Below are 57,259 nucleotides of genomic sequence, written 5' to 3'. Positions count from 1 at the left end.
CTGGACGCCTTGAGCTTGTCCAGGGCCGCCATGGCCTGGGCTTCATTCAGCGGCTTGAAGGCTTCACCGTTCTCACGGGCGACCTCGAAGCGCACCTTGGCATTTTTTGCAGTGCCGAGGTCGGCGTGGATTTCCCAGTATTCCTGGGGGATGAACGCACGAATTTCACGTTCACGCTCCACCACCAGCTTCACCGCCACCGACTGCACGCGCCCGGCGGACAAGCCGCGAGCGATCTTGGACCATAGCAATGGCGAGACCATGTAGCCCACCACGCGGTCCAGGAAGCGCCTGGCCTGTTGCGCGTTGACCCGGTCGATATCCAGCTCCCCCGGTTGCGAGAACGCGTCCTGGATGGCTTTTTTGGTGATCTCGTTGAACACCACGCGCTTGTAGCGGGTGTCGTCGCCGCCGATGGCTTCGCGCAGGTGCCAGGCAATGGCTTCCCCTTCGCGGTCCAAGTCGGTTGCGAGGTAGATGGTGTCAGCATCCTTGGCCAGGCGACGCAGCTCGTCGATCACCTTCTCTTTGCCGGGAAGGATCTCGTACTTGGCCTTCCAGCCGTGGTCCGGGTCGACGCCCATGCGTGCAACCAGCTGACGGCGAGCCTTTTCTTTCGGCGATAGGGCCGGTGCCTCACCCGCGGCCGCCTTGCCACGCTTGGCGGCGGGCTCTTTGCTGGCGCTGGCCGAACCGCTGGTGGGGAGGTCTCGGATATGGCCGATACTCGACTTCACCACGTACTGGTTGCCCAGGTACTTGTTGATGGTCTTGGCCTTGGCCGGGGATTCCACAATGACCAGCGATTTGCCCATGGATCGGTGTATTCCTGAATCTGAAGATAAAAAACACGTCAGGTGCCAGACGCGGCACCGCTATATATAGTGGCAAAAGTGCGAGGTCAAGTTCGGCTGATCAGCCGTGCGACTTATCCGACACCCCTGCCAGGCCCTCTTCGGCCTTGACCAAAGCAAAGCGTGGCACCTGTTCGCCGTCAACCTCAACCGACTCACAGAACATTGCAAGGGGGCGCACCCAAAAGCTGTAGTCACCATACAGGCATTGGTAGAACACCATCCACTCCTCGCTTTCGGAATGTCGCGCAACGCTGAAGACACGGTACTCAGGCCCTTTGTAATGCCGGTACACACCTGGCTGTATCTGCATGCCGCCCACCTCTGGGTCAAAACGGTAGAAAAAACAAAACCGGGGCACAAGGCCCCGGTCGCTGTCAGCTTACGCGTTTAGACGCGTTCGAAGACAGTGGTGATCCCTTGGCCCAGGCCGACGCACATGGTCGCCACCCCCAAGGTACCGCCGTTCTGCTTCATGACGTTGAGCAGGGTGCCGGAAATACGTGCCCCCGAGCAACCAAACGGGTGGCCCAAAGCAATGGCGCCGCCGTGCAGGTTAACCTTCTCATCCATCTTGTCGAGCACTTTCAAATCTTTGAGCACTGGCAAGGCCTGCGCAGCGAAGGCTTCGTTGAGCTCGATGAAGTCGATATCGGCCATGGTCAAGCCCGCACGCTTGAGGGCTTTCTGGGTAGAGGGCACTGGCCCGTAACCCATGATTGCCGGGTCTACGCCAGCCACTGCCATGGCACGGATAACCGCCATCGGCTGGATACCCAGGTCCATCGCACGCTGCCCCGACATCACGATCATGCACGAGGCACCGTCGGTGATCTGCGACGACGTACCCGCAGTCACGGTCCCCCCCTTGGGGTTGAACGCAGGCTTGAGCGAGGCCAGGCCTTCAAGCGTGGTTTCCGGGCGAATAGTCTCGTCAAAGTCGAACACCTTGAGGAAGCCATTCTCGTCATACCCTTGCATGGGGATGATTTCGTCCTTGAACTTGCCTTCAACCGTGGCCTTGTGGGCCAGCTGATGCGAACGCACGCCGAACAGGTCTTGCTGCTCTCGGGTGATGCCGTGCATCTTGCCGAGCATCTCGGCGGTGAGGCCCATCATCCCCGAGGCCTTGGCGGCGTGCAACGACAGGTGCGGGTTAGGGTCAACGCCATGCATCATGCTTACATGGCCCATGTGCTCGACGCCGCCGATCACGAAGACATCGCCGTTGCCGGTCATGATGGCCTGGGCAGCGGTGTGCAGCGCGCTCATCGACGAACCGCACAGGCGGCTGACCGTCTGCGCGGCCGAGGTGTGCGGGATGGGTGTCATCAGGGACGCCATGCGGGCAATGTTCCAGCCCTGTTCCAGGGTCTGGTTGACGCACCCCCAGATCACGTCTTCCACCTCTTTGGGGTCGACCTTGTCGTTGCGTTCCAGCAGTTTGGTGATCAGGTGCGCCGACATGTCTTCGGCGCGGGTGTTGCGGTGCATGCCACCCTTGGAGCGGCCCATGGGCGTGCGACCGAAGTCGACAATCACCACGTCTCTTGGATTCAGGCTCATATCAAATCTCTCGCTCTAGCTCGTTGACCGCTCAGTTGAAGAAGCGCTGGCCAGTCTTGGCCATTTCACGCAGCTTGGCGGTCGGGTGGTACAGCGGGCCCAGATCGGCGTAGCGATCGGCCAGGGCAACGAATTCGGCCACACCGATGGCGTCGATGTACCGCAGCGCACCACCCCGGAAGGGCGGGAAGCCAATACCATAAACCAGGCCCATGTCCGCTTCGGCGGCGGTTTCGACAATACCGTCCTCCAGGCAGCGCACGGTTTCCAGGCACAGCGGGATCATCATCCAGTTGACGATGTCCTCGTCGGTAACCTCACGCTGCTCGAATACCACAGGCTTGAGCACGTCGAGCACCGTGGCGTCGGCCACCTTCTTCGGCTTGCCACGCTTGTCGGTTTCGTAGGCATAGAAGCCCTTACCGTTCTTCTGGCCGAGGCGGTTGGCGTCGTAGAGGGCATCCACCGCCGAACGACGGTCGTCCTTCATACGGTCCGGGAAGCCCTCGGCCATCACGTCACGGCCGTGGTGGCCAGTGTCGATGCCAACCACGTCCATCAGGTAGGCCGGGCCCATGGGCCAGCCGAATTTCTCCATGACCTTGTCGATGCGCACGAAGTCGACGCCAGCACTGACCAGCTTGGCGAAACCGCCGAAGTAAGGGAACAGCACGCGGTTGACCAGGAAGCCCGGGCAGTCATTGACCACGATCGGGTTCTTGCCCATTTTCTTGGCGTACGCCACGGTGGTAGCGACCGCAACGTCACTGGACTTCTCGCCACGGATCACTTCCACCAACGGCATCATGTGCACCGGGTTGAAGAAGTGCATGCCAACGAAGTTTTCCGGGCGTTTCAGCGCTTTTGCCAGCAGGTTGATGGAGATGGTCGAAGTGTTCGAGGCCAGGATGGCATCGTCACCCACATGCCCCTCTACCTCGGCCAGCACGGCCTGCTTCACTTTGGGGTTCTCGACCACCGCTTCGACCACGATGTCGACATGGCCGAAGTCACCGTAGGACAAAGTAGGGCGAATGGCATTGAGCGCTTCCGCCATCTTGGCTGGGGTCAGGCGGCCCTTCTCCACGCGGTTGCCCAGCAGTTTGGAGGCCTCGTTCAGGCCCAGCTGGATGGCTTCCTCGCGGATATCCTTCATCAGGATAGGCGTGCCTTTTACCGCCGACTGGTAGGCGATGCCGCCCCCCATGATGCCAGCACCGAGCACGGCGGCCTGCTTGACGTCATGGGCGATTTCATCATGGGCCTTGGCCTTGCGCTTGAGCTCCTGGTCGTTCAGGAACAGGCCGATGAGGCTTTCGGCAACCGAGGTCTTGGCGAGCTTGGCAAAGCCTGCTGCCTCCACTTCCAGCGCCTTGTCACGGCCGAAGTTGGCCGCCTTCTGAATGGTCTTGATGGCCTCGACAGGGGCCGGGTAGTTCGGCCCTGCCTGGCCGGCGACGAAGCCCTTGGCGGTTTCGAACGCCATCATCTGCTCGATGGCATTGAGCTTGAGCTTCTCAAGCTTCGGCTGGCGCTTGGCCTTGAAGTCCAGTTCGCCACCGATCGCGCGCTTGATCAGGTCGAGCGCGCCCGCCATCAGCAGCTCAGGCGCCACCACAGCGTCCACGGCACCCACTTTAAGCGCGTCTTCGGCGCGGTTTTCCTTGCCGGCGGCGATCCACTCGATGGCGTTGTCCGAGCCGATCAGGCGCGGCAGCCGTACGGTACCGCCAAAGCCTGGGTAGATGCCCAGCTTGACTTCCGGCAGGCCGATACGGGCGCTGGTGGACATGACCCGGTAATCGGCGGCCAGGCACATTTCCAGGCCGCCGCCCAGGGCGATACCGTTGATGGCGGCCACGGTGGGTACTTCGAGGTCTTCGAAGGCGTTGAAGATGCGGTTGGCTTCCAGGTTGCCGGCGACCAGTTCGGCCTCGGGCAGCTTGAAGTTGTCGACGAACTCGGTGATGTCGGCGCCGACGATGAACACGTCCTTGCCACTGCTGACGATCACGCCCTTGACCGAGGCGTCGGCCCGGATGGCCTCGACGGCCTGGCTAAGCTCGCTCAGGGTAAGGCGGTTGAACTTGTTGACGGACTCACCCTTGAGGTCGAACTTGAGTTCGACGATGCCACTTTCAAGAGCCTTAACCGTGATGGCTTTACCTTCGTAAATCATCAACTGATCTCCACGATATGGAAGCTGAACTGTACACGCCGATCACTGCAGCAAAAGCAGGCTCGCCTGCCCTGCCCCAGGCACACCCGTCAGCGCGCTAGTCGGGGGGATGAATTGGCGCAGTGCCATACAAACGCTCAATTCATACGCCCGTTTGATTTGGGTGTGCACACATTCTCCGAAAAGGTCAGCGTTGTCAAATGCTGCCGAACGGGTCGAAAACGCGACTTTCCGGTCATTTTGTACCGGCCTGATACGAACGATGATGACAATGATCGAGGTGCATTCACGTCAGCGATTGACCACACTCAGGCCCGAGGGCTGCATGTGAGTCTGGGTACTACAAACCGGAAGAGGCAGATGCCGGCCCGGGTGGGACCGTGGCATCAGTGCAATGAGGGGGTGAGGATCAGGCGAGGGTTTCGAGCACGTGAGCAACATCTTGCAATACAGCGGTATCACCGCGTTCGGTCCAGTACAGGGCGATCATTTGCGCGTCCGCCTCGACCTTGTACACGCTGGCAGGCAGCCGTGCCAGCGCGTCCAGAAAACGTGAGTCCTCACACGGTTCGCGCCACTGGTTCCACCACAGGCCCGGGCTGACCTGCCAGAAGCTGAAGCTGTCCTGGTGACCACGCCGACGGGCCCGATGGTATTGCGGACAAGGGCTTGGCGGTTGCCGCTCAAGCCAATGCGGCCACTGCTGCGGCGCCAGTTGCATGGCCAGGCCCATGCGGCGGGCCTCCAGGCGCAGGCGCATCTGCTCGCTCTGCTGGCGCGAAGAGCGCAGCCAGGAAAGCGGGCTGAGAACCAGCGCAAGGATTGACACCACCAGCAATACCGTCATATCAGTAGTTCCCATAAAACGTTGCAAATGAGCGGGTTAGCCATTTTTCACGGAAGACCCGCCCGAAAGCGACCATACTTCATCTAATACGATTGTCTGGAGTACAGCTCATGATCTATGAACATCTTCTGGTCGCCGTCGACCTGACTGAAGAATGCGACCCGGTGATCAAGCGCGCCATGGCCCTGGCCGCCCCGTCCAACGCCAAGGTATCCCTGGTGCACATCGTCGAGCCTATGGCGATGGCCTTTGGGGGTGACGTACCCATGGACCTGTCGCAGCTGCAACAACAGCAGTTCGACCAGGCCAAGGAGCGCATGGACCGCCTGTTCGCCAAGTACCCGGACATCAACCGCGGCGACTCGCACCTGACCTACGGCCAGCCCCGGCAAGAAATCCACCAACTGGCCAAAGAGCAGCAGTGCGACCTGATCGTGGTTGGCAGCCATGGCCGCCATGGCCTGGCGCTGTTGCTGGGTTCCACTGCCAATGACGTGCTGCATGGCGCGCCGTGCGACGTACTGGCGGTGCGTTTGCTGAAAAAAGACTGACGGGCTGTACGCAGGCCCTGACGCCGGCAAGCTGGCGCGCAGGGCCCTACAGCTTGATGCTGGTCAGCCTTCGAGCTCAGCCCAGCGCTCCACCAGCACATCCAGCTCAGCTTGTAGCTTCTCGATACGGGCGAGCACGGCAGACGTTTCTGCGATGGGCCGTTGATAGAAGCCTGCCGCACTCACTTCTTCCTGGGCCTCGGCCATGCGCTGCTCCAGCGCATCGATCTGCCCTGGCAGCATTTCCAGCTCTCGCTGCAGCTTGTAGCTGAGCTTCTTCTTCGACGTGTCCTCGGCCACTGGGGCGGCGACAGGTGCGGGCTTGGCCTCCACCTTTTCCACTACCGCACTGTTGAGCGCCGACTTGCCGCCTTTGCTCTCCGTCACGCCCAGCAGCTTGGGGGAACCGCCTTGGCGGATCCAGTCCTCGTAGCCACCCACGTACTCGCGCACCTTGCCGTCACCCTCGAATACCAGGGTGCTGGTGACCACGTTGTCGAGGAATGCCCGGTCGTGGCTGACCATCAGCACGGTGCCCTTGTAGTTGGACAGCACCTCTTCAAGCAGCTCGAGGGTTTCAACGTCCAGGTCGTTGGTCGGCTCGTCCAGCACCAGCAGGTTGGCCGGTTTGCTGAACAGCTTGGCCAGCAACAAACGCGCGCGCTCGCCACCGGACAACGCTTTAACCGGGGTGCGAGCCCGCTGAGGGCTGAACAGGAAGTCGCCCAGGTAGCTCAGCACGTGGCGGTTCTGGCCGTCGATTTCGATGAAATCACGGCCTTCTGCCAAGTTGTCGATAACGGTCTTTTCAAGTTCCAGCTGGTGACGCATCTGGTCAAAGTAGGCCACTTCCAGCTTGGTGCCCCGCTCAACCTTGCCCGAGGTGGGTTCAAGGTCACCGAGCATCAGCTTGAGCAAGGTGGTTTTGCCGGTACCGTTGGCACCCAGCAGGCCGATGCGGTCTTCGCGCTGCAGCACCATGGAGAAGTCACTGACCAGCAGCGGCCCGTCGGGGTGGGCGAAGCTGACATGCTCCAGCACCATCACCTGCTTGCCCGACTTCTCAGCCGATTCGATCTGGATATTGGCCTTGCCCTGGCGCTCGCGGCGCTCGCCCCGCTCCATACGCAGCGCCTTCAACGCCCGTACACGCCCTTCGTTACGGGTGCGGCGGGCCTTGATGCCCTGGCGGATCCATACCTCTTCCTGGGCCAGGCGCTTGTCGAACAGTGCGTTGGCGGTTTCCTCGGCGGCCAGGGCTGCTTCCTTGTGCACCAGGAAGCTGGCGTAATCGCCGTTCCAGTCGATCAGGCCACCCCGGTCAAGCTCGAGAATACGGGTTGCCAGGTTCTGCAGGAACGAGCGGTCGTGGGTGATGAACAGCACCGCACCGCTGAAGCCGCGCAGCGCCTCTTCAAGCCAGGCGATGGCGCCGATGTCCAGGTGGTTGGTAGGCTCGTCGAGCAGCAGCAGGTCGGGCTCCGACACCAGCGCCTGGGCCAGCAGCACACGACGGCGCCAGCCGCCGGACAACTCGGCCAGGGTCTTGTCTGCCGGCAACTGCAGGCGGCTGAGGGTACTCTCCACCACCTGCTGCAGGCGCCACCCGTCCCGGACTTCGAGCTCGTGCTGGACGTGCATGAGCTTCTCAAGGTCTTCGTCACCCTGGATGTTCATGCTCAGGTGGTGGAACTGCGCCAGCAGCTCGCCAACGCCGTCAAGCCCGGCGGCGACCACGTCAAACACGGTGCGCTCGTCGGCCACCGGCAGTTCCTGGGGCAGCTCGCCGATCTTCAGGCCCGGTGCGCGCCAGATCTCGCCGTCGTCGCCTTTCTGCTCGCCCTTGACCAGGCGCAGCATGCTGGACTTGCCAGTGCCATTGCGGCCGATGATGCACACCCGCTCGCCACGAGCGATCTGCCAGGACACCTTGTCCAGCAGCGGCATGGCGCCGAATGCGAGGGACACATCGCTGAATTTGAGCAGGGTCATGTTCGTCTCCATAAATCGGGCGCGCATTCTACCTGACTTGGCGGTTGGCCGACATCCGAATGCCCCTGCGCCAGCCCCCAGACGACACCTGGTCGAACTTAATATCCCGATACAAGCACAGTGCTTTCACCCACCGCCGGCAAACGGCTAAGCTAGGGCCATAGCTTCCGACAGTGCTGGCTCCGCCTTCACTTCCCCATGGTTCAACTGCCCGGACGTATCATGCGCAGCCGCCTGTTACAAATTGCTTCCTGCCTGTTGCTCACTGCTGCCACCTGCACGGCCCAGGCCACCGACATTACCGTGCAACGCCAGTACTTCGATGAGGCCAAGCGCGCCCTGGCCAAGGGCGACAAAGGCCCGTACCTGCGTTATGCCGATGCCTTGAGCGATTACCCGCTCACGCCTTACCTCGCCTATGACGAACTCACCGCGCGCCTGAAAACCGCCAGCAACGAGGAAATCGAGCAGTTCCTGGCCAAACACGGCGACCTGCCCCAGGCCAACTGGATGAAACTGCGCTGGTTACGCTGGCTGGCCGAGCGCGGCGAATGGCAGCCCTTCGTCAAATACTACGACCCCAAGCTCAACTTCACCGAACTGGATTGCCTGAACGGCCAGTACCAGCTCAGCCATGGCCTGCGCGCCGAGGGCTTTGCCACCGCCGACAAACTGTGGAGCGTCGGCAAATCGCAGCCCGCGGCCTGCGATACCTTGTTCGCCATGTGGGCAGCAGAGGGCCAGCTCACCGAAGCCAAGCGCTGGGAGCGCACCAAGCTGGCCGCACAGGTGCGCAATTACGCACTGGCCAACAACCTGGTCAAGACCCTCACCACCCTGGGCCCACAAGGGCGGTTGCTGGTGGATGTGGCGCAAAAACCCGAACTGCTCAACCAGCCGTCACGCTTTGCCCCGGCCGACGACGCCATGTCCGACGTGGTCAGCCTTGGCCTGCGCCGGCTCGCCCGGCAAGACCCCGAGCGGGCCATGGCATTGCTCGACGACTATGCCCAGCGCATGCACTTCTCCCGCGACGAAAAGGTCGCCATCGCCCGGGAAATCGGCTTGACCCTGGCCCGCCGCTACGACCCCCGCGCGCTGGACCTGATGACCCGCTACGACCCGGAACTGCGTGACGACACGGTCAGCGAATGGCGCTTGCGCCTGCTGCTGCGCCTTGGCCGCTGGGAGGATGCCTACCAGCTGACCAAGCGCCTGCCCAAGGACCTGGCCCAGAGCAGCCGCTGGAAGTACTGGCAGGCACGCAGCCTGGAGCTTGCGCAACCCAACAACCCGCAGGTTCCACTGCTGTACAAGAACGTGTCCCGTGAGCGCGACTTCTACGGGTTCCTCGCCGCAGACCGCGCTCAAACGCCGTATCAACTGAACAACAAGCCGCTGGCCCTCAGCCCGCAGCTGGTCAACAAGGTTCGCAACACCCCTGGGATCCGCCGAGCGCTGGAGTTCCATGCCCGGGGGCAGATCGTCGAAGGCCGGCGCGAGTGGTACCACGTCAGCCGGCACTTCAACCGTGACGAAATGGTCGCGCAGGCGCGCCTTGGCTACGACTTGCGCTGGTACTTCCCGGCCATTCGCACCATCAGCCAGGCCAAGTACTGGGATGACCTGGACATTCGCTTCCCCATGGCCCACCGCGACACCCTGGTGCGCGAGGCCAAGGTGCGCGGCCTGCATTCCAGCTGGGTATTCGCTATTACCCGGCAGGAAAGCGCCTTCATGGAAGACGCGCGCTCCCCCGTGGGTGCCAGCGGGCTGATGCAGCTGATGCCCGCCACGGCGAAGGAAACCGCACGCAAGTTCAGCATCCCCCTGGCCTCCCCCGCCCAGGTGCTCAACCCGGACAAGAACATTCAGCTGGGCGCCGCCTACCTCAGCCAGGTGCACAGCCAGTTCAACGGCAACCGGGTGCTGGCCTCTGCCGCCTACAACGCAGGGCCGGGGCGCGTGCGGCAGTGGTTGAAGGGTGCCAAGCACCTGAGCTTCGATGTGTGGATAGAGTCCATCCCGTTCGATGAAACCCGTCAGTACGTGCAGAACGTGCTGTCGTACTCCGTCATCTACGGGCAGAAACTGAACGCGCCGCAGCCATTGGTTGACTGGCACGAGCGCTATTTCGACGACATGTAAGCGCCCGCCTGTGTAGCCGCGGCCCAACCGGGCCGCTGCTACAACACTTCCACTGGCATCCCCACTTCCAGGTAGCCGCAGCCGTCGGCCGCCAGGTTCTGACCGAACAACACATCGCCTTCTTTCTGGCGGAAGGTTTTCAGGGTAGTCATCGGCTCGCGGTCAGGGCTGCGCTCACCGGTGGCCGGGTCGATGGTGGTGAAGATACAGCGCACACTCGGCTTGAGTACGCGGAACTCCAGGCTACCGATGCGAATACGCTCCCAGCCATCTTCGGCAAAGGCTTCGGCGCCCTTCACCACCAGGTTCGGCCGAAACCGCAGCATCTCCATCGGGCGGCCAACCCGCTGGTTGAGGGCATCCAGGGAGGCCTGGCCAATCAGCAGAAGCGCAAAACCATCGGCAAAGGCCGCGCGGTCGGCGTTGGTGCCGTATCCATTGGGCAGGTAACGGGCTCTCTGCTCTGGGCAATGCACCAGCCGTACCTTCACGCCCAGCCACTGGCTGAGCCAGGCAGCCGCAGCGTCGCCGGCGTCCGGCACGCGGAACGTGTCACGCCACAGGGTAACCCCGCGTAAATCCACATCGGCCTCAGGTACCGGCACCTGCAACAGCGCCTGGCCGGGGGCGCGCAGCAACAGCGTGCCGTTGCCCTCGTCAATGGCCTGTAACTGCCCCAATTGTGGCCAGGCGCGCTGGGTGAGGAAGCGCCCGTTTTCTTCCTCCACCACCATCCAGCGGCGGTCACCTTGCAAACCCAGCAGCCCCACGTGCGATGAAAGCAGGCGCTGCGCCTGCCCGGACTTCACGGGGTACCGGTACAACTCACTGAGAAACATCCCTGCCGCCTCACGTCGCGTCAAACGTCAAGCTTATACCGCACTGGCCCAAGGTTCACGCTGGCGTGGTGTCCAGCAACAGACGCTGCTTGACCACATCCACCAGGCGATCCGGCTGGAACTTGGACAGGAAATTGTCGCAACCCACCTTCTTCACCATCGACTCGTTGAAGCTGCCCGACAGGGACGTGTGCAGCACCACGTAGAGCTTGCGCAGCCGTGCGTCATCGCGGATCTCGGTGGTCAGGCGGTAGCCGTCCATTTCCGGCATCTCGGCGTCGGTAAACACCATCAGCAACTTCTCGTACACATCCTCACCGGCATCTGCCCAGCCCTTGAGCATGCGCAGTGCCTTGAGGCCATCGCTCGCCACGTGCAACTTCATACCCAGCTGGGACAAGGTGTCGCGCAGCTGCGCAAGGGCAACACTGGAGTCATCCACCAGCAACACCTCGCGGCCTCGGGCCCTGGCGAGCACCGGGTCGGCCAGTTTGTCACCCGAAACCCGTGCGTTGTAAGGCACGATCTCAGCCAGTACCTTCTCGACATCGATCACCTCGACCAGTTTGTCGTCGACCTTGGTGATGGCGGTCAGGTAATGCTGGCGCCCGGCACTGGTGGGCGGCGGCATGATCGACTCCCAGTTGAGGTTGACGATGCGGTCGACGCCCCCTACCAGAAACGCCTGCACCGAGCGGTTGTATTCGGTGACGATGATGGTGCTGTCCGGCCCAGGCTGCAGAGGGCGCATGCCAATCGCCTGGGACAGGTCGATCACCGGCAAGGTTTGCCCGCGCAGGTTTACCACACCGCACACGAAGGCGTGGCGCTGAGGCATCAGGGTGAGCTTGGGCAGTTGCAGCACCTCCTGCACCTTGAAAACGTTGATCGCGAAAAGCTGGCGCCCGGCCAGCCGAAACATCAGAATTTCCAGGCGGTTCTCACCTACCAGTTGCGTACGTTGGTCTACCGTGTCGAGAATGCCAGCCATTGGAGAGCCCCCAGGCGTATTGCGAAAAAAATTGGGATATTGAAGCTGTATCGGCGGCGTCACCTGCATCTTGACCCCTGCAACGTGCTGCCCTTACCGGCGATTGATATCACTTTACCACCATGCTTAACTGCGGCCCCCCGCAGATATCACCGGCGGCATGAAAGTTCCTTCCCTGAGCCCGCCATCAGGGAAACCCCTAGTGGCAATCGGGCGCAACCTGATGTTCGCAATATCCTTTAGCCATTAATGTGACGCCATTCTCACTGCATGAATGGAGTCAGGCTTTGCTAGCTACCGTAACGGCGTGCCCGTCCCCTGCGCCTGTCCCGCGCGTGGAGACCTCGTGATGGACAGTGCCTTACCGTTCAATGACGCCCTCCAATGCTTTCTGGTGGACGCCCAGGTGCTGCTGACACGGGCACAGGAATGCCTGCACCACCTGGAACTGATTGAAAACGACCCCGATGCCTGCCACTGCCTGGATGACACCCTCGACGGGCTCGCCCGGCACGCCAATCACCTGGGGCTGCGTGAAGTGGCCTACTACACCGCCTCCCTGCACGAGGTACTTGCACCAGCCTGCCAACGTGCCTGCCTGCAGCCCGAGGCGCTGCCAGCAGCAACGGCCTGCCTGACACTGCTGGCCTGGCAGCTTGAATTGGTCGACCTGCACACGGGGCGGCTGAACCTGGACATTGGCGAACAACTGGTGCTGTTGGGCGAGCTGGCAAAGGTGGTGCAACCCGGCTGCCCAGCGACTTCACACTAAGCAGTACAAAGTTCAACTTGGCCGCTAGTAAGAGATGCTCACCGGCGATGAACTTGTAAAGTTGAATTCCGTGTTTCGGAAAGTTGCAAGGAAAGTGCGTAGAACATGGTCGATGGATGGCATTTTGCTACTCGTCATGCCCAACGCAAACAGCCTCTACCGTCAACGGCCAGCGGCGACCACCTGAATACGAAGTGGTAGTATGCGCCCCCAAAACGCTTGCAACTTGAAGAAAGGTTGAAAGATCACGTGGTTGAAAAAACATCGAAAGTACTGCGCCAAAGCCTCTGAGCTGCACTGTGCAAGGCCTCCATCAGCAATACTTCAGTGGCTTCCCTACCTATGTTCCCACGCTTGATGACTTCTTTGCGTTGCCACTCCCCGTCCGCCTTGCTGTGCTGGGCAACGGCAGTGCTGTGCCTGGCCTCGTGCGGCGCTCACCTGGCGCTTTACCTGCTTCACCAGCCCATCCCCTCAAGCCTGATGGTGCTGCAGCTGGCCACGGCGCTGTGCGCCGCGCTGCAACTGGGCGTCGGTGCCAGGTGCATCAGTTTGCGGCCTGCAGAGCTGGCAGAGCGAATGCTGAAAGTGCAGGAAACTGAACGTCAGCACCTGGGCCGGGAGCTGCATGACGACATCGGCCAGCTGTTGACTGCAGCCAAGTTGCAACTGCAATGGCTGCAGCGGCGCTTGCCCTCCGAGTTGCAAAGCCATTGTGACGCCCTGCGCAGTACACTGGACGACACCTTGGGCAACGTGCGCGATGTTTCTGCACTTCTGAACCCTCGGCAACTGGCCAGCCTGGGCCTTGAGGCCAGCCTGCGCGCGCACTTGGTGCGCACGTTGCGCAGCAGTGGCGTGCACTGGAGCCTGGCCTGCAAACAGCGCCTGGGGGGCATCGACGAGGTGGTCGCCATGGCGGTGTTCCGGATCACCCAGGAGGCCGTCACCAATATGCTGCGACACGCACAGGCCCGTAACCTGGTCGTCCGCCTGCAACGCACTGCGGCGGGGCTGGCGCTGTCGATTCACGACGACGGCTGCGGGTTCACCCCTGCAAAGCACCCTGCCCTGGCAGGCCAACGCGGCCTGGCCGGCATGCTGGAGCGGGTCACGGCGTTGCAGGGCAGCCTGGACATCATCAGCGAGCCAGGCCGGGGGGTACGCATAGAGGCGGTATTCCCATGGCCTGCGCGCACCCGGCAACGGGCAGGAAGAGCGGCTGCCCATGACCTGTAGACTGCTGCTGGTAGACGATCACTCGCTGATCCGTGCCGGGGTCAGAGCCTTGGTGGGCGATATACCCGGCTACGAAGTGATTGGCGAGGCCGATGACGGTAGCCAGCTGCTGGATCAGGTACGCACCCTGAACCCGGACATCATCCTGCTGGACATTTCGATGCGCTCGACCAGCGGCCTGGATGCACTCACCCAGCTACGCGCCAGCGGCAGCGCCTGCCGGGTGCTGATCCTGTCCATGCACACAGACCCGGACCTGATCATGCGCGCACTTGAAAGCGGTGCTCATGGTTACCTGCTCAAGGACACCAGCGCCACCGAGCTGGAACAGGCCCTGGGGGCGGTGCGCAGTGGTGAGCGCTACCTCAGCCCAGCCATTGCACATACCGTGATCAACCAGGCGCTGCGGCACAGCAGGCACGGCAAGCATGCGGCGTGCGATCGCCACAACCTCACCGCCCGGCAGTTGGAAATTCTGCGCCTGATCGTGCGTGGCAAATCGACCCGCGAAATAGCAGCCGGCCTTGGTCTTTCGATCAAGACCGTGGAAACCCACCGTTCACAAGTGATGAAACGCCTGCAGATTCATGACGTGGCCGGGCTGGTGCTGTTTGCCGTGCGGGAGAAAATTATCAGCCTGGATGACTGAGCAGCGGCGAGGCACTGGGCAGGTGCAGGCGCAAGGCCGCGGGTTTGGCTGCAAAGCGCAGGCTGTCTGCCTTCAGGGGCTCACCGTCCAGGTTGATGTCCAGCCCCTGGGAACTCTTCACCTCCACCCACGGCAGCCTCGCCCTGATGAACAACCCTTCGCCCCCGAAAAGATCACGCAGGGCGCCCACCACCTCGGTGGGTGCTGGCAGGATGGCGATATCCAGCAGGCCGTCATTGACCACCGCTTCGGGGCATAGCACCTGCCCCCCGCCGGCTTGACGGCCATTGCCGATACCGAGGGCCAGCAAATCCCCTTGCCAGTGGAAATCCGGCCCTTGCAGTTCGACGGACGCGGCTTGCAGCTCACTGAACCGCGATAACCCGGTAAACAGATAGGCTGCAGCGCCGAGCACCTTTTTCAGGTCCTCAGAGGTGCTGGCCGTGACCTGGCTGCCAAAGCCACCGGTCGCCATGTTCAGAAACAGCTGCTCGCCTACCTGGCCCAGGTCAATTGCCTGGGCAGGCTGGTTGAGCAGGGCCAGTGCGGCAGCAGGTTCCAGGGGGATACCGGCAGCCTTGGCAAAATCATTCGCGGTACCCAGCGGCAACAGCGCGAGGCTCGCCTGCGTGCCCGCCAGCCCCATGGCTTCAGCCACGTCGCGCAAGGTGCCATCGCCACCACCTGCAAGGATGTGCGGGTAACCTGCTGCCAGCGCTTCGCCGACCAGGCGCTGGGCATCGCCACCCTCCCAGGTCACCCTGACATCCAACTGCCAGCCCGTGTCCCGCAGGGCATGCACGGCACTGCGCAGCTCTTCGTTCATCGCCTGCTTGCCGTGCAGGATCAGCATCGCCTTGCGCCCTAGCATGAAGGTGTCTCCGTGAAATTGACCAACCCAGATCTCGACCATTCGCAGCGCATATTCGTTGCATGCACCCCCGAAAATAGCGGGTGCAGGCACCGAGGCCGCTCAGCCGAGCAATTCGCTGAAAGGAATGAACCGTACGCTGTCGCCCTGCTTCGGTGTGGTGCCCTCAAGCACCTCGACCAGGCCCTCAGCCCACACTGCGCTGCGCAGCACACCTGAACTCTGGTTTTTGTAGATACGCACCTGGCCTTGCTCGATGCGCGCACGCAGGTACTCCCGGCGGTTACCAGGCTTGGGCCAGTCGAAGCCGGCCGGCATGGGGAAACTCAACGGGGTCACATCGGCAACCCCTTGCCGGCGGAGCAGGTAAGGCCTGGCCAGCAGGCCGAAGGTGACCAGGGTGGAGGCCGGGTTACCCGGCAGGCCGATCACCGGCACACCCTGGAAATAGCCGAACGTGAGCGGCTTGCCCGGTTTGATTGCCAGCTTCCACAGCGCCAATTCACCGGCCTCGCGCAGGGCAGCGCCCAGGTAGTCCGCCTCACCGACAGACACCCCACCGGTGGACAAGATCAGGTCGACATCCCTCAGGTCTGCGAGGCAGGCTCGCGTGCGCGCCAGGTCATCGGGCAGGATGCCAGCATCTACCACGTCACAGCCCAAGCGCAGCAACCAGCTGAGCAACAGTTGGCGGTTGCTGTTGTAGATCTGCCCAGGCCCCAGCGGCAGGCCAGGCTCGACCAGCTCGTCACCTGTAGACAGCACGGCAACGCGCACTTTGCGCACCACATCCAGGTGCCCGTGCCCCAATGTGGCAGCAAGGCCCAACTCGATCGGCCCCAGCCGAGTGCCGGCAGCCATCACCTGCTCGCCCTTGCGGGTTTCCTGGCCTTGGGGACGAATATTCTGCTGAGGGCTCAAAGCCTGCAGGAAGGTGACACGGCCGTCATCGCCAAGCGCGGCATTTTCCTGCATTTCCACACAGTCGGCGCCCTGCGGCACGGGTGCCCCGGTAAAAATGCGCGCACAAGTGCCTGGTTGCAATGGCTGCGGTGCATGGCCGGCAAAAATCCGCTGGCTGACGGGTAGCGGCTGGCCCTGCCAGTCAGCCATGCGCAATGCGTACCCGTCCATGGCACTGTTGGGCCAAGGTGGCAGGTCGAGGGACGCCACCAGGTCCGTTGCCAGCACCCTGCCCTGTGCTTCGGCCAGTGCAACGGTCTGCACTTCGCGCAGCGGCGCAGCATCGGCCAGCGCCAGCAAATGGTCGAGGGCCTGCTCCACCGGCATCAGCGCGCTGGCCTGAATCGCCTCAACCACGGCTTTCACAGGCCGCTGCCTGCTTCAGGTGGGGGACAAAATTGCACGGGCGATGCCGCGCATCAAGCTGCTCGGCCAGGATGCCGTCCCAGCCTGTGCGCACGGCATTGGTCGAGCCAGGCAAGCAGCACACCAGGGTGCCATTGGCAAGGCCGGCCAGGGCCCGGGACTGCACCGTCGATGTCCCGATATCAGCCACTGATATCTGGCGGAACAGCTCGCCAAAACCCTCTACCTGCTTGTCGAGCAGGCAGGTGACCGCCTCTGGGGTGCTATCCCTGCCGGTGAAGCCGGTACCGCCGGTGATCAGCACCACTTGTACCTGGTCATCGGCGATCCAGGTGGCCACCTGCGCACGGATCTTGTACAGGTCGTCCTTGAGCAGCACGCGTTCGGCCAGACGGTGGCCTGCAGCGCTCAGCCGGTCAACGAAGACCTGGCCAGAGGTATCGGTGTCGAAGGTACGGGTATCGCTGACGGTGAGCACAGCAATGTTCAGCGGTACAAAGGGGGTATCTGCCTTGGCTCTCATGGGTATCCATCACAAGTACATGCAATGGCCGCAGTTATATCACAGCCCATGCGCCGACAGAGGATGTGCCCCGCGCTTGCGCTGGATCAAGCAACGGCATTGCCGTTATGCTGCACTTGAAAGGAACTTGCACTAACGTCCCGCGTCTTAACTGTCATCTTGCACCATCGCACTTGGAGAACCACGATGATCAAACGGACCCTTCCCGCCTTCCTGCTCGCTGCGGGCATGACCGCCCTCGCAGGCTGCTCGACCCCATCGGTCATTACGCTGAACGACGGCCGCGAAATTCAGGCCGTGGACAAACCGTCCTACGATGAAGACTCCGGCTTCTACGAATTCGAGCAGTTGGACGGCAAGCGCATGCGCTTGAACAAAGACCAGATCCGTACCGTCAAAGAGCTCTGATCAGGCACCCGATTTTGGCAAAGCCCCTTTTAACAACAAGGGCTTGCGTGCAAAATCGGGATGCAGTAGGATTTTGTTCATCGGAGTGTAGCGCAGCCAGGTAGCGCGTCTCGTTCGGGACGAGAAGGCCGCAGGTTCGAATCCTGTCTCTCCGACCAAATCCTTGTCAAAAAGCCCGCCATGAGCGGGCTTTTTGTTGTGCCTTTTTTGTGGATTGCAACGCCTCAGGCGCTGAGCCGCGAGGTCACCTGCGCCAATTGCCCAGATAACCCATGCAGGCGCTGCCCCGCTTGCTCGGTGTGTTGCACCGCCTGTTGGTTTGCGGTCGCGATGCGGGTGATTTCGACCAGGTTGCGGGAGATGTCCTCGGCCACACTGGTCTGCTCTTCGGCGGCCGTGGCAATTTGCCTGTTCATATCGCGAATGGCCTCGACGGCCAAGGTGATGCGCCGCAGCATCTGGCCCGCCTGCTGCACTTGCTCGGCACCCTCTTCGCTGCGCTGCTGGCCGCTTTGGATGGCCTTCACCGCTTCAACCGCACCACCCTGCACGGCGTCGATAATCTGGTGGATCTCGGCAATCGAGGCAGCGGTGCGCTGCGCCAGGCTGCGCACCTCGTCCGCCACCACGGCAAAGCCACGCCCGGCCTCACCAGCCCGGGCCGCTTCGATGGCAGCGTTGAGAGCCAGCAGGTTGGTCTGCTCGGCGATACCACGGATGACCTCAAGCACTTTACCAATACGTGCGCTGTCGGTTTCCAGGTGGCGGATCACCGCCGCCGTGCCGGTGATTTCCCGGTTCACCATGCCGATGATGTCGATGGTCTGCTGCATCACCTGCTCACCCGCCTGGGCACCCTGGTCGGCGTCATCCGCTGCCCGCGCCGCCTCGGCGGCGTGCCGGGCAACTTCCTGGGCCGTGGCAGACATCTCGTGCATGGCGGTGGCGACCTGGTCGGTACGCTGGAACTGGTCTTCGGTACCGTTTGCCATCTCGCTGGCAATGTGGCGCAGCTGGCCGCTGGCGTCCTCGAGCTCGTGGGCATTGCCCTTGAGCCGGCCAACGGTCTCGGCCAGAAAATCCCGCAAGGTGTTGGCCGCCTTCGCCAGGCGCCCCAGCTCATCCTGCCGGCGGCTTTCCACGCGGCCTTCGAACCGGCCTTGGCTGAGCTGAGCGACGTAGTCGATCAGTTGCCGTATAGGCTGGACCAGGCTGCGATTCACCAGCCACAGGCTCAGCAGGCCTACCAGCAGTGTTGAGGCCAGCATCACCAGCAGGCCCAGCCAAACGGTACGTTCGGCATTGGCACTGATGACGCCGGCACGTTGGCCGGCCTCGGCACGCAACTGCTCGACTAGCTGGCTCATCTGCTCGCTGGCCGCGCGGTCTACGCCCTTCACCGCGAGGTCGCCGGCAAATGGGTCGCCCCCGGCGGCGATAAAGGCCTGACGCCCGCGCTCGTAGTCCTGCCCCAGTTGCAGGTGGCTGTCACGCAGTTGCTGCAGTGGCCCCTTCAAGCGGCTGTCACTGCGCTCGATCAATTGGTCCAGCAGTTGTTGCACCTGCTGTTCTCGCGCCTGGAACTGCTGCCAGTACTTGTCCATATCCGCAGGCTGACGCCCGCGCAGCAGCACGTTTTTCCATTCCTGCACCTGAATCTTGAACTGAAGATTGGCCTCTTCGATCATCTGGGAGGCCTGCAGTGGCCCGTCCACCAATTGGGCATAGCTACGAACGCTGGAAGACAGGAACTGAAAGGACACCAGCGCGATCAGCAACATGGCCGCCAGGCTACCGCCCAGCATCAGCAGAATCTGCACCTTGAGGGATTTGCTAAACATCATGCATCTCAAAAACAGGAAGGGAAGAAACGGCGCGCGCACGCGACACCCGTCTAGACACTCCCTGTCCCGGAAGGCAGGCCAAAAAAAAGCTGCCATCAAGCAGATAGCAGCCAGTTCGAGCACGTGCACAACAGTTGGGCAGATAGTCTCAGGCAATTACTACAAAAATATGACAACCCCGCTGCAGGCTAATCGGTGTTGAACTGCAACGAAGCCAGCCGCGCATACAGCGGGCTGGTCTCGATCAACTGGCGGTGAGTGCCCACCGCAACCACGCGGCCTTTATCGATCACTGCGATGCGGTCGGCATGCTGCACCGTCGCCAGGCGGTGGGCGATCACCAGCGTGGTCCGGCCTGCCATCAGTGCGGGGAGTGCCTGTTGAATCAGGTACTCGCTTTGCGCATCCAAGGCGCTGGTGGCCTCATCGAGCAGCAGCACCGGCGCATCCACCAACAAGGCCCGGGCTATCGCGATGCGTTGTCGCTGGCCACCGGACAGGCCGATGCCACCCTCCCCGAGGAGGGTCTGGTAACCCTGCGGCAATTGGCGGATGAACGCGTCCGCATGGGCACCCTGCGCCGCCGCTTCAACCTGCACGTCGGTGGCCTGCGGCCGGCCATAGCGGATATTCGCCGCCACCGTACCGCGAAACAGCGAGGGGTTCTGCGCCACCAGGGCGAATTGCCGGCGTAACGTGTCAGGTTCGAGCTGGTCAATTGCGATGCCATCAAGCAGGATGCGCCCCTGCTGTGGGTCATGGAAGCGCAGCAGCAAGTCGAACAGGGTGGACTTGCCAGCCCCCGAAGGCCCAACCAGCGCCACCGTCTGCCCAGGCTCGATCTCCAGGCTGAGGTGGTCAATGGCTGCCACTGCCGGGCGTGAGGGGTAGGCAAACACGATGTTGTGCAGCGCGATGCGCCCGCTCGCCCGCGCCAGGGGCAGCTGCTGTGCTGGTGCAGGGGGCTGGATCACACTGGTGGCGGCCAGCAGTTCGGCAATGCGCTCAGCCGCGCCCGCCGCCCGCTGCAGCTCGCCAATCACTTCGCTCAGCGTACCGAACGCACTCCCCACGATCAGGCTATAGAACACGAACGCCGCCAGCTCGCCGGCCGAAATGCGCCCAGCGATAACGTCCGTACCGCCTACCCACAACATCACCCCAATCGCCCCGAGCACCAGCATGATGACCAGCGTGATCAGCCAGGCTCGCTGGGCAATACGCTTGCGGGCCACCGAAAACGCCTCTTCGACAGCCTCGGCAAACTGCTCGCGGTCGTGGGCCTGATGGGTATAGGCCTGCACAGTCTTGATCTGGCCGAGGGTTTCGGCCACGTAACTGCCCACGTCCGCCACCCGGTCCTGGCTCAGGCGCGACAGGCTGCGTACCCGGCGACCGAACAACAGAATCGGGGCGAGCACCACTGGCAGCGTCACCACCACGATGCTGGTCAGTTTGGGATTGGTGATGAACAGCACAATCACCCCGCCGATCACCATCAACGCATTACGCAGGAACATGGACAGGGACGAACCGATCACCGACTGCAGCAAGGTGGTATCGGCGGTCAGCCGCGACTGTATTTCGGAGCTGCGGTTGTCTTCGAAAAACCCAGGGTGCAGCGTCAGCAGGTGGTCGAACACCGCCCGACGGATATCCGCCACACAGCGCTCGCCAATCCACGACACCAGGTAAAAGCGGCTGAACGTTCCCAACGCCAGAGCAACAACCAACGCCATGAACAGCGCGATAGTCTGGTTGAGCTGGTGCACCGACCCGGTCATGAACCCCTGATCCACCAGCAACCGTATGCCTTGCCCCATGGACAGGGTAATGGCTGCGGTCACAACCAGTGCCAGCAGCGCCAGCAGCACGCGCTGGCGGTAGGGGCGAACGAACTGCCAGGCCAGGCGCAAGGCGCGGCGTGGGCGAGCATCGGAGTGAGGCATGGGGGTTATCACAAAAAGGTGGGCCCTCCAGCCTACCACTCATCCCCCCTCATGGAACTGCCGGAGGCTGCTATAGCCTATCGATCTAACCCTGGTATGGAGCTTTTGCGCCGTATCTGTTGCACTGTGCCTGCCTGGCCCGCGAGAGGCTTGTCCCCGCCTGGTCATGGCGCAGGGTTAACCTGATTCCGTCACTGAAGAGGAGACCATGCATGAACGTGCAATCCAACCACGACCACCACGCCAAGCCTGGGTGCGCACCGCAGCAAAAGGTTGCCGGCGCCCTGATCGACGCACAGGGGCGTGAGGTACCCATCACCGAGCAGATGATCCAGCAGGCCTGCAAAGCCTTGGAAGAAAGCCGGGTGGAGCGCGTACGCAAGGACTGATTGGCGAATTTCCTGTAACCCGGCACCTGTGCCGGGTTTTTTTCGCCCGCTAGATGGCGTTGTTCGCCAACCCCTGCTCGGCTGTTTTCAAACCAGCCTTGCGCCCAACGCCCCTACCATCTGCACCAATTGCGGCGAGTCTCCACGTACATGAACGGCCAGGCCCTCGATTTCACGACGCGGCGGGTAGTGCTTGCGCAGCTGGTCGAACGCTGCCCGTTGCCGTTGGCTGTCGTCACTGAGGCTGCGGCGCAAATCCGCATCGTCGCGGCGTGGGTCATAGACCGCACGGCACAGGGTAGCCAGTGCCCATTGCAGATCCGCACCGGCATCCAGCTCGATCTGCGCCAGTGGCGGGCGTGGCAGCAGGTCGGCTAGCGCCACCTGCTCATCAACGCCCAAATAGCGGCACAGCGCCTGGTAGATCTGTGCGGTACCGCGCTGGCGGCCATCGAGGCTGTAGCCTGCGATATGCGGGGTGGCCAGCGTGCACAGGTCGGCCAATGGCAGGTCGACCTCCGGCTCCCCTTCCCACACGTCCAATACAGCGTGCACATCGGCACGCGCGTTCAGCAGTTCGCGCAAGGCTGCATTGTCGATGACGGGCCCGCGGCTGGCATTGAGCACCCAGGCACCGGGGCGCAGGCGGGCCAGTTGCGGCTGGCCGAGCAGATGCCAGGTAGGGCAACCCCCGCCGCGCTGCAGGGGCGTATGCAGGCTGATCACATCGCAGTGTTCCAGGATGGCATCAAGGCTGACGTAATCACCGCCCTCGGCAGCCTGGCGCGGCGGGTCGCACACCATGACCTTCCACCCCAGGCCACGTAGCACACGCACCAGCCGCCCGCCCACCTCACCGGCGCCCACCACACCGTAGACCTTGTCAGGCAGCGCAACCCCTTCGAGGTCGGCAAGTGTCAGCAGGCTGCCCAATACGTAATCCACCACGCCTCGGGCATTGCAGCCAGGGGCGCTGCTCCAGCGGATACCCGCTTGGGTGAAGTAATCGAGGTCGAGGTGGTCGGTACCAATGGTGCACGTACCCACGAAGCGCACGCGGCTGCCTTCAAGCAGTTGGCGATCCACCTTGGTGACGGAGCGTACCAGCAGAATGTCGGCATCCCTGACGCTGGCAGCATCGAGCCCCCGCCCTGGGTATCGGCGTATCTCGCCGAAGCCCTGGAAGAATGCATCGAGCAGCGGGATATTCTCGTCGGCAACTATCAGCATGGCGCTCTCCTGTCTGGGCAGCGCAGTGTAGGCGCAACGCGGGGTGTGTTCCAGAGCGCTTCAGTCGGCTTTCTTGCGGATCCAGTACAGGAAGGTGCCAGCCTCTTCCTGTTGCTGCAGCAGTTCGTGGCCAAGAAAGTTGCAGAACTTGGGGATGTCGCGGCGCGTGGAGGGGTCGGTGGCGATGACCTTGAGCAGGCCGCCTGCGGCCAGATCACGCACGTGCTGGTGCAGCATCATCACCGGTTCAGGGCAATTCAGGCCCGTGGCGTCGAGGGTGGCATCAGGGGTGAAGTCGGTCATGGAGGGCTCCGCAAAATGATTGCCATTGTCGCGCATTGTTCGGTGTGGACCAAGCTGGATGGTGCTCGCCTCGATAATGGTTTTGCCTGCGAGACCAAGCACCACCGCACAAACCAAGGCATGCCCGTGGCTGCCATCACTGGCGCGGTTTCAGATCCAACCGCCGCAAATGACACGTCACTTCCTCACGGTCATGGTAAAGCTGCTTGCAAGCAATCGACACCCTCACCTTGCTCGCCTTGAACGTCGCCTCCATCCGATCCAGCAACCGCCGCACCTCTGCATACCGCTGTTTCATCGGCAACTTGAGGTTGACTACCGCCTCCCGACACAGCCCTTCGCCTAACCACGTTTCGATCAGCGAAGTGGTCCGTGCTGGCTTCTCGACGATGTCACACACCATCCAGTCCACCGCCTGCTTCGGCCGCCAGGTGAAACCATCGGCCATCAAATGCTGCACCAACCCCGTGTCCATGAGGCTTTCTGCCATAGGCCCGTTATCGATGGCCGTGACCAGCATGCCCCGTCGCACCAGCTGATACGTCCAGCCGCCAGGCGAAGCACCCAGGTCCACCCCCGTCATGTCGTCGCCCAGGCGCTGCTCCCACTGCTCCCGCGGGATGAACTGGTGCCAGGCTTCTTCCAGCTTCAACGTCGAACGGCTGGGCGCTTCGCGGGGGAACTTCAGGCGCGGGATGCCCATTGGCCAAAGCGCGCTGTTGGCAGGCGGTGCACTACCGGCAAACACCCGTCGGCCGCTGATGAAGGTCAGCAGCAAGCGCGGGCGTGAGGTGTCCTCGACCAGCCGGCCAGCCTTCTCCAGCGCCTTGCGCAACGGCGCCTCGAACTTGCGGCAGAACGTGGACAGTTCCTTGCCGTCATTGCTGTCCAGCACTTCCAGCCAAAGGCTGCCGAACACCGGCTGGCCCGCCAGCTGCTCCAGCAGCACACTGATGCGGTCGGTTTCCGGCAACTCGATGTACCCACCACATGCCCACTGCCGCGCAAAGATCAACTGGCTGAAGCGCAGCGCGCCCATCAGCCGCTCGGCAGCGCCCGCCTCGCTACAGACGAACTCGGCGCAGGCGCCATGCGCCTTGCCCTTGGCGTAACCGGCAACGCCCACACGGGCAGCGTGTTCGCTGATCTCGGCGCACACCTCGCCCTCGAAACCGGGCCGGCAATGCATGAACAGGGTATTCATCTCTCACTCCACGACGGCTGGCGCACCCAAGGCGCCGGCAGGGCCGCGATGATAAAGGAAGTTCGGAACCTGCGACATGCCCCGCCGGTCCAGAAAAGGGTCAGGTAACGCAAACCGGACTAACCTGACCATTCAGCCAGGCCCGTGCCGTGCGGGCTGGTACACAGCGGTGCTACCGGCAACCCCTTGCGTCGTTGCCTGGCACCGGCGCAGAAGGAGTTGGCAATGCCCTCGCTCGATAGCCTGAAAACCCTCAAGCCGCTACAAGTCGGCAACCAGACCTACCACTATTTCAGCCTTGCCGAGGCCGCCCGCCAGTTGGGTGACCTGCAGCGCCTGCCCATGTCGCTGAAGGTGCTGCTGGAAAACCTGCTGCGCTGGGAAGACGGCAAAACCGTCACCCGCGACGACCTGCACGCGCTGGCCCAGTGGCTGACCGAGCGCCGCTCGGACCGCGAAATCCAATACCGCCCGGCCCGCGTGCTGATGCAGGACTTTACCGGCGTCCCGGCAGTGGTCGACCTGGCCGCCATGCGCGCGGCCATGGCCAAGGCCGGCGGCGACCCACAACGCATCAACCCGCTGTCGCCGGTGGACCTGGTCATCGACCACTCGGTGATGGTCGACCACTACGGCACTGCACAGGCTTTCGGCGAAAACGTCGACATCGAAATGCAGCGCAACGGCGAGCGCTACGCATTCCTGCGCTGGGGCCAAAGTGCCTTCGACAACTTCAGCGTGGTACCACCGGGCACCGGCATCTGCCACCAGGTCAACCTTGAATACCTGGGCCGTACGGTCTGGACCCGCGAGGCGGACGGCCGTACCTACGCGTTCCCCGACACGCTGGTGGGCACCGACTCGCACACCACCATGATCAATGGCCTGGGCGTGCTGGGCTGGGGTGTGGGCGGCATCGAAGCGGAAGCGGCGATGCTCGGCCAGCCGGTATCGATGCTGATACCGCAGGTGATTGGCTTCAAGCTGACCGGCAAGCTGCGCGAAGGCATCACCGCCACCGACCTGGTGCTGACGGTGACCCAAATGCTGCGCAAGAAAGGCGTGGTGGGCAAGTTCGTCGAATTCTACGGCGACGGCCTGGCCGAGCTGCCCCTGGCCGACCGTGCAACCATCGCCAACATGGCACCGGAATACGGCGCCACGTGCGGTTTCTTCCCGGTGGATGATGTAACCCTGGACTACCTGAGGCTGTCGGGCCGGCCGGCTGCCACCGTGGAACTGGTGGAGCACTACTGCAAGGCCCAGGGGCTGTGGCGCCTACCGGGCCAGGAACCGTTGTTCAGCGACACGCTGGCCCTGGACATGCACGATGTGGAATCCAGCCTGGCAGGGCCCAAGCGCCCTCAGGATCGGGTAGCACTGGGCCAGGTCAGCCAGGCCTTCGACCACTTCATCGAACTGCAGCCCAAACCGCTTGCTCGCGAAGTCGGGCGGTTGGAGAGCGAGGGCGGCGGCGGCGTGGCCGTTGGCAATGCTGACCAGGCCGGCGAAATCGACTACAGCCACCAGGGGCAAACCCACACGCTGCGCGACGGCGCGGTGGTCATTGCGGCCATCACCTCGTGTACCAACACGTCCAACCCCAGCGTCATGATGGCGGCAGGCCTGGTTGCCAAAAAGGCCCTGGAAAAAGGCCTGCAACGCAAGCCGTGGGTCAAGAGCTCGCTGGCCCCTGGTTCGAAGGTGGTCACGGAGTACTTCCACGCGGCCGGGCTTACGCCCTACCTCGACGAACTGGGCTTCGACCTGGTGGGCTATGGCTGCACCACCTGCATCGGTAACTCCGGGCCGCTGGACGAGCCGATTGAAAAAGCCATTGCCAACGCCGACCTGACTGTCGCCTCGGTGCTGTCGGGCAACCGCAACTTCGAAGGCAGGGTGCACCCACTGGTCAAGACCAACTGGCTGGCCTCCCCGCCCCTGGTGGTGGCCTATGCCTTGGCTGGCAGTGTGCGTGTGGACCTGACCAAGGACCCGCTGGGCACCGACAAGCATGGCCAGCCTGTCTACCTGAAGGACATCTGGCCCACCCAGCAGGAAGTGGCTGCTGCGGTAGCCAAGGTCGACACCGCGATGTTCCACAAGGAGTACGCCGAGGTGTTTGCTGGCGATGCCCAGTGGCAGGCCATCGAAGTGCCGCAGGCTGCTACCTATGTGTGGCAGGACGACTCCACCTATATCCAGCACCCGCCCTTCTTCGAGGGGATCGAGGGGCCCGCCCCGCAGATCACCGACATCCGTGGCGCACGCATACTGGCGCTGTTGGGCGACTCGGTCACCACCGACCACATCTCGCCTGCGGGCAACATCAAGGCCGACAGCCCGGCAGGGCGTTATTTGCGTGACAAAGGTGTGGAGCCCAGGGATTTCAACTCCTACGGATCGCGCCGCGGCAACCACGAAGTCATGATGCGGGGCACCTTTGCCAATATTCGCATCCGCAATGAAATGCTCGGCGGCGAGGAAGGTGGTAACACCTTGTACGTACCCACGGGTGAGAAACTGTCCATCTACGATGCCGCCATGCGTTACCAACAGGACGGCACACCGCTGGTGGTGATTGCCGGCCAGGAGTACGGCACTGGTTCCAGCCGCGACTGGGCGGCCAAGGGCACCAACCTGCTGGGGGTCAAGGCTGTGCTTGCCGAGAGCTTCGAGCGTATCCACCGCTCGAACCTGGTCGGCATGGGCGTGCTCCCTCTGCAGTTCAAGGCTGGGCACGACCGCAAGCAGCTGGGCCTCACCGGCAGGGAGCAGATCGAGCTAACCGGCCTTGAAGGCGTGCACATTCACCCCGGCATGAGCTTGCCACTGCGCATCACCCGCGAGGATGGGCAACAGCTGGACATCGAGGTGTTGTGCCGCATCGACACCCTCAATGAGGTGGAATACTTCAAGGCCGGCGGCATCCTGCATTACGTGTTGCGCCAACTCATAGCGGCGTGAAAGCAATGGCGCACCTGCGCCCTGCGCGCAGGTGCCCCTACAATCAGCGCAATGAATAGTTCACCGCGCCGTCACTTAAACGCAATAAAAAGCGCGTTATTGCGGCTATCACCTGCGAACTTTCACGTTCGGTAATTCAAGTGCGTTACTGGCGTATTGCCTTGGATCAAGCCCTGCAAATATTCCCTCAACAAAACACGCGGCGTGCCGATAGCCCTCCAAAGCCCCGCGGACATCCAAGCCATGCGTAACAACCAGCCGATTACCCAGAGAGAACGGACTTTCCCTGCCAAGCAGCGGTTGATCTCCACCACCAATGCCAAAGGCGTTATTACCTACTGCAACGATGCGTTCATCGAAATCAGCGGTTTTACCCGCGAAGAGCTGATGGGTGCGCCGCACAACCTGGTCCGTCACCCCGACGTGCCGGCCGCCGTGTTCGCCCACATGTGGCGAACCCTCAAGCAGGGCCAGCCCTGGATGGGTATCGTCAAGAACCGCTGCAAGACCGGCGACCATTACTGGGTCAATGCCTATGTCACACCGGTTTTCGAAAACAACCAGGTTGTCGGTTTCGAATCGGTCAGGGTCAAGCCGACCGCTGAGCAGATCCGCCGCGCCGAGGCGTTGTACCAGCGCATCAACCAGGGCAAACCCGCGGTCCCGCGCCGCGACCGCTGGCTGCCAGTGCTGCAGGACTGGCTGCCCTTCATTCTGATCAGCCAGATCGGCTTCCTGATTGGCATATGGCTGGGGCACTCCTGGGGCTTCGCGTTGGCCGCGGCGCTTTCCGTGCCCTTGGGCCTGCTGGGCCTGACCTGGCAGCAGCGCGGGCTCAAGCGCCTGCTGCGCCTGGCCGAACAGACCACGTCCGACCCGCTGATCGCGCAAATGTACACAGACAGCCGCGGGGTGCAGGCACGCCTGGAAATGGCCATGCTGAGCCAGGACGCACGCATGAAAACCTGCCTGACACGCCTGCAGGATACCGCCGAGCACTTGAGCGACCAGGCGCGTCAATCCGATGTATTGGCACACAAGAGCTCTTCGGGGCTGGAACGCCAGCGGGTGGAAACCGAGCAGGTTGCTGCCGCCGTCAACCAGATGGCCGCCACTACCCAGGAAGTGGCCAACCACGTGCAACGCACCGCCGATGCCACCCAGGAGGCCAACCGCCTTACTGGCCAGGGTCGGCAGATTGCGGGTGAAACCCGTGAAGCCATCGAGCGCCTGTCGGCGGCAGTTGGCGAAACCGGGCAGACCGTGACCCAGCTGGCCAAGGACAGTGACGAGATCGGCGGCGTGGTGGATGTGATCAAAGGCATTGCCGACCAGACCAACCTGCTGGCCCTCAACGCAGCCATCGAGGCAGCGCGCGCGGGTGAGATGGGGCGTGGTTTCGCGGTGGTCGCCGATGAGGTGCGCCAGTTGGCCCAGCGTACCGCCGAGTCCACTGGGCAGATCCACAGCCTGATCGCCAAGCTGCAACAGACCGCCAGCAATGCCGTCACCACCATGGAAAGCGGTCACCGTCAGGCGCAGGAGGGGGTGGATCGGGTGATGCAGGCCGACGAGGCGCTGGTGGGCATCAGTGAGGCAGTGGCCAACATCACCGACATGGCCACCCAGATTGCTGCCGCAACTGAAGAACAGACTGCCGTGGCCGACGAGATCAGCCGCAACATCAGCACCATTGCCGACCTTGCTGACCAAACAGCCGAGCAGGCGCAGCATTCGGCGCTGTTGAGCGAGGAGCTGAACACGACTGCCGGCAGCCAGTATTCGCTGGTGGAGCGGTTCAACCGCTGAGGCCTGTACGCCAGGCGCCCGTTACCGGGCGCCTTTGCAGGCGTTACCAGTCGAGTTGCAGACGGCTCTGGAAATAGCGTTCCTCGCCAGACAGCGGGTCGACAAAACGCAAGCTCTGGGCCAACAGTTTCAGCGGTTGTTGGTAGTCATCTTCGACAGTGCGCAGGTGGGGGTAAAAAGGATCGTTGCTGATACCCGCCCCCAACGCGGCCATGTGAACCCGCAGTTGGTGGGTCTTGCCAGTTACCGGGGACAGGCCGTAGCGCCATAGCCCGCCATTCTTTTCCAGCACTTCAGCCACGGTTTCGCTGTTGGCCTGCCCGTCCACCTCATGCATGCGGAAAAACGGCTCCCCGTGCTCCAGACGGCTTTTATGCACCAGCGGAAAGCTGTGCTGCGGCATGGCGGCGGCAATGGCCTGATAGCGTTTTTCGATACGCCGCTCGGGGAACAGCCGCTGGTAGGCGCTGCGGGAGTTCGGGTTGGCAGAAAACAGCACCAGGCCCGCAGTATGGCGGTCTATCCGATGCAACGGGACCAGGTTCGGGTTGTCGAGGCGGCGGATCAACCGGCGCAGCAGCGTTTGCTCCACGTATTCGCCGCCAGGCGTCACGGGCAGAAAATGCGGTTTGTCGGCCACCACAAGGTGTTCGTCAGCATGCAGCACCACTTCCTGGGCAGGAATGACCCGCTCATTGGGCACCTCGCGAAAATAATGCAGGCGCATGCCCCGCTTGTACGGCAGGCTGGCCGCTACCGGCCGCCCCTGCGCATCCAGCACCCGGCCACGGGCAAAACGGTCGAGCCACTGGCTACGGTCGATGGCCTTGAAGTGATCGCACAAGCAGTCGAGCACGGTTGCCCAGCCCCCCGGTGGCAAGCACACCGTGCTGGCTTGCTGCTGGGCGGGGTCGAAGGGCGTGGTCATGGCGTGGCTCGAAGCGGGCAAGGCCGCGCATTATCCCCCATGCTTGCGCTGTCAGCCAGCCTGGGCCAACGCCTCGCTGCGTGCCTTCAACCACCGCAACACCTGCACGGGCTCCCAGCGCCCCGGGTCGTAGAGGGCGTACAGCAGCCCCTCATAACCCACCACATCGAGGCCACGGTGGTACCCCGCACGCTGGAACAAGGCCTCGATCTCGGCAAAACAGGTATTGAAATGCACTTTGCCAAAAGGCGTGAGGTTGTCGGTCACCAGCCCTTCGAGGCGCAGCTCCAGGACAGCGTCGGCCACCCGCTCAACAGGCATGCGGTTGACGCTGTACTTCAATTGCTCGACATTGAGCATGGATTCACCTCGACACTGTATTTATATACAGCATACGAACATCCCTCCGTGGTCGTCAATGCACCCTATTGCAGGCCGGGCAGGTAACCGCTGCCCTTGCGTATGGTCAACACCTGCCGCCTTGGCGCCCCACGGCTGACTGACAGGTGCACCCACTTGTCGAACTCCAGAATCAGCTGGTCGAACCCAATGGGGCTCTCGCAGATGCGCTGTACTGTTTCACGCGGGCATACCTCGATGACCGTGAAATCGGCCGCAAGCCCCTGCACATGCTGGCTTTTGGCGGAGCCACCAATCAACGTGTTAAGGCGCTCGCTGCGGTAGCCACTGCTAATGATGATGGGGGCGTCGAACAGGGCGCGCACCTGCTCCAGGGTGTTGCACAGCAGCTTGAGGTTGTCGACCACAGGGCCTGGCGGGGTGTTGTCGAACCCGTCCCGGGCGGCTAACTGGGACACGATCATTTCCCTTAGGGTGAAGTGCGGGGTAAGCAGCATGACAGGCGATTCCGATGAAGGTTGACCAGGTCGGCACCCGTGTGCCGCCGGCCAAGCATTCACCTATCACCGCCCACTTGGAGCAGGGTCAGGGATCCTCCAGGGGCCTCATTGCTCCAGGAAAGCCACGACCTGTTCGGCATCGAATGGCCAGTGCAACTCACCCCCGTTGTCGCAGCGGCGCAACACCGGGATGACCAGCCCGTAGCGCTCGAACAGCGCCTCGTTGTCGGCAATGTCCACCAATTCGACCAACAGGCCATGGTCGACGAAAGGCATCAGCACAGCCTCCGCCACCTCGCACAGGTGGCAGCCAAGGGTGCCGAACAATTGGCATTCAGGCAGCATGGGGCGGGCTCCGTTGCATGTGCAGAACGCTATTCTAGGCCGTTAACGCTGCCCCTGCACCCAAACCTGATCAATCCTGGGTAGTGGCGCCGATGCGGTGCAGCGACAGGTCAGCCCCCTCGAATTCCTGCTCGTGGCTCAAGCGCAAGCCAAGCACGGCGCGCACCGTGCCATACACCGCAAACCCACCGGCCAGCGCCACCACCACCCCGGCCAGGGTACCCAACAGCTGGCTCCACAGGCTGACACCCCCCAAACCACCCAACGCGGTCTGGCCGAAGATGCCACACGCCACCCCACCCCAGACCCCACACAGGCCGTGCAAGGGCCACACGCCCAGTACGTCATCGATCTTCCAGCGGTTCTGCGCGGCGGTGAAGGTCCAGACGAACAGCACACCGGCCACCAGGCCGGTCGCCAGTGCACCGGCCGGGTGCATCACGTCAGAACCCGCACAGATGGCAACCAGCCCCGCCAGCGGCCCGTTATGCAGGAACCCTGGGTCATTGCGCCCGGCCAGCAGTGCCGACAAGGTGCCACCCACCATGGCCATCAGCGAGTTGATCGCCACCAGCCCGCTGACCCCTTGCAGCGTCTGAGCGCTCATCACATTGAAGCCGAACCAGCCGATGATCAGGATCCACGAGCCCAGCGCCAGGAACGGTATGCTGGAAGGCGCAAATGCCACCAGGCGGCCGTCCCGATAACGCCCACGGCGTGGCCCCAACAGCACGACTGCGGCCAATGCCAGCCAGCCGCCCATGGCATGCACCACGATGGAGCCGGCGAAATCGTGAAACGGTGCAGCAAACCGGGCCTGCAGCCAAGCCTGTACACCCAGGTTGCCATTCCAGACCATGCCTTCGAAGAACGGGTAGACGAATGCCACAATCACTGCCGTGGCGCACAACTGCGGTACAAACCGTGCCCGCTCAGCGATACCGCCCGAAATGATTGCCGGGATCGCAGCAGCAAAGGTCAGCAGAAAGAAACACTTGACCAGCGCATACCCCTGGTCAGCGGCGAGCGCAGCCGCTGGCTGGAAAAAACCTACGCCGTAGGCTATCCAGTAACCGATGAAGAAGTACACCAGCGCCGAAACGGCGAAGTCGCTGAGGATCTTTGACAATGCGTTGACCTGGTTCTTGTAACGCACCGTGCCTACTTCAAGAAACGCGAAGCCGGCGTGCATGGCCAGTACCAGAATGGCCCCCATCAGAATGAACAGGGTGTTGGAACCGTGGACCAGTGAGTCCATCGCACTGAGCGAATTTTCCATGGGTTTGGCAGACCTGCGAAAAAGCACCAGGACAGCTCATGGGGGCGCAGGCATGCACCATCACGGTGCTGGTGTGGTCCATTCGAGAAAATGGACCCGCGCTGCGAAGTTGCCCATCGCTGCTAAGGTGGCTTGGGTTAAGGTTTAGCGCCAGGGCCTCGGACGGGCGCCCCTGATCGGCGCAAACAGAGCTTGCAGCGCACCATGGCGAAGCAGCCCTCTGGCAAACCCTTAGCAAAGCTCATACCAGCTGACGCACTTGAACCTTCGGGTGTGCCATCACTCGAAGTACCATCATTGATTGACAGGGAGAGACACATGGCCAGCAAATCGGCAAAGCATGCACAAGAAGTACTGATGGCTGACTTCCAGGCCTTGGTGCGCGACACGGAAAAGTTGCTGGCCGACACTGCCAACCTGGCAGGCGACCAGGCTGACGAATTGCGTGAGCAGATCCATGAGCGTCTGGCCCAGGCCCGCGAAACCCTGTACGAGACACAGGAGTCAGTGCGTGAGCGTGGTGAAGCCGCGCTCGGCACGGCCGAACTGTATGTTCAGGAAAAGCCCTGGCACGCTATCGGCATCGCCGCTGGCGTAGGCCTGTTGATCGGTTTGCTGGCCAACCGGCGTTAAGGGGTTTACATGGACAATGATGCTGTAGGCGCCGGCGCCGCAGGTCGGCGCCTGGGTGCCGCCATCCTCGGGCTTTTGCATAACCACATCGAACTGCTCGGCATTGAACTGCAAGAGCAGAAAGGCCGTACGTTGCGCCTGTTGCTGTTTGCAGGCCTGGCCTTGGTGTTTGCATTGTTGCTGCTGACGGCCCTCTCCGGCCTGCTACTGGTATTGCTGTGGGACAGTTATCGCTTGGCCGGCATCATTGGCCTGTGCGTGTTCTACGGCCTGGCAGCGGTCTACTGCGGTCTGCGCCTGAAGGCCGCGGTGTTCGATGAATCGTCGCCCTTCCATGCCACTCTCGAAGAACTTGCCAAGGACAGGGAGCGCCTTCTGCCATGAACCTGCCAGAACTGCCCACCTCGCGAAACCCGAAAGAATTGCGTAAAGCCTTGCTGCGCTTGCGCATGGAGATGAACCGGCAGGAAATCCGCCACGAAACCGGCCAACTGCTTGAGCCGGTACGGCGCATGCGCGGCATGGGCGGCTCGCTGCAGGCAGGCCTTGGCATCAAGCATGCACCCTTGTGGGGGATCGGCGCAGTCGTCGCGCTGGGCTTTCTGACCGGCAAGGGTGTTCGCAGCGGCAGCCTGCCACGCCTCGTACGCCTGGGCACCAGCTTGTTGCCGTTGGTGCGCCTTTACCTTCAGGGTAATCGCCGCGCCTGAAGGCCCGGAATACGCACATCCCCTAAGCCTGCGGCCTTGCACGGCCGCAGGCAGCGCGTATGCTTGCCCTTTGGACCCACAGGAGACCGCGCCTTGGACTGGCATACCCTGCTCACCCGCGAACGCCTGGGCAAAGCCCAGTACAGTGCCGATGAACTTGGCCGAAGCCCCTTCCACAAAGACCATGATCGCATCATCTTCTCTGGCGCATTCCGCCGCTTGGGGCGCAAAACCCAGGTTCATCCGGTCACCAGCAACGATCATATCCACACGCGCCTTACCCACTCGCTGGAAGTCAGCTGCGTGGGCCGCTCACTGGGTATGCGGGTAGGCGAAACCTTGCGTAACAGCCTGCCGGACTGGTGTGCACCCAGCGACCTTGGGATGATCGTGCAGTCAGCCTGCCTGGCCCATGACATCGGTAACCCACCGTTCGGCCACTCAGGCGAAGATGCTATCCGCCACTGGTTCCAGCAGGCTGCGGGGCGCGGCTGGCTGGACGACATGAGCGATGATGAGCGCGCCGACTTTCTCAACTTCGAAGGTAACGCCCAGGGCTTCCGGGTGTTGACCCAGCTGGAATATCACCAGTTCGACGGCGGCACCCGCCTTACTTACGCCACGCTCGGCACTTACCTCAAATACCCTTGGAGCGCTCGCCACGCCGACGCGCTGGGTTACAAGAAGCATAAATTCGGCAGCTACCAAAGCGAACTGCCCTTGCTCGAACAAATTGCGCGCAAACTGGGTTTGCCACTGCTTGAGGACCAACGCTGGGCACGCCACCCGCTGGTTTACCTGATGGAAGCGGCCGACGACATCTGCTACGGGTTGATCGACCTGGAAGACGGCCTGGAGATGGACTTGCTGCAATACGCAGAGGTAGAAGCCCTGCTGTTGGACCTGGTGGGCAATGACCTGCCGGAAACCTATCGGCAGCTGGGGCCAAACGACTCCCGTCGGCGCAAGCTGGCGATCCTGCGCGGCAAAGCCATCGAGCACCTGACCAACGCCGCAGCCTACGCCTTTGTCGAACAACAGCAGGCGCTGCTGGCCGGTCGCCTGCCTGGCGATCTGGTCGAGCACATGCATGGCCCAGCCCAACGCTGCGTGCTGCAGGCAAAGGCGATGGCGCGCAACAAGATATTCCAGGATAAACGCAAGACGCTGCACGAAATCGGTGCCTATACCACGCTCGAAATTCTGCTCAATGCCTTCTGTGGAGCGGCGCTTGAGCAGCATGGTGGGCGCAGCCCTTCCTTCAAGAGCCGCCGCGTGCTGGACCTGCTGGGCAGTAATGCACCCGACCCTCACGGCTCGCTGTATGGCGCTTTCTTGCGCATGATCGACTTCATCGCGGGCATGACGGACAGCTACGCCAGCGAAATGGCACGGGAGATGACGGGGCGCTCAGGCCCGCCGTAAGGCAGGGCCCCTGCGGCGTGGCACGGCCGTGCCGCAGGCTCCAGCTAGGAAACTTCCTACAACTTGAGCGCACTATTAAACATCGAGCATAAATTCCAATGAAAAGTTACCAAACACCTTTTGACTTCCTCAATTAATCGGCTGTTACGTAGCCCCTTTTGTTTTATCCTGTAAGCCGTTTCCCATAAACAAAGAATGGGCAATCCTCACGTTACCCACGACTTCCATCTGCGATAAGGTGCCGCCTGTCACCCTCATAGAACGCAGGGAAGTTGAACATGCACTCCATATTTATCGTCGACGATCATCCCGTCATCCGGTTGGCCGTTCGTATGCTTCTGGAAAACCAGAATTACCGGGTCGTCGGGGAATCGGACAACGGCGTCGACGCCATGCAGATGATTCGCGAGACCACACCCGACCTGGTCATTCTCGACATCAGCATCCCCAAGCTTGACGGGCTGGAGGTGCTGGCGCGTTTCCAGTCCATGGCACTGCCCTTGAAGGTGCTGGTTCTCACTGCGCAATCACCTGCACTATTTGCCGTGCGCTGCATGCATTCCGGCGCGGCCGGGTACGTGTGCAAGCAGGAAGACCTGGGCGAGTTGCTCAGCGCAATCAAGGCCGTGCTGGCAGGCTATAACTATTTCCCCAGCCAGGCGATCAAACACCCACACACTGCCGATAACGACCTCGAACTTCTGCGCCACGTCAATGACCGCGAGTTGATGGTATTGCAACTTTTCGCCCAAGGGCGCAGTAACAAGGACATTGCCAAGGGCATGTTTCTGAGCAGCAAAACTGTCAGCACCTATAAAAAGCGCCTGATGCACAAACTTCAAGTCAACACATTGGTCGACCTGATCGAAGTGGCCAAGCGCAACGCACTGGTCTGAGGGCAGCATGGTGCGCCTTCTCGCTTGCTGTCTGCTGCTCGTGCTCCTGCTGCCCGGTGCCCTGACCCAAGCACAGCAGCGGGAGGTGGCGCCCTATACGCTGCTGGCACGGTCGACTGCACAGCCGGCGCAGCCGGTATTCACCCCTGAGCAGCAACAGTGGCTGCTCAGCCGCGACGAACTGGTGCTGGGTACCTCGGCACCCGACTACCCGCCCTTTGACATCAGCAGCGGCGCCCGTGACTACCAGGGCCTCACTGCCGAGTATGCGAGCCTGATCGGCGACGCACTGGGGCTGCCGGTTCGCGTCATGCGCTACCCGGACCGCCAAGCGGCCCTGCAAGCACTGAAGGATGGCGACATCGATCTACTGGGCAGTGCCAACGGTTACGACGCCGTGTATGACGGGTTGCGGCTCTCCCATGCGTACGCCATCGACCAACCAGTGCTAGTGACCCGTGAGGACGAGCAGCGCGCACTGGACACAGGGCTGGGTGGCATGCGGCTGGCCATGCTCTACCATTACCTGCCGCGCAAGGAAGTACTCAGCGCCTACCCTCAGGCGCAGCTCATGGCATTCGGGTCCACGAGCGAAGCACTCAACGCCGTGGCCTTCGGCCAGGCCGATGTGTTTATCGGCGATACCATTTCTACCCACTACCAACTCAGCCGTGGGCAACTGCCCCGTTTGCGCATGGCGAGCTTCAGCAAGCATGAAGCGCTCGGGTTCGGCTTCGCGCTGCGTCAGCAGGACGCAGTGCTGCTGGGGTTGGTCAACGCTGTGCTGGACAACCAGCCCGCCGCCATTCGCTCGAGCATTTTCAAGCGCTGGAGCCCCGGCAGCGACCTGCTGCTCACCGATCGCAAGCTGCAGCTGACCAGCGCGCAAGCCCAATGGCTGAAGCGCCACCCCGTGATGCGTGTCACAGTGGATGACACCGCTGCCCCACTGTCGTACTTCGATGGGTCGGGGCATTTTCGCGGCATCACCGCCGACCTGCTCGAACTGATCAGCCTGCGCACCGGGCTGCGCTTTGAGGTTGAGCGCGCCAGCGGCATCGCCGACATGCTCTCCAGGATCAAGGATGGCCGCGCCGATGTGATTGCTGCGCTGGCAACCGGTGGCCCGGCCGAAGGCGACTTGCTGATAAGCCGCGCCTACCTCGAAAGCACTTATGTGCTGGTCAATCGCAAGCAGAAGCAAGCCCCAGTATCACTGGACCAGATGCGTGGCAAGCGCATTGCAATCACCCGGTACAGCGGCCTGGACGACATGCTCTCGCGCTATTACCCGGAAATAGGCTGGGTGGAAACCGAGAGCCCGTTCTATTCGATGGCGTTGCTCAACAGTGGCGCCGTTGATGCCGTCATTACCACCCTGATCGACGCCAACCATGCACTGGCAATCAACCCTGAGCTGGTCATCCGTACGACGGTTGGCCGCAACCCTGCCAGCTTCGCCATGGCGACCAGCGCCCCTTCGCAACTGTTGATCTCCATTCTGGACAAGGCACTGCTGAGCATCTCTCCAGAGGAACTGGGGGTCATCAACAACCGCTGGCGCGGCTACAGCCTGCAGGACGAAGGCAGCAGCGGGGAATTGCGTCGGTTGGCCGTGCCGGTGGTACTGGCCAGTGCAGTGCTCCTGCTGCTCGCGCTGCTCTGGAATGCGCGGTTACGCTGCCAGATTCGCCAGTGTCAGCGGGCCGACCGGGCACTGAACGATCAGCTGGCGTTCATGCGGGCACTGCTCAACGGCACGCCACACCCCATGTATGTGCGCGATCGCAGCGGTTGCCTGCAAAGCTGTAACTACAGCTATCTCGAAGCGGTCCAGGCCAGCGCCGAAGAGGTGATCGGCAAGCAGCTTGAGAACAGCCTGTTCGCCGACTGCGAGCAGACTCGGCAGATCCAGGCGGATTACCGCAAGGTCATGGCGGCCGGCTCGCCGATGATCATGGACCGCCCGCTGCGCATCAAGGACCGGGAGATCACCATTTATCATTGGATTCTCCCCTACCGCGACTCCCTGGGCGAGGTCCAGGGGATCATTGGTGGGTGGATCGACATCAGCGACCGTCGCCAGTTGGTCAACGAACTGCGTCAGGCAAAGCAGCAGGCCGATGACGCAAACCGTGCCAAAAGCACCTTCCTGGCCACCATCAGCCATGAAATCCGCACACCCATGAACGCGGTGATCGGCATGCTCGAACTGGCAGTGAAACGCGCCGATCAAGGCCGCGTCGACCGCAACGCCCTGGAGCTGGCCTACCACTCAGCCAAAGACCTGCTGGGCCTCATTGGCGATATCCTCGACATCATCCGGATTGAGTCCGGCCACTTGACCCTGGTGCCCGAGGCGGTTGACCTGGCCGCACTGGTCGAGTCCGTGGGGCGTATATTCGAAGGGCAGGCGCGGCAAAAAGGGCTGGCACTCGAAGTTATCATCGAGCCTGGCGCACGCTGCCACGCCCTGCTTGATCCACTTCGTTTCAAGCAGGTCTTGTCCAACCTGGTCAGCAATGCCATCAAATTCACTGAGCACGGCCATGTACGTATCCGCGTCAGCCTGCAAGACGGCGCCGACGGGGCCAGTGTGCTGGACCTGGAAGTGCGTGACAGTGGCATCGGCATCCCACCTGAGGACATCCAGCGGCTGTTCAACCCGTTCGTGCAGGCCAACCCTCACAGCCAGGGGGCCCGTGCCGGGACGGGCCTGGGGCTGACCATCTGCCGGAACCTGTGTGAAATGATGGGCGGTGACCTGGCCATCAAAAGCCTGGAGGGGGTGGGTACACAGGTCCGGTTGAAGATGCCGCTGCACAGGGTTGACGCAGCAGTCCAGCCAGCCCCTGTCAGCGAGCCGCTCGTGGTCCCAGACCCAGGCTTGCGCGTGCTGGTGATCGATGACCACCCAGCCAACCTGCAACTGATGGCACAGCAGCTGGGGTACCTGGGCATCGAGCACACCAGCGCGGGGGATGGTCGTGAAGGCCTCGCCACCTGGCGTGGAGGCGACTTCGACGTGCTGGTGCTCGACTGCAACATGCCCCACATGAACGGTTACCAACTGGCGGCGGCGGTACGCAATGAAGAACGCACGACCGGGCGAGCGCGCTGTACCATCCTTGGCTACACCGCCAACGCGCAACCGGAGGTGCGGCGCAAATGCCTGAGCGCGGGCATGGATGACTGCCTGCTGAAGCCGATCAGCCTGGGCACCCTCAGCCAACGCTTGGCCGGCATCCGGCCGCTTGACCGAAAAAAAGCACGCGCCAAGCCCTATCGCCTGGACGGGCTCACGGGCGTCGTGGGCCATGACCCGGCAGACCGCCTGCGGTTCATGCAAGCGCTGCAGCAAAGCCTGCAGGCCGACTTTGCCACCTTGATGGCGGCAGACCCTGAGCACGACGGCCCTGCCATCGCGGCGCAGGCACACAAAGTGCTGAGCGCTGCACGCATGCTTGAGGCCTGTGAACTGATGGAAGCCTGTGAAGCGCTGGACCACCCGGGCATTACGCCTATGCAACTGCGGCGCAAGCGTCAGGCGCTTGCGCGCCATATGCGCAGGGTTGAGCGGGCCCTCGCACGGGATCTGGAAACGTGTACGCAGGCAGGCACCTGGGCGCGTTAACTGATAGACTGCGCGGCGTTATTACCTAAGAGGATTGTTTCATGGCCACAAACCGCTCCCGTCGTCTGCGCAAAAAGCTGTGTGTCGACGAGTTTCAGGAATTGGGCTTCGAGCTGAACCTGGAATTCAAGGAAGATCTGGATGACCAGGCAATCGATGCTTTCCTCGACGCGTTCCTGGCAGAAGCCATGGACGCCAATGGCCTGGACTATGTAGGCGGTGACGATTTCGGCCTGGTGTGCTCGGTCAAACGTGGCTCGGTCAGCGAAGAACAGCGTGCTGCCGTAGAGTCCTGGCTCAAAGGCCGCAGCGAACTGACCAAAGTCGAAGTCAGCCCGCTGCTGGATGCCTGGTACCCGGAAAAGCCGATCAACAAGGCAGAATAATCCCTGCCTGACGTGATCGCAGCGCACGACCTGTAGCAACATCCAGGTGTGCATGTGGGGCTGCTTTGCAGCCATCGCCGGCAAACCGGCCCCCACGGGTTCCCCACGAACCTTGCAGGGGCTGGCTTGCCGGCGATGTGCCGCGAAGCGGCCCCAACTCGTTTATATGACCCGACTTTGCATACAGCGTGCATCGAACCTGACCCAACCAGGCAACGCTTGGGGCATAATGCGTATTCTTTAATCCTGGGGCCATCATCTTCTTATCGCCCCAATGCCCTTTCTCCTCGTTGTAGGGTATCCATCTATCATGATCAAAACGCTTCGCCCCCTCGTTCTCGCCGGCTTGCTGCTGCCGTTTGCACTGTCCAGCCAGGCTGCTGCCGTCAATACCACCCTGCCCGCCAAAGTGCAGCAGGCCCTCAAGGCCAACAAACTCCAGGACAATGCCCTGTCGCTGGTCATGCTGCCGCTGGATGGGCCCGGTACCGCCACGGTGTTCAACGCCGATGTGTCGGTCAACCCGGCGTCGACCATGAAGCTGGTCACCACCTATGCAGCCCTTGAGCTGCTCGGCCCCACGTACCAGTGGAAAACCGAGTTCTACACGGATGGCCCTCTCAGCAATGGCGTGCTCAACGGCAACCTGTACCTTAAAGGTGGCGGTGACCCGAAGTTGAACATGGAAAAGCTGTGGCTGCTGATGCGTGACCTGCGTGCCAATGGCGTGCGCACCATCACCGGCGACCTGGTACTGGACCGCAGCCACTTCGTGCAACCTAACCTGCCGCAGTTCAATGACGACGGTGGTGATCAGAACAAGCCGTTCCTGGTCAAGCCCGACTCGCTGCTAATCAACCTCAAGGCGCTGCGGTTCGTGGCCCGCAACGATGGCGGCAAGGTCACCATCGCGGTTGAGCCGCCCATCGCCAGTATTCGCATCGACAACCAGGTCAAGGCGGTGACGTCGAAGAACTGCGCAGGCGACGTACGCTACAACCCGGTACCCCAGGCCGACGGCATCAGCGTCACGGTCAGCGGCCAACTGGGCGACGGCTGCAACTCGCAAACCTACCTGTCGCTGCTCGATCACCCCACTTACGCTGCAGGCGCCGTGCGCGCCATCTGGGCAGAACTGGGCGGGACCATCCAGGGCGGCAACCGCGTCGAAAACGTCCCCAAAAGCGCCCGCCTGCTGGCGCGCGCATTTTCGCCAGACCTGGTGGAAGTGATCCGCGACATCAACAAATACAGCAACAACACCATGGCTCAGCAGCTGTTCCTGAGCCTGGGCGCGCAGTTCCGTACCGATGCCGATGGCGATGACGCCCGCGCTGCGCAACGTGTGGTGCGCCAATGGCTGGCCAAGAAAGGGATCACCGCCCCGCATCTGGTGATGGAAAACGGCTCTGGCCTGTCCCGCGCCGAGCGGGTCAGCACACGGGAAATGGCGGCCATGCTGCAGGCCGCCTGGCACAGCCCCTACGCTGCAGAGTTCATGAGTTCGATGCCACTGGTGGGCATGGATGGCACCATGCGCAAGCGCCTCAAGCGTACGGCCATGGCCGGCGAAGGCCACATCAAGACCGGCACGCTCAATACGGTACGGGCCATTGCGGGTTTCAGCCGCGACAGCAACGGCCACACCTGGGCGGTGTCGGCGATCCTGAACGACCCTAAACCGTGGGGCGCCTCCCAGGTACTCGACCAGGTACTGCTCGACCTGTACCGCCAGCCAAAGCTGACCAACGGTACGGCGGCCAACTGATACCGCAGTGCCGGGCCCCGCTGATGGGGCCCGGCGTCACCCGGGTTTACCGCAGTTGCAAGCGCCAGGCCCGGTGAATACGGTTGTTGCGCGCGAAGTCAGGGTCAAGGGTCTGTGCCGTGATTTCTTCCACCGCATAGCGCGCCGTCAAGTGCTCGTCCAGCTGGAACTTGCGGAAGTTGTTGGAGAAGTACAGCACACCGCCTGGCGCCAGGCGCGCCATGGCCAGGTCCAGTAACTGAACGTGGTCACGCTGCACATCAAATACCCCTTCCATACGCTTGGAGTTGGAGAAGGTCGGCGGGTCGATGAAGATCAGGTCGTAGCTTTCGCGCTCGGCTTCGAGCCAAGCCATCACGTCACCCTGGGCCAGGCGATTACGTTCTGAAAAACCGTTCAGTGCCAGGTTGCGCCGCGCCCAGTCCAGATACGTTTTGGACAAGTCCACGCTGGTGGTGCTGCGTGCGCCGCCCTTGGCCGCGTGTACGGTTGCGGTCGCGGTATAGCAGAACAGGTTCAGGAAACGCTTGCCGGCCGCCTCACGCTGAATGCGCAGGCGCATGGGGCGGTGGTCGAGGAACAGGCCAGTGTCGAGGTAGTCGGTCAGGTTGACCAACAACTTCACCCCACCCTCCGTGACTTCCTGGAAGCGGCCTTCAGTAGCCTGGCGCTCATACTGGCGTGTACCGCTCTGGCGCTCACGGCGCTTGAGTACCACACGCTGCGGCGAAATGCCCAATGCCTGAGGAATGGCCGCCAGCGCATCCAACAAGCGCGCTTGCGCTTTATCCGGGTCAACGGACTTGGGCGCAGCATACTCCTGCACATGCACCCAGTCTTCGTACAGGTCTACCGCCAGTGCATATTCAGGCATGTCGGCATCGTACAGGCGGTAGCAACTGACCTGCTCGCGACGCGCCCACTTGCCAAGCTGGCGGAGGTTTTTCTGCAGCCGGTTGGCAAACATCTGCGCGCCCTCAGACAAGCGCGCCGGCTCACTGGCCTGCGGCGCCTGCGCATGCTCCGGCGCTGCGTCTACGCCGGAGTCACGACGCTCACCCGTCACGAACTGGTCAGGCTGCACTTTCAACAGCAGCAGCTTGCACGGCAAGGCACCGTTCCAGAACGCGTATTGCTTGTGGCTACGCAACCCCATGCGCTTGCCGAGCTGCGGGGCACCGGTAAAGACCGCCGCTTCCCAGCCCATGCACGCCTGCCGCAGGCGTTCGCCCAGGTTCTGGTAGAGATACAGCAGGCTGGCCTCGTCACCCAGGCGCTCGCCATACGGCGGGTTACTGATCACCAGGCCCTTCTGGTTCTGGTCCGGGCGCGGCTCGAAGGTACTGACCTCACCCTGGTAGATCTTCACCCAGTCGCTGAGGCCGGCACGCTCGACGTTATTGCGACCGGGCTGAATCAGCCGCGGGTCGGCTTCATAGCCACGGATCCACAGCGGCGGCTTGGCCAGCCCAGCCTCGGCGCGGGCCTGGCCCTGCTCGTGAACCTTGCGCCACAACGCCGGCACATGGCCCAACCAGGCCGTGAAGCCCCAGCGTTCACGCTTGAGGTTAGGTGCAATGTCGGCAGCGATCATTGCGGCTTCCACCAGGAACGTGCCCACGCCACACATCGGGTCAGCCAGCGCGCCGCCCTCAGCGGCGATGCGCGGCCAGCCGGCACGTATCAGCACCGCGGCCGCCAGGTTTTCTTTCAGCGGCGCAGCGCCCTGCTGCAGGCGGTAGCCCCGCTGGTGCAGGCTGTGGCCGGAAAGGTCAAGGGAAAGGATGGCCTCGCCACGGTCAAGGCGCAGGTGCACGCGCACGTCAGGGTCGATCTTCTCTACAGAAGGGCGCAGCCCATCCCGGTTGCGCAACTTGTCGACAATGGCGTCCTTGACCTTGAGGGCGCCAAAGTGGGTGTTGTCGATACCCGACCCGTGGCCGCTGAACTCCACCGCCAGCGTGCCATCGGCAGCCAGGTGGTCGGCCCAGTCCACGGCGTGTACCCCATCATAAAGGTCATCAGCGTTCTTCATGGAAAAACGCTTGAGGACCAGCAACACACGGTTGGCCAGGCGCGACCACAGGCACAGGCGGTAGGCGGTTTCCATGTCGGCGGCGCCGCGAATGGCCGAGGTGTGTTCGCGCACCTCTTCAAGGCCAAGGCCACGCGCCTCTTCAGCGAGCAGCCCTTCCAGGCCTTTGGGACAGGTGAGGTAGAGTTCGAAACGGTCCGACATGAGTAATCCAGAGCCTTGGGCTATTTGACAGACGGGGCAACGCATCACCCCGCGATGTTTGCCCGCAAACCTTTCCAACAGGCTTGCGGGTGGCCCTGCACACCCCCTTGGGTGCCACTAGGGCCGGGCCGCCTGATGGATGCGCGCTTGGCCACGGGGCAAAGACAGCTTAGATCATCAGGCAGTACGTAAAATTCTGGCAACGTCAGGGGCACATGTGACCCTTCGTCGCATTTCAAGATATTTCCTAGCACCGCCAACAGCGGTGGCAAAATGACGTCAACGTTCAGCAAACCCCGGTCATACCGGCCTCAAGGCCAAATAAGGTTGAGTCGCATTTATTTACTTATCCCCTGACCCTTGGAAAGGTTACGTGCTTATGACAAATCGATCATTCACACGCTGTCCTGCATTGGTTAGAACTGGTCTCAGGCTGCTTCGCAACGAGGCGGCACAACACGCTCGCGACGCCGGCAGCGAGCGAACACCGGCAGAACGATTCTGCCCGGCCTCTTGGAGGCCGACGGGACATTACAGTCAACAAGTGAGGGCAACACCCTATGAGAAGACTTAAGCGTGATCCGTTGGAAAGAGCATATTCACGTGGCTACCAATACGGGGTCACCGGCAAATCCCGCGAGCTTTGCCCCTTCAATCTTCCTTCTGTGCGCCAAGCCTGGATCAACGGCTGGCGGGAGGGCCGCGGCGATAACTGGGACGGCATGACGGGCACCGCTGGCATCCATAGACTCAACGAAAATCACGCCGTTGGCTGATCGAGGACGCTGAATTCGATTTACCATGCACGCCCCATCCGGGCGGCGGGCTGAGGCCCAGGGGCCCCTTCAAGGGGCCCTTATTTTGGGCCATTCAAGGCCGGGGCATGGCTGCTATGGCATCGACCGCCTCGCGCACAAGCGCCGGGCCCTTGTAGATGAAGCCGGAATAGACCTGAACCAGGCTGGCCCCCGCAGCGATTTTCTCAGCCGCATGCCGGCCCTCGGTGATACCGCCCGCAGCAATGATGGGCAACTTGCCACCCAACTCCCCTGCTAGCACCTTGACGATATGCGTGCTCTTCTGCAAAACCGGAGCACCCGACAACCCGCCCGCCTCAGCGCCATACGGCAACGCTTCGACGCCCTCACGGCCCAGTGTGGTGTTGGTGGCGATCACTGCATCCATGCCCGACGCAACCAGCGCAGCGGCCACCAGTGCAGTCTCTTCGTCGTTCATGTCCGGTGCGATCTTGATAGCCAGCGGCACACGCTTGCCACTTGCCGACGCCAATTGCTCACGGCGCTCGGCCAAGGCATCGAGCAATTGCTTGAGTGAATCACCGAACTGCAGGCTGCGCAGGCCGGGTGTATTGGGCGAGCTGACGTTGACGGTGATATAGCTGGCCGCGTTGTACACCTTGCCCAGGCAGATGAGGTAATCATCCACGGCGCGTTCAACCGGTGTATCGAAGTTCTTGCCGATATTGATGCCCAGCACACCGCGGTACCGCGCAGCACGCACGCGCGCCAGCAAATGGTCGACACCCAGGTTGTTGAAGCCCATGCGGTTGATGATGGCAGTGGCTTCAGGCAGGCGGAACAGCCTGGGCTTGGGATTACCCGGCTGTGGGCGCGGGGTAACCGTACCGACCTCGACAAAGCCGAAGCCAAGCTGGGCGAAGCCATCGATGGCCGTGCCATTCTTGTCCAGGCCTGCAGCCAGGCCGACCGGGTTGGCGAAGTTCAGGCCCATCACGGTCACCGGCAACGCTGCTGGCTGTTTACATAGCTTACCGTTGAGCCCCAGGCGGCCACCTGCACCGATCAGGTCCAGTGACAGGTCGTGAGAGGTTTCCGGGGAAAGCTTGAACAGCAGCTGGCGGGCCAGGTTATACATGGGCGGGCAAGGCTCGGGGTATGGGTGAGGGGCGATTATAGCCAGCGAAGGCCTCACAGGACAGCACATCGTGGCCCGAAAGCCTACTCACCCGCCCACTCGCCTGCGCGCCAATCACACATTACAGGCAGGCAAAGAAAAACCCGGCCTGAGCCGGGTTTTTCATGAAGCTTCAAACCAATTACTTGGCCTGGGCTTCTACCTGAGCTTCAACGCGACGGTTGATAGCACGGCCTTCTTCGGTGGAGTTGTCAGCAACCGGACGGGTTTCGCCGTAGCCAACCGAGTCAACACGGCTGGATTCTACGCCGTACTGCTGGGTCAGGACTTGCTTGACAGCGTTGGCGCGACGCTCGGACAGCTTCTGGTTGTAAGCGTCTGGACCCACGGAGTCAGTGTGACCTTCAACCACGGTGGTGGTTTGTGGGTACTGCTTCATGAAGTCAGCCAGGTTTTTGATGTCGCCGTAGCTGTTAGGCTTGACGACCGACTTGTCGAAGTCGAACTTGACGTCCAGCTCAACGCGAACGACTTCAGCAACAGCTGGGCAGCCATCGGCGTCAACAGTGACGTTGGCCGGGGTGTCCGGGCACTTGTCAACGTTGTCGCAAACGCCGTCGTTGTCGGAGTCGGTGCACACTTCAGCTACTGGAGCAGGTGCTGGAGCAGCTTGGTTTTTCGGGCTACCGCCGAAGTTCAGACCAACACCAACGCTAGGTGCCCACTCGGTGTCGCCCTGGTCGATGTTGTACTGAGCTTCTACGCCGGCACGGGCGTAGAACATGTCAGTGATGTACCACTTGGCGCCTGCGCCAACGTTGGCGAAGGTGGAGTGGTTACGACCACCACGGCCGGTCTGGCCGATCGACTGGTGCGAGAAACCAGCGGAAACGTACGGACGGATAGCGTCGTACGGGTTGTTGAAGTGGTAAACGGCGTCCAGGGCAGTGTTGGAGCCCTTGATGTTCTTGCCGTCGTCGCCACGAGCGTTGTGGACTTCGTCGTAGCCCAGACGCAGCTCGACGTCGTCGGTCAGGAAGTAACCGATCGAACCGCCGAACAGGTTACCGTCGTTTTTGAAGTCGCGCTGGCTGTCGAAGAATTCTTTCTTGTAGAAGATTTCAGTCTCGACGGCGCCTTGACCTTGTGCCATAGCGCCAATCGAAGTGGCGGCTACGAGCGAACCAATGGCCAAGCCCAAGGTGTTTTTCAGTTTCATCCGTTAAATCCCCATCTGGTGATAGTTAAGCAGTCCCACCAAAAACAAGGGGGACAACTCGACGGCAAGTCTAGCAGAACTCGCCGGTTGGTTAGAGATATTTGCTGGCCACTAAGTTTCATCGAGACCGGCAAATTTCTCTCGAAGCTTGTCGAGCGCACGCTTGTAACGCATTTTGGTTGCGCTCAAGCCCATGTGCATGATATCGGCGATTTCCTGGAACTCCAGTTCTGCGACAAAGCGCAGCACCAGGATTTCACGGTCAATCGGGTTCACATGAACCAGCCACTTATCCAGGCCCCCTTTTTCTTCGGCTTTCGGCGCCTTGTCCTCGGACGCCTCTTCAACAGGGTCGAGACTCAACGCATCCATCAGTCGACGCTTGCGACGCTCCTTGCGGTACTGCGTGATGCACTCGTTGTAGGTGATGCTATACAACCAGGTCTTGAACTTGGATTTCCCTTCGAAATTCTTCAGGCCGTACAGCACCTTCAGCATCACTTCCTGACAGACATCGTCGGCGTCACGGTCGTTCCCCAAATAACGTGCACACACGTTGAACAGGGTTCGCTGGTAGCGCCGCATGAGCTCCTCATAGGCGCGCGTAACGTGGTACAGCTCCTCATGCGATCGCGCCACCAACTCTTCGTCTGTGAGCTCGCGGGGTTCATAACGCATGGGCGGCGAAGGCACTTTATTCAAAACGGATCTGGCCGACAGTCAGGTCAATGTCGCCGCGAAACCCCATCAGGTCTGTTTTCGCGGCGGCATACATTAACAGCTTTGGGCGCTCAGCGGCTATTGACCCGCTGCTCCAGCAACGCACGGTTGGACAGTGACACCAGCTCGCCTTCATCTGTGAGCAAGGTTGTCTTGACCGTGCCGATTTCCTCGATGTGCCCTTCGACCTCGCCAATCCGCACGTGCTGGCCTACCTGGAACAGCTCGCGCACATAGATGCCGGCGATGATTTGCCCGGCAATCTCGCGGCTGCCCAGGCCCATGGCGAGCGCCACGGCCAGACCAACGGTAATCAGGCCAATCACGATCACGTGGTTGAGCAGATCGGTCTTGACCTCAAGCTGGCTGATCGCGACAGAAATGCTGATGATGATCACCAGGCCCTGGGTAATGCGCCCCAGGCCTGCGGAGTATTCGAGGCCGATGCCCTCGGCAGCGCCACGCACCAACCCGTTGGCCACCTGAGCCAGTAGCACCCCGGCCAGCAGCACCAGGGCTGCGCCGAACACCTTGGGCAGGTACAGGGCGAGCATGTCGAGTGTTGCCGACACACGCTCCAGGCCCAGGGACTCGGCGGCCGACACCAGGAATACCAGCAGCACGAACCAGTAGACGATCTTGCCGATCAGGGTGGAGATGGGCACCTGAATGCCCACCCGGCCCAGCATCTTGGTCAAGCCGGTTCCGCCCATCAGGCGGTCCAGGCCAAATTTGGCCAACAGCTTGGAAAGCAGCGTGTCGAGCAGCTTGGCCACGACAAAGCCGAGCAATACCACGACCAGTGCGCCAAACAGGTTAGGGATGAAGTTCGCCACTTTGGTCCAAAGGGCGGTCATCGCGGTGACCAGGCTCTGGGTCCAGAGATCGAGTTCCATATTCAATCGGCCTTATCTGCTTTGCTGCCGTTGGCAGCGTTGCGGGAAGAATGTCTGCGCACCGGCGCCACATGCGCCGAGCCATTGTTGACGGCGATCAGCAGCGCCTGGCTCCAGCGGCCAAGCAGGCTGAACAGGTCACCGGCACCCACCTGACGGTTGGCGGTTTTCAGCACACGACCCAGGCAGGCAGCGTCGTCGCTGTCATGGCGATCGTTGCCGGACGGTGACGCCTTGAGCAGGTCACGCAGGGATTGTTCAAACGGATCGTGCATGGGCACCTCGCGCAGTATCAGCAAGAGACGAGGCCGCCGGCCAGTGGGTCACAACCGGCGTCGCCAGCACGGCCCCAGACGCATCTGTCACACCCATTGCAGCCGCCTGAACAGCCACCATTGCCCGACCGCAAGCCCAAGCACGACAAGGCACGCGAACAGGAAGCCATAAGGGTTCTGAGCACCAGGAATGCCACCCACGTTGATACCCAACAGCCCAGTAATGAAGCTCATGGGCAGGAAGATGCAGGTAATGATGCCAAAGCGGTACATGGTGCGGTTCATCCGCTCGCTGCGCCGCCGGTCCTCGCTTTCCAGCACCAGCGCTGCCCGCTCGCGGGTCAGCTCCAGCTCCTCCAGGTAGCGAATGAGGCTGTTGTTGAGCTCGTTCCAGTAGTCGGCGTCGGCATCGGCGAACCACGCCCACTTACTGCGGGACAGGTGCGCATAGATATCCCGCTGGGGCGCCAGGAAGCGTCGCAGGCCAGCCGCACGCCGACGGATCTGCTGCAAACTGCCTTGCTCAGGTGTATGCCGCTCGTCGGACTCCACCTTTTCTTCTTCCACGTCTACCAGTTCGGCCAGGTCGCTGACCAGCCCCTGGACCTTTTCAGTCAGCAACTCACCCATGAGCAACAGCAGTTCGGAGGCCGACTTCGGCCCCCTCCCCTGTTCCAGCAGTTGCAAGATTTCGTCGCTGGCGCGAAGCGGCCGCAGCCGCAGGGATATCACCCGCTGGGCCTGGGCGAAGATGCGCACCGATACCATGTCTTCCGGTTCGGCACCGGGGTTCAGGTTTACCCCTCGCAAGAACAGCAACAGCTGCTCGTCCGCCATCGGCAGCAGGCGCGGCCGGGTGTTTTCTTCAAGCAGCAGCTCGCAGGCGAATTCGCTCAGGCCACTCTCGCGCATCAGCCAGGAGCGGGTCTGGGGGTGGCTGCGGTCCCAGTGCAGCCACAGGCTCTGCTCCGGCTGCAGCTGCAGCGCATCCAGTTCGGTACGGGCAATCGTATGTGCGCCACCTTTACCATCGAGCACCAGGGCGTGCACGAGCCCCCACTGCGCGTTGTCTTCCTCGAACATCAAAGCTCCATCAGCGCGCGTGGCGCGTCATTCCGGCATCTGCAGCGGGCCAGGCGAAACCAGCACGCCATTGTTGTCGGCATAGACATACTCACCCGGGCGGAACGTGACGCCTGCGAATGTGACGGCCACGTTCAGGTCGCCGATGCCTCGCTTGTCGGTTTTCATCGGGTGGCTGGCCAGCGCCTGCACGCCGACGTCGGTCTGGATCAGCACGTCGACATCGCGCACGCAGCCGTAGATGACCAGGCCCTCCCAACCGTTCTTTGCAGCCTTTTCCGCGAGCATGTCGCCCAGCAGTGCGCGGCGCAGCGAACCGCCGCCGTCTACCACCAGCACCTTGCCCTTGCCATCGAGGTCCACTTGCTCCCGCACTAGTGAGTTGTCCTCGAAGCACTTGATGGTGACGATCTGGCCACCGAAGGAATCACGGCCACCAAAATTGCTGAACATCGGTTCCAGCACCTGCACCAGGTCGGGGTAGGCGTCACACAGGTCAGGCGTTACGTAATGCTGCATGGGAAGCTCCTGTCAGTCACAACGAAAACGGGTATCGGCCAAGGCTACACCGCCGAGGCCGCCGCAGTCATCCCGGACCGCACAGTCATGTGTTGCCTGCGGTGACGCCGCAAACACTACCGAGCACCGGTCAGCTGGCGGTCAAGGGCTGCGATACGTCGCAAGCGCGCTGCACCCCCGCAGGCGATTCACGCAGCCAGCGCGCCACCAGCGGCCATACCTGTGCCTGCGCCGCCTTGCTCACCAGCATGTCGACATGCCCGAAGGCTTCGAACCCCTCTTCAGGCCCCAGGCAAATGAACTGCTTGCGGGCATCGCCCCATTGCGCGAACAGCTGGCGGCAGGCCCACACGGGGTCTTGCGCATCGGCCTCACCGGCAACGGCCAGCAGCGGCACCTTCACCTGGGCAAGCCCGGCCCACCAATCCTGGTGCTTGTCGCCAAAGCGGCCGAAGAGGCCGTGCCAGCGCAGGCTTTCGAACGCCAGGCCGATGGGTTCGTCCTCCGGCCCACGCTTGAAACGCGGGCCGGATAACTGCCCCCAGCGCCTGAGCAGCATTTTTGCACCCCACACCACAGGCGGGAGTTTCAATGGCCAGTAGCGGCGGCTGACCTGGGTGCCGAACAGTGCCACCCCAGCCACCTGCCCCTCACTCAAGAAACCGCCACCCAGTGCCGCTGCCAGCGTGGTCCCACCCAGGGAGTGGCCTACCCAATAGGGCACCTGCCCTGCCTGCTCGCGCACGAAAGCGGCAATGGCCGGCAAGTCATCGCGGGCATAGGCGCCGACGCAGTTATGTGACCAGTCGCGGTTGCGCGGCGACAGGCCATGCCCTCGCATTTCCGGTATCCACACGTCGAAGCCGGCCCGCGCCAGATAGGCGCCCAGGCCAAGGCCTTTGGGCGAGTACCAGAAGCGCCGATTGGAGAAGCTGCCGTGCAGCAGAATGATCGGGGTGCCCTGAACCACACGCTGGTCCGCCAGCCCCAGGCGCGTTACCGCCAGTTCCACGGTGGGGTCGGGGCCATTGCCGGCTTTGATTCGGTAGACGTCTTCGCTGAGATCACCGCGGCGCTCGGCACTGAGCAAGGCCACGGGAAAAAGAGTGCTGCTGCTTTGCATAAGGTCAGATGGCTTGGTGCACAAAAAAGGGCGGGATCCATTGCTGGAACTCGCCCTGGAAATACCAGGCGGGGCTACGCCAGACGCTGCCCCGCGTTTCGTTGGATCAGGCTGCGCCCTGGCCTTCGGCCAGGTAGAACCAGGTTTCGAGCACCGAGTCCGGGTTCAGCGACACGCTGTCGATGCCCTGCTCCATCAGCCATTTGGCCAGGTCCGGGTGGTCCGATGGGCCCTGACCACAGATGCCGATGTACTTGCCGGCCTTGTTGCAGGCGGCAATGGCATTGGCCAGCAGCTTTTTCACCGCGGGGTTACGCTCATCGAACAGGTGGGCGATGATGCCCGAATCACGGTCCAGGCCCAAGGTCAGTTGGGTCAGGTCGTTGGAACCGATCGAGAAGCCGTCGAAATACTCGAGGAACTCGTCGGCCAGAATGGCGTTGGACGGCAGCTCGCACATCATGATCACGCGCAGGCCGTTATCGCCACGGGCCAGGCCATTCTCGGCCAGCAGGTCGACCACCTGGCTCGCTTCACCGAGGGTGCGCACGAACGGCACCATGATCTCGACGTTGGTCAGGCCCATCTCGTTGCGCACCCGCTTGAGCGCACGGCACTCGAGCTCGAAGCAGTCACGGAAGGCTTCGCTGATGTAGCGCGAGGCGCCGCGGAAGCCCAGCATCGGGTTCTCTTCTTCCGGCTCGTACAGCTTGCCGCCGATCAGGTTGGCGTACTCGTTGGACTTGAAGTCCGACAGGCGCACGATGACCTTTTTCGGGTAGAACGCCGCTGCCAGGGTGCTGATGCCTTCAACCAGCTTCTCGACGTAGAAGCCGACCGGGTCATCGTAGCCGGCGATGCGTTTGTCGACGCTGTCTTTGAGCTCGGGCGGCAACCCGGCGTAGTTCAGCAAGGCCTTGGGGTGCACGCCGATCATGCGGTTGATGATGAACTCCAGACGTGCCAGACCCACACCGGCGTTTGGCAACTGGGCGAAGTCGAAAGCACGATCGGGGTTGCCGACGTTCATCATGATCTTGAATGGCAGCTCGGGCATGGCATCGACCGAGTTCTGCTTGATATCGAAGCCCAGCTCGCCCTCGAAGATGAAACCGGTGTCGCCCTCAGCGCAGGAAACCGTCACACCCTGGCCGTCCTTGAGGATCTGCGTGGCATTGCCGCACCCGACCACCGCCGGAATACCCAGCTCACGGGCAATGATCGCGGCGTGGCAGGTACGCCCGCCACGGTTGGTGACGATGGCACTGGCGCGCTTCATCACCGGCTCCCAGTCCGGGTCGGTCATGTCGGAAACCAGCACATCACCCGGCTGGACCTTGTCCATTTCGGACACGTCGTTGATGACGCGAACCTTGCCTGCACCAATGCGCTGGCCAATGGCACGGCCTTCGACCAGTACGGTGCCTTTCTCTTTCAGCAGGTAGCGCTCCATCACGTTGGCGCTGGAACGGCTCTTGACCGTTTCAGGGCGCGCCTGAACGATATACAGCTGGCCGTCATCACCGTCCTTGGCCCATTCGATGTCCATCGGGCGCTGGTAGTGCTGTTCGATGATCATGGCCTGCTTGGCCAGCTCGTTTACCTCGGCATCGCTCAGGCAGAAGCGCGCACGCTCGGCACGGTCCACGTCGACGGTTTTCACCGAACGACCGGCCTTGGCCTCGTCGCCGTAGATCATCTTGATGGCCTTGCTGCCCAGGTTGCGACGCAGGATGGCCGGGCGGCCGGCCTGCAGGGTGTTCTTGTGCACATAGAATTCGTCAGGGTTCACCGCACCCTGCACCACGGTTTCGCCCAGGCCGTAGGCGCCGGTAATGAACACCACGTCACGGAAGCCGGACTCGGTGTCGAGTGTGAACATCACGCCGGCAGTACCGGTTTCCGAGCGCACCATGCGCTGCACGCCGGCCGACAGGGCTACCAGCTTGTGGTCGAAGCCCTGGTGCACGCGGTAGGCGATGGCGCGGTCGTTGAACAGCGAGGCGAACACTTCCTTGGCCGCACGGATGACGTTGTCGACACCGCGTATGTTGAGGAAGGTTTCCTGCTGGCCAGCAAACGAGGCGTCTGGCAGGTCTTCGGCAGTGGCCGACGAGCGCACGGCCACCGCCATGTTGTCGTTGCCCTTGGACATTTCGGCGAAGGCGGTGCGGATCTCGGCATCCAGGCGGGCCGGGAATTGCGCATCCATCACCCACTGGCGGATCTGCGCACCGGTCTTGGCCAGGGCATTGACATCGTCTACGTCCAGGGCGTCCAGCGCAGCGTGGATCTGGTCGTTCAGGCCGCTCTGCTCGAGAAAGTCACGGTACGCCTGAGCCGTAGTGGCAAAGCCGCCCGGCACGGACACGCCGGCACCGGCAAGATTGCTGATCATCTCGCCCAGGGATGCGTTCTTGCCCCCCACATGCTCCACATCATGGACGCCGAGCTTTTCGAGGGAAACTACGTACTCTACCAAGGTGATCTCTCCACTAACTGTATTGGAAAAGCTCAAGGGCGCCGCCTGCCATCGTTGACTGGGCCGGACGCTTGTGGCCTGTACCTGGAAAATAAGTGAGAATGCCAACAGCAGCATTCGGCAAAGCGAACTTATCATATCCAAGAAACGTCATCATCTTAAGGCCCAGATCGCAAATGAAACGAACCGCGTTCTTCATCTCCGACGGCACCGGCATCACTGCCGAAACCCTGGGCCAGAGTCTGCTCGCGCAATTCGAGAGCATACCGTTCAACAAATTCACCCGTCCGTACATAGACTCGCCTGAAAAAGCCCGCAGCATGGTGCAGCAGATCAATACCGCTGCCGAACGTGATGGCGTTCGCCCGATCATCTTCGACACCATCGTCAACCAGGACATTCGCGAGATCCTGGCCACCTCCAACGGCTTCATGATCGATATCTTTTCATCGTTCCTGTCGCCGCTGGAGCAGGAACTGACCGCCCACTCGTCCTATTCGGTGGGCAAATCCCACTCGATCGGCGGCAATTCCAATTACATGGAGCGCATCGAGGCGGTCAACTTCGCCCTGGACAACGACGATGGCGCACGTACCCACTATTACGACAAGGCCGACCTGATCCTGGTGGGCGTGTCGCGCTGCGGCAAAACGCCCACCTGCCTGTACATGGCCATGCAGTTCGGCATCCGTGCAGCCAACTACCCGCTCACCGAAGACGACATGGAGCGCCTGCAGCTGCCACCGGTGCTGAAAAAGCACCATAACAAGCTGTTCGGCCTGACCATCGACCCCGACCGCCTCACCGCCATACGCCACGAGCGCAAGCCCAACAGCCGTTACTCAAGCTTTGCCCAGTGCGAGTTCGAGGTGCGCGAGGTCGAGAGCCTGTTCCGCCGGGAGAACATCCCGAACATCAATTCCACGCATTTTTCGGTTGAAGAGATTTCCGCGAAGATTCTGGTGGAGAAAGGCGTGGAGCGCAGGTTCAAGTAAGCCTGGGCGAACCGTTTTGCATTCACATGCTTCGATGTAGGCCCACGGCGAGATTGTCTGAGGGCCGGCTGGTGTTCGCCGCAACAGGGGCTGCGCTTATAAGATCGAGCGCCGCCCGCGCGGCGCATCGCGAGCTGCGCTCGCTCCTACGTTTGTTTCGGGCCAATTATTCCTGGGGCATTTGCGCGCGTACCCCTTAGCGCAAGACGGGGTATCGTGTCGCACGCACCTGGTGGTCGAGCGCGCCCGCTACAGGCGTGACTGGCCCGAAACAGACGTAGGAGCGAGCGCAGCTCGCGATGCGCCGCGCTAGCGGCGCTCGGCCTCACAGGCGCTGCAACCGTGACGGCGAACGAAAAAGCCCCGGCATCACTGCCGGGGCTTCCTCATTGCAGCTATATCATCAGGACGGCAACACGGTCGCCTGCCCGCTCATGGCCAGGTCGACCAGTTCGCGGTTGGCCACCGCGTACATCGCATAGTCGTGCCCTGTGGCACTGCGCAGGTCGTCCAGCATGGCACGCCAGCGCTCCACCATCACCCGGTGCTGCTCGGCCCACAACGCCACCCGGGCGTCCATGTCCTGCGGTGCATCGACCATCTGCAGCACAGAAATGGTGATCGCCCGCTGCTGCAGGTCGATGTCGTCACGGAACGCCTCACGCGCCAGCGCCTGCCAGTTGTTCTCCACCGGCAGGTTGCTGATTTCCTGCAGATACCAGGTCAGGTCCAGGGCGCTGCCCACGGCGAAGAACGCCTTGGCCACCTGCGCCGGTTCATGGCCGGTGACATCAGCCGCTTCGATGATCGGCAGCAGCGTGTAGAGGTGGCTGGTACCGGCGACCATGCGCGCCAGTAGCTCAGGCACGCCGGCATCGACAAAGCTCTGGTAGCGAACCATCCAGCGTTCCCGGGTCGGGCCCTCCAGCAGTTCGTCCAGCTTCAGCCCCAATTGCGCGATCTTCGGCCCGAAGTGCGCGCAATCGCGCCCGGCGTCCTGCTCGTTGCGGCGGCTGCGCAGGAACCAGCGGGTAGCACGGCGACCCAGGCGCATCAGCTCGTCCATCAGGGTCAGCTGGACCTCGGCAGGCACCTGGTAGTCCAGCGCCTCGATCTGGCGGAACCAGTGCGGCAGGTGGAAGATGTCACGCACGATCACATAGGCACCCGCGACGTTCGCCGGGCTCATGCCAGTGGACTCCTTCAGGCGCTGCACGAAGGTGATGCCCATGTTGTTGACCAGGTCATTGGCGATCTGGGTGCTGACGATTTCGCGCTTCAGACGGTGACGGCGCATGGCCTCGGCGAACTTGCTGACCAGCGACGGCGGGAAGGCGGTTTCCATGTCGCGGGTCAGGTAGTCGTCATCCGGCACCTGGGACTTGAGTAGCTGCTCCTTGAGGTCGATCTTGCTGTAGGAGATCAGCACCGACAATTCCGCACGGGTCAGGCCCTGCCCCGCGGCCAGCCGTTCGGCCAGCTGCTCTTCGGACGG

The 57,259-nt window shown here is 62.1% G+C and carries 50 protein-coding genes, 1 tRNA gene and 2 pseudogenes (2 of these 53 only partly in view); 20 read left to right on the top strand and 33 right to left on the bottom strand.

Translation table 11 applies throughout. The features are described from left to right. The 5 genes from topA to IAE33_RS05655 form a co-directional block, all read right to left on the bottom strand. On the bottom strand, positions 1–815 hold the start of the coding sequence (gene topA, locus IAE33_RS05675) for a type I DNA topoisomerase (protein WP_201162761.1). Its footprint begins 1,798 nt before the window's first position; the window shows 815 of its 2,613 coding nt (coding positions 1–815); its start codon is at positions 813–815; the stop codon falls past the left edge of the window. Between the two features lie 100 nt (positions 816–915). Continuing rightward, positions 916–1,167: a DUF1653 domain-containing protein gene (locus IAE33_RS05670; protein ID WP_028632471.1), complete on the bottom strand. Its 252-nt coding sequence runs from the start codon at positions 1,165–1,167 to the stop codon at positions 916–918. 77 nt (positions 1,168–1,244) lie between these two features. Next, on the bottom strand, positions 1,245–2,420 hold the full coding sequence (gene fadA / locus IAE33_RS05665) for an acetyl-CoA C-acyltransferase FadA (RefSeq protein WP_028632470.1): 1,176 nt from the start codon (positions 2,418–2,420) through the stop codon (positions 1,245–1,247). A 31-nt stretch (positions 2,421–2,451) separates the two neighbouring features. Continuing rightward, complete coding sequence (gene fadB, locus IAE33_RS05660) at positions 2,452–4,599, bottom strand: fatty acid oxidation complex subunit alpha FadB (RefSeq protein WP_201162760.1); 2,148 nt, start codon at positions 4,597–4,599, stop codon at positions 2,452–2,454. A gap of 409 nt (positions 4,600–5,008) precedes the next feature. Then, positions 5,009–5,446: a hypothetical protein gene (locus IAE33_RS05655; RefSeq protein WP_201162759.1), complete on the bottom strand. Its 438-nt coding sequence runs from the start codon at positions 5,444–5,446 to the stop codon at positions 5,009–5,011. Between the two features lie 110 nt (positions 5,447–5,556). Here IAE33_RS05655 and IAE33_RS05650 point away from each other — a divergent pair, with 110 nt between their 5' ends. After that, on the top strand, positions 5,557–5,997 hold the full coding sequence (locus tag IAE33_RS05650; RefSeq protein WP_028632467.1) for a universal stress protein: 441 nt from the start codon (positions 5,557–5,559) through the stop codon (positions 5,995–5,997). A 63-nt stretch (positions 5,998–6,060) separates the two neighbouring features. On the opposite strand, the gene IAE33_RS05645 is transcribed toward IAE33_RS05650, so the two are convergent. Further along, positions 6,061–7,989: an ATP-binding cassette domain-containing protein gene (locus tag IAE33_RS05645; RefSeq protein WP_201162758.1), complete on the bottom strand. Its 1,929-nt coding sequence runs from the start codon at positions 7,987–7,989 to the stop codon at positions 6,061–6,063. 222 nt (positions 7,990–8,211) lie between these two features. Between IAE33_RS05645 and IAE33_RS05640 the strand changes: the two genes are divergently transcribed. After that, complete coding sequence (locus tag IAE33_RS05640; protein WP_201162757.1) at positions 8,212–10,137, top strand: transglycosylase SLT domain-containing protein; 1,926 nt, start codon at positions 8,212–8,214, stop codon at positions 10,135–10,137. A 38-nt stretch (positions 10,138–10,175) separates the two neighbouring features. On the opposite strand, the gene IAE33_RS05635 is transcribed toward IAE33_RS05640, so the two are convergent. Both IAE33_RS05635 and IAE33_RS05630 read right to left on the bottom strand, forming a co-directional pair. Beyond that, entirely contained in the window at positions 10,176–10,976 is an 801-nt protein-coding gene (locus tag IAE33_RS05635) for an MOSC domain-containing protein (RefSeq protein ID WP_201162756.1), read from the bottom strand. A 55-nt stretch (positions 10,977–11,031) separates the two neighbouring features. Next, entirely contained in the window at positions 11,032–11,967 is a 936-nt protein-coding gene (locus IAE33_RS05630; RefSeq protein WP_060482173.1) for a chemotaxis protein CheV, read from the bottom strand. 349 nt (positions 11,968–12,316) lie between these two features. On the opposite strand from IAE33_RS05630, the pseudogene IAE33_RS05625 reads away from it, so the two are divergent. The 3 genes and pseudogenes from IAE33_RS05625 to IAE33_RS05615 all read left to right on the top strand — a co-directional run. Next, a pseudogene (locus tag IAE33_RS05625) lies at positions 12,317–12,727 on the top strand (histidine kinase); the annotation flags it as partial. Between the two features lie 354 nt (positions 12,728–13,081). Continuing rightward, positions 13,082–13,978: a sensor histidine kinase gene (locus tag IAE33_RS05620; RefSeq protein WP_060482172.1), complete on the top strand. Its 897-nt coding sequence runs from the start codon at positions 13,082–13,084 to the stop codon at positions 13,976–13,978. Further along, a complete protein-coding gene (locus IAE33_RS05615; protein WP_201162755.1) occupies positions 13,968–14,627 on the top strand; it encodes a response regulator in 660 nt (219 codons plus the stop codon). Before IAE33_RS05620 ends, IAE33_RS05615 begins: the two co-directional genes overlap by 11 nt. On the opposite strand, the gene yegS is transcribed toward IAE33_RS05615, so the two are convergent. From yegS to moaB, 3 genes are all read right to left on the bottom strand, one after another. Then, on the bottom strand, positions 14,611–15,498 hold the full coding sequence (gene yegS / locus IAE33_RS05610; RefSeq protein WP_201162754.1) for a lipid kinase YegS: 888 nt from the start codon (positions 15,496–15,498) through the stop codon (positions 14,611–14,613). The two genes, IAE33_RS05615 and yegS, sit on opposite strands and share 17 nt — an antisense overlap. Before the next feature lie 102 nt (positions 15,499–15,600). Beyond that, entirely contained in the window at positions 15,601–16,827 is a 1,227-nt protein-coding gene (locus IAE33_RS05605) for a molybdopterin molybdotransferase MoeA (RefSeq protein ID WP_201162753.1), read from the bottom strand. Continuing rightward, on the bottom strand, positions 16,811–17,350 hold the full coding sequence (gene moaB / locus IAE33_RS05600; protein ID WP_201162752.1) for a molybdenum cofactor biosynthesis protein B: 540 nt from the start codon (positions 17,348–17,350) through the stop codon (positions 16,811–16,813). Before moaB ends, IAE33_RS05605 begins: the two co-directional genes overlap by 17 nt. Before the next feature lie 186 nt (positions 17,351–17,536). Between moaB and IAE33_RS05595 the strand changes: the two genes are divergently transcribed. Next, on the top strand, positions 17,537–17,758 hold the full coding sequence (locus tag IAE33_RS05595) for a YgdI/YgdR family lipoprotein (RefSeq protein ID WP_201162751.1): 222 nt from the start codon (positions 17,537–17,539) through the stop codon (positions 17,756–17,758). An 81-nt stretch (positions 17,759–17,839) separates the two neighbouring features. Further along, a tRNA-Pro gene (locus IAE33_RS05590) sits at positions 17,840–17,916 on the top strand. Between the two features lie 66 nt (positions 17,917–17,982). On the opposite strand, the gene IAE33_RS24880 is transcribed toward IAE33_RS05590, so the two are convergent. The 3 genes and pseudogenes from IAE33_RS24880 to IAE33_RS05580 all read right to left on the bottom strand — a co-directional run bounded on the left by IAE33_RS24880 (position 17,983) and on the right by IAE33_RS05580 (position 21,551). Continuing rightward, on the bottom strand, positions 17,983–18,687 hold the full coding sequence (locus tag IAE33_RS24880; RefSeq protein ID WP_428829799.1) for a methyl-accepting chemotaxis protein: 705 nt from the start codon (positions 18,685–18,687) through the stop codon (positions 17,983–17,985). A 228-nt stretch (positions 18,688–18,915) separates the two neighbouring features. Then, a pseudogene (locus IAE33_RS24875) lies at positions 18,916–19,026 on the bottom strand (hypothetical protein); the annotation flags it as partial. A gap of 764 nt (positions 19,027–19,790) precedes the next feature. Next, positions 19,791–21,551 (bottom strand): ABC transporter transmembrane domain-containing protein, encoded by a 1,761-nt coding sequence (locus IAE33_RS05580; RefSeq protein ID WP_201162749.1) that lies wholly within the window; start codon positions 21,549–21,551, stop codon positions 19,791–19,793. Between the two features lie 212 nt (positions 21,552–21,763). Here IAE33_RS05580 and IAE33_RS05575 point away from each other — a divergent pair, with 212 nt between their 5' ends. Continuing rightward, positions 21,764–21,940, top strand: coding sequence for a PA1571 family protein (locus IAE33_RS05575; RefSeq protein ID WP_169338807.1), 177 nt, complete (start codon positions 21,764–21,766; stop codon positions 21,938–21,940). An 87-nt stretch (positions 21,941–22,027) separates the two neighbouring features. Here IAE33_RS05575 and pdxB read toward each other — a convergent pair whose 3' ends face one another. The 3 genes from pdxB to rlmM form a co-directional block, all read right to left on the bottom strand. Then, entirely contained in the window at positions 22,028–23,170 is a 1,143-nt protein-coding gene (gene pdxB, locus IAE33_RS05570) for a 4-phosphoerythronate dehydrogenase PdxB (protein WP_201162748.1), read from the bottom strand. A gap of 60 nt (positions 23,171–23,230) precedes the next feature. Continuing rightward, complete coding sequence (gene tusA / locus IAE33_RS05565) at positions 23,231–23,473, bottom strand: sulfurtransferase TusA (protein WP_060482166.1); 243 nt, start codon at positions 23,471–23,473, stop codon at positions 23,231–23,233. A 136-nt stretch (positions 23,474–23,609) separates the two neighbouring features. Then, complete coding sequence (gene rlmM, locus IAE33_RS05560) at positions 23,610–24,677, bottom strand: 23S rRNA (cytidine(2498)-2'-O)-methyltransferase RlmM (protein WP_201162746.1); 1,068 nt, start codon at positions 24,675–24,677, stop codon at positions 23,610–23,612. Positions 24,678–24,902: 225 nt separating this feature from the next. Here rlmM and acnA point away from each other — a divergent pair, with 225 nt between their 5' ends. Continuing rightward, complete coding sequence (gene acnA, locus IAE33_RS05555; RefSeq protein WP_201162744.1) at positions 24,903–27,644, top strand: aconitate hydratase AcnA; 2,742 nt, start codon at positions 24,903–24,905, stop codon at positions 27,642–27,644. Positions 27,645–27,887: 243 nt separating this feature from the next. Beyond that, positions 27,888–29,453 carry a methyl-accepting chemotaxis protein gene (locus IAE33_RS05550; protein WP_201162742.1) on the top strand — a complete coding sequence of 522 codons (1,566 nt, stop codon included), beginning with the start codon at positions 27,888–27,890 and terminating at the stop codon, positions 29,451–29,453. A gap of 43 nt (positions 29,454–29,496) precedes the next feature. Here IAE33_RS05550 and IAE33_RS05545 read toward each other — a convergent pair whose 3' ends face one another. The 5 genes from IAE33_RS05545 to IAE33_RS05525 all read right to left on the bottom strand — a co-directional run bounded on the left by IAE33_RS05545 (position 29,497) and on the right by IAE33_RS05525 (position 32,865). Then, the gene (locus IAE33_RS05545) at positions 29,497–30,381 is read right to left on the bottom strand and encodes a pseudouridine synthase (protein WP_060482162.1); all 885 of its coding nucleotides are present in this window, start codon (positions 30,379–30,381) and stop codon (positions 29,497–29,499) included. A 51-nt stretch (positions 30,382–30,432) separates the two neighbouring features. After that, positions 30,433–30,741 (bottom strand): hypothetical protein, encoded by a 309-nt coding sequence (locus IAE33_RS05540; protein ID WP_060482161.1) that lies wholly within the window; start codon positions 30,739–30,741, stop codon positions 30,433–30,435. A gap of 65 nt (positions 30,742–30,806) precedes the next feature. Beyond that, positions 30,807–31,238 (bottom strand): D-Ala-D-Ala carboxypeptidase family metallohydrolase, encoded by a 432-nt coding sequence (locus IAE33_RS05535; RefSeq protein WP_201162740.1) that lies wholly within the window; start codon positions 31,236–31,238, stop codon positions 30,807–30,809. Between the two features lie 108 nt (positions 31,239–31,346). Further along, on the bottom strand, positions 31,347–31,586 hold the full coding sequence (locus IAE33_RS05530) for a glutaredoxin family protein (RefSeq protein ID WP_060482159.1): 240 nt from the start codon (positions 31,584–31,586) through the stop codon (positions 31,347–31,349). Positions 31,587–31,656: 70 nt separating this feature from the next. Further along, a complete protein-coding gene (locus tag IAE33_RS05525; RefSeq protein ID WP_201162738.1) occupies positions 31,657–32,865 on the bottom strand; it encodes an ammonium transporter in 1,209 nt (402 codons plus the stop codon). 318 nt (positions 32,866–33,183) lie between these two features. On the opposite strand from IAE33_RS05525, the gene IAE33_RS05520 reads away from it, so the two are divergent. The 8 genes from IAE33_RS05520 to dacB all read left to right on the top strand — a co-directional run bounded on the left by IAE33_RS05520 (position 33,184) and on the right by dacB (position 42,317). Further along, positions 33,184–33,498, top strand: coding sequence for a DUF883 family protein (locus IAE33_RS05520; protein ID WP_201162736.1), 315 nt, complete (start codon positions 33,184–33,186; stop codon positions 33,496–33,498). Between the two features lie 9 nt (positions 33,499–33,507). Then, positions 33,508–33,882, top strand: coding sequence for a phage holin family protein (locus tag IAE33_RS05515; RefSeq protein WP_028632443.1), 375 nt, complete (start codon positions 33,508–33,510; stop codon positions 33,880–33,882). Further along, entirely contained in the window at positions 33,879–34,208 is a 330-nt protein-coding gene (locus IAE33_RS05510) for a hypothetical protein (protein ID WP_028632442.1), read from the top strand. The genes IAE33_RS05515 and IAE33_RS05510 overlap by 4 nt, the downstream gene beginning before the upstream one ends. A gap of 93 nt (positions 34,209–34,301) precedes the next feature. Further along, complete coding sequence (locus IAE33_RS05505) at positions 34,302–35,633, top strand: deoxyguanosinetriphosphate triphosphohydrolase (protein WP_060482157.1); 1,332 nt, start codon at positions 34,302–34,304, stop codon at positions 35,631–35,633. A 278-nt stretch (positions 35,634–35,911) separates the two neighbouring features. Continuing rightward, complete coding sequence (locus IAE33_RS05500) at positions 35,912–36,529, top strand: response regulator transcription factor (RefSeq protein ID WP_060482156.1); 618 nt, start codon at positions 35,912–35,914, stop codon at positions 36,527–36,529. Positions 36,530–36,536: 7 nt separating this feature from the next. Beyond that, positions 36,537–40,163: an ATP-binding protein gene (locus IAE33_RS05495; protein WP_201162734.1), complete on the top strand. Its 3,627-nt coding sequence runs from the start codon at positions 36,537–36,539 to the stop codon at positions 40,161–40,163. Between the two features lie 41 nt (positions 40,164–40,204). Further along, entirely contained in the window at positions 40,205–40,549 is a 345-nt protein-coding gene (locus IAE33_RS05490; RefSeq protein ID WP_028632430.1) for a YggL family protein, read from the top strand. A gap of 310 nt (positions 40,550–40,859) precedes the next feature. Continuing rightward, positions 40,860–42,317, top strand: a complete 1,458-nt coding sequence (dacB, locus tag IAE33_RS05485; RefSeq protein WP_201162732.1) for a D-alanyl-D-alanine carboxypeptidase/D-alanyl-D-alanine endopeptidase — start codon at positions 40,860–40,862, stop codon at positions 42,315–42,317. A 46-nt stretch (positions 42,318–42,363) separates the two neighbouring features. On the opposite strand, the gene rlmKL is transcribed toward dacB, so the two are convergent. Further along, on the bottom strand, positions 42,364–44,556 hold the full coding sequence (rlmKL, locus tag IAE33_RS05480) for a bifunctional 23S rRNA (guanine(2069)-N(7))-methyltransferase RlmK/23S rRNA (guanine(2445)-N(2))-methyltransferase RlmL (RefSeq protein ID WP_201162730.1): 2,193 nt from the start codon (positions 44,554–44,556) through the stop codon (positions 42,364–42,366). A gap of 560 nt (positions 44,557–45,116) precedes the next feature. Here rlmKL and rmf point away from each other — a divergent pair. Then, entirely contained in the window at positions 45,117–45,332 is a 216-nt protein-coding gene (rmf, locus tag IAE33_RS05475; protein ID WP_003248687.1) for a ribosome modulation factor, read from the top strand. A gap of 94 nt (positions 45,333–45,426) precedes the next feature. Here rmf and IAE33_RS05470 read toward each other — a convergent pair whose 3' ends face one another. From IAE33_RS05470 to ppsA, 9 genes are all read right to left on the bottom strand, one after another. Continuing rightward, positions 45,427–46,452: a quinone-dependent dihydroorotate dehydrogenase gene (locus IAE33_RS05470; RefSeq protein WP_201162728.1), complete on the bottom strand. Its 1,026-nt coding sequence runs from the start codon at positions 46,450–46,452 to the stop codon at positions 45,427–45,429. A 181-nt stretch (positions 46,453–46,633) separates the two neighbouring features. Further along, positions 46,634–47,671, bottom strand: coding sequence for an OmpA family protein (locus IAE33_RS05465; protein WP_201162726.1), 1,038 nt, complete (start codon positions 47,669–47,671; stop codon positions 46,634–46,636). A gap of 111 nt (positions 47,672–47,782) precedes the next feature. Then, positions 47,783–48,349, bottom strand: coding sequence for an RNA polymerase sigma factor SigX (sigX, locus tag IAE33_RS05460; RefSeq protein WP_033727927.1), 567 nt, complete (start codon positions 48,347–48,349; stop codon positions 47,783–47,785). 113 nt (positions 48,350–48,462) lie between these two features. After that, positions 48,463–49,287: a mechanosensitive ion channel family protein gene (locus IAE33_RS05455; protein ID WP_201162724.1), complete on the bottom strand. Its 825-nt coding sequence runs from the start codon at positions 49,285–49,287 to the stop codon at positions 48,463–48,465. Positions 49,288–49,289: 2 nt separating this feature from the next. After that, complete coding sequence (locus IAE33_RS05450) at positions 49,290–49,562, bottom strand: hypothetical protein (protein WP_028632423.1); 273 nt, start codon at positions 49,560–49,562, stop codon at positions 49,290–49,292. An 87-nt stretch (positions 49,563–49,649) separates the two neighbouring features. Then, a complete protein-coding gene (locus IAE33_RS05445) occupies positions 49,650–50,645 on the bottom strand; it encodes a zinc transporter ZntB (protein WP_201162722.1) in 996 nt (331 codons plus the stop codon). 27 nt (positions 50,646–50,672) lie between these two features. Next, positions 50,673–51,164 carry a ribonuclease E activity regulator RraA gene (rraA, locus tag IAE33_RS05440; RefSeq protein WP_201162720.1) on the bottom strand — a complete coding sequence of 164 codons (492 nt, stop codon included), beginning with the start codon at positions 51,162–51,164 and terminating at the stop codon, positions 50,673–50,675. Between the two features lie 130 nt (positions 51,165–51,294). Then, a complete protein-coding gene (locus tag IAE33_RS05435) occupies positions 51,295–52,287 on the bottom strand; it encodes an alpha/beta fold hydrolase (protein ID WP_201162718.1) in 993 nt (330 codons plus the stop codon). Positions 52,288–52,393: 106 nt separating this feature from the next. Further along, entirely contained in the window at positions 52,394–54,769 is a 2,376-nt protein-coding gene (gene ppsA, locus IAE33_RS05430) for a phosphoenolpyruvate synthase (protein ID WP_201162716.1), read from the bottom strand. 176 nt (positions 54,770–54,945) lie between these two features. On the opposite strand from ppsA, the gene ppsR reads away from it, so the two are divergent. Then, positions 54,946–55,764, top strand: a complete 819-nt coding sequence (gene ppsR / locus IAE33_RS05425) for a posphoenolpyruvate synthetase regulatory kinase/phosphorylase PpsR (protein WP_028632418.1) — start codon at positions 54,946–54,948, stop codon at positions 55,762–55,764. Positions 55,765–56,167: 403 nt separating this feature from the next. Here the strand turns inward: ppsR and IAE33_RS05420 are convergent, their stop codons facing one another. Beyond that, positions 56,168–57,259, bottom strand: partial view of an NAD-glutamate dehydrogenase gene (locus IAE33_RS05420; RefSeq protein WP_201162714.1) — the 3' portion only. It continues 3,774 nt past the right edge of the window; the window shows 1,092 of its 4,866 coding nt (coding positions 3,775–4,866); the start codon falls outside the window, past its right edge — the gene reads right to left on this strand; it ends in the stop codon at positions 56,168–56,170.

The sequence above is a fragment of the Pseudomonas sp. S60 genome (assembly GCF_016647865.1).
Lineage (GTDB): Bacteria > Pseudomonadota > Gammaproteobacteria > Pseudomonadales > Pseudomonadaceae > Aquipseudomonas > Aquipseudomonas parafulva.
Note: the sequence above shows the minus strand (reverse complement) of the source record. Positions and strands in the feature narration are given on the sequence as shown.

Coding starts and splice junctions, on each gene's coding strand:
- IAE33_RS05545 (WP_060482162.1), bottom strand. CDS start 30,381: ATGACCACGCCCTTCGACCCCGCCCAGCAGCAAGCCAGCACGGTGTGC.
- ppsR (WP_028632418.1), top strand. CDS start 54,946: ATGAAACGAACCGCGTTCTTCATCTCCGACGGCACCGGCATCACTGCC.
- IAE33_RS05435 (WP_201162718.1), bottom strand. CDS start 52,287: ATGCAAAGCAGCAGCACTCTTTTTCCCGTGGCCTTGCTCAGTGCCGAG.
- rraA (WP_201162720.1), bottom strand. CDS start 51,164: ATGCAGCATTACGTAACGCCTGACCTGTGTGACGCCTACCCCGACCTG.
- IAE33_RS05490 (WP_028632430.1), top strand. CDS start 40,205: ATGGCCACAAACCGCTCCCGTCGTCTGCGCAAAAAGCTGTGTGTCGAC.
- moaB (WP_201162752.1), bottom strand. CDS start 17,350: ATGAGAGCCAAGGCAGATACCCCCTTTGTACCGCTGAACATTGCTGTG.
- IAE33_RS05670 (WP_028632471.1), bottom strand. CDS start 1,167: ATGCAGATACAGCCAGGTGTGTACCGGCATTACAAAGGGCCTGAGTAC.
- IAE33_RS05465 (WP_201162726.1), bottom strand. CDS start 47,671: ATGAAACTGAAAAACACCTTGGGCTTGGCCATTGGTTCGCTCGTAGCC.
- IAE33_RS05550 (WP_201162742.1), top strand. CDS start 27,888: ATGCGTAACAACCAGCCGATTACCCAGAGAGAACGGACTTTCCCTGCC.
- IAE33_RS05530 (WP_060482159.1), bottom strand. CDS start 31,586: ATGCTGCCTGAATGCCAATTGTTCGGCACCCTTGGCTGCCACCTGTGC.
- IAE33_RS24880 (WP_428829799.1), bottom strand. CDS start 18,687: ATGTCTGCCACGGCCCAGGAAGTTGCCCGGCACGCCGCCGAGGCGGCG.
- IAE33_RS05645 (WP_201162758.1), bottom strand. CDS start 7,989: ATGACCCTGCTCAAATTCAGCGATGTGTCCCTCGCATTCGGCGCCATG.
- IAE33_RS05655 (WP_201162759.1), bottom strand. CDS start 5,446: ATGACGGTATTGCTGGTGGTGTCAATCCTTGCGCTGGTTCTCAGCCCG.
- sigX (WP_033727927.1), bottom strand. CDS start 48,349: ATGCGTTATGAACCCCGCGAGCTCACAGACGAAGAGTTGGTGGCGCGA.
- IAE33_RS05620 (WP_060482172.1), top strand. CDS start 13,082: ATGTTCCCACGCTTGATGACTTCTTTGCGTTGCCACTCCCCGTCCGCC.
- IAE33_RS05510 (WP_028632442.1), top strand. CDS start 33,879: ATGAACCTGCCAGAACTGCCCACCTCGCGAAACCCGAAAGAATTGCGT.
- acnA (WP_201162744.1), top strand. CDS start 24,903: ATGCCCTCGCTCGATAGCCTGAAAACCCTCAAGCCGCTACAAGTCGGC.
- rlmKL (WP_201162730.1), bottom strand. CDS start 44,556: ATGTCGGACCGTTTCGAACTCTACCTCACCTGTCCCAAAGGCCTGGAA.
- IAE33_RS05525 (WP_201162738.1), bottom strand. CDS start 32,865: ATGGAAAATTCGCTCAGTGCGATGGACTCACTGGTCCACGGTTCCAAC.
- IAE33_RS05635 (WP_201162756.1), bottom strand. CDS start 10,976: ATGTTTCTCAGTGAGTTGTACCGGTACCCCGTGAAGTCCGGGCAGGCG.
- IAE33_RS05515 (WP_028632443.1), top strand. CDS start 33,508: ATGGACAATGATGCTGTAGGCGCCGGCGCCGCAGGTCGGCGCCTGGGT.
- rlmM (WP_201162746.1), bottom strand. CDS start 24,677: ATGAATACCCTGTTCATGCATTGCCGGCCCGGTTTCGAGGGCGAGGTG.
- pdxB (WP_201162748.1), bottom strand. CDS start 23,170: ATGCTGATAGTTGCCGACGAGAATATCCCGCTGCTCGATGCATTCTTC.
- IAE33_RS05470 (WP_201162728.1), bottom strand. CDS start 46,452: ATGTATAACCTGGCCCGCCAGCTGCTGTTCAAGCTTTCCCCGGAAACC.
- IAE33_RS05450 (WP_028632423.1), bottom strand. CDS start 49,562: ATGCACGATCCGTTTGAACAATCCCTGCGTGACCTGCTCAAGGCGTCA.
- IAE33_RS05540 (WP_060482161.1), bottom strand. CDS start 30,741: ATGCTCAATGTCGAGCAATTGAAGTACAGCGTCAACCGCATGCCTGTT.
- IAE33_RS05595 (WP_201162751.1), top strand. CDS start 17,537: ATGATCAAACGGACCCTTCCCGCCTTCCTGCTCGCTGCGGGCATGACC.
- IAE33_RS05575 (WP_169338807.1), top strand. CDS start 21,764: ATGAACGTGCAATCCAACCACGACCACCACGCCAAGCCTGGGTGCGCA.
- IAE33_RS05455 (WP_201162724.1), bottom strand. CDS start 49,287: ATGGAACTCGATCTCTGGACCCAGAGCCTGGTCACCGCGATGACCGCC.
- IAE33_RS05580 (WP_201162749.1), bottom strand. CDS start 21,551: ATGCCTCACTCCGATGCTCGCCCACGCCGCGCCTTGCGCCTGGCCTGG.
- IAE33_RS05640 (WP_201162757.1), top strand. CDS start 8,212: ATGCGCAGCCGCCTGTTACAAATTGCTTCCTGCCTGTTGCTCACTGCT.
- IAE33_RS05500 (WP_060482156.1), top strand. CDS start 35,912: ATGCACTCCATATTTATCGTCGACGATCATCCCGTCATCCGGTTGGCC.
- tusA (WP_060482166.1), bottom strand. CDS start 23,473: ATGACCGACTTCACCCCTGATGCCACCCTCGACGCCACGGGCCTGAAT.
- IAE33_RS05535 (WP_201162740.1), bottom strand. CDS start 31,238: ATGCTGCTTACCCCGCACTTCACCCTAAGGGAAATGATCGTGTCCCAG.
- IAE33_RS05520 (WP_201162736.1), top strand. CDS start 33,184: ATGGCCAGCAAATCGGCAAAGCATGCACAAGAAGTACTGATGGCTGAC.
- IAE33_RS05630 (WP_060482173.1), bottom strand. CDS start 11,967: ATGGCTGGCATTCTCGACACGGTAGACCAACGTACGCAACTGGTAGGT.
- rmf (WP_003248687.1), top strand. CDS start 45,117: ATGAGAAGACTTAAGCGTGATCCGTTGGAAAGAGCATATTCACGTGGC.
- yegS (WP_201162754.1), bottom strand. CDS start 15,498: ATGCTAGGGCGCAAGGCGATGCTGATCCTGCACGGCAAGCAGGCGATG.
- fadA (WP_028632470.1), bottom strand. CDS start 2,420: ATGAGCCTGAATCCAAGAGACGTGGTGATTGTCGACTTCGGTCGCACG.
- fadB (WP_201162760.1), bottom strand. CDS start 4,599: ATGATTTACGAAGGTAAAGCCATCACGGTTAAGGCTCTTGAAAGTGGC.
- IAE33_RS05615 (WP_201162755.1), top strand. CDS start 13,968: ATGACCTGTAGACTGCTGCTGGTAGACGATCACTCGCTGATCCGTGCC.
- dacB (WP_201162732.1), top strand. CDS start 40,860: ATGATCAAAACGCTTCGCCCCCTCGTTCTCGCCGGCTTGCTGCTGCCG.
- IAE33_RS05650 (WP_028632467.1), top strand. CDS start 5,557: ATGATCTATGAACATCTTCTGGTCGCCGTCGACCTGACTGAAGAATGC.
- IAE33_RS05445 (WP_201162722.1), bottom strand. CDS start 50,645: ATGTTCGAGGAAGACAACGCGCAGTGGGGGCTCGTGCACGCCCTGGTG.
- IAE33_RS05495 (WP_201162734.1), top strand. CDS start 36,537: ATGGTGCGCCTTCTCGCTTGCTGTCTGCTGCTCGTGCTCCTGCTGCCC.